General features: G+C 44.4%; 71 protein-coding genes, 7 tRNA genes and 1 rRNA gene (2 of these 79 running past the window's edge). 76 read left to right on the forward strand and 3 right to left on the reverse strand.

From position 1 onward, the window contains the following. From CGC63_RS03775 to CGC63_RS03805, 7 genes are all read left to right on the forward strand, one after another. A 23S ribosomal RNA gene (locus tag CGC63_RS03775) occupies positions 1-2818 on the forward strand; it begins 66 nt to the left of the window's first position. A 79-nt stretch (positions 2819-2897) separates the two neighbouring features. Next, positions 2898-2970: transfer RNA gene (locus tag CGC63_RS03780), tRNA-Asn, on the forward strand. A gap of 20 nt (positions 2971-2990) precedes the next feature. Beyond that, positions 2991-3062, forward strand: a tRNA-Glu gene (locus CGC63_RS03785). Between the two features lie 25 nt (positions 3063-3087). Beyond that, positions 3088-3160, forward strand: a tRNA-Thr gene (locus CGC63_RS03790). A gap of 4 nt (positions 3161-3164) precedes the next feature. Then, positions 3165-3238, forward strand: a tRNA-Ile gene (locus CGC63_RS03795). Positions 3239-3272: 34 nt separating this feature from the next. Continuing rightward, positions 3273-3346, forward strand: a tRNA-Asp gene (locus CGC63_RS03800). 27 nt (positions 3347-3373) lie between these two features. After that, positions 3374-3460, forward strand: a tRNA-Leu gene (locus CGC63_RS03805). A gap of 107 nt (positions 3461-3567) precedes the next feature. Here CGC63_RS03805 and CGC63_RS03810 read toward each other — a convergent pair. After that, positions 3568-4356, reverse strand: a complete 789-nt coding sequence (locus CGC63_RS03810; RefSeq protein ID WP_009247615.1) for a sulfite exporter TauE/SafE family protein — start codon at positions 4354-4356, stop codon at positions 3568-3570. Positions 4357-4472: 116 nt separating this feature from the next. On the opposite strand from CGC63_RS03810, the gene CGC63_RS03815 reads away from it, so the two are divergent. Both CGC63_RS03815 and hflX read left to right on the forward strand, forming a co-directional pair. Continuing rightward, entirely contained in the window at positions 4473-5342 is an 870-nt protein-coding gene (locus CGC63_RS03815; protein WP_003023455.1) for a LysR family transcriptional regulator, read from the forward strand. Between the two features lie 9 nt (positions 5343-5351). Next, positions 5352-6602: a GTPase HflX gene (gene hflX / locus CGC63_RS03820; protein ID WP_003023451.1), complete on the forward strand. Its 1251-nt coding sequence runs from the start codon at positions 5352-5354 to the stop codon at positions 6600-6602. Positions 6603-6647: 45 nt separating this feature from the next. Here hflX and CGC63_RS03825 read toward each other — a convergent pair whose 3' ends face one another. Next, positions 6648-7874 (reverse strand): argininosuccinate synthase, encoded by a 1227-nt coding sequence (locus tag CGC63_RS03825; protein ID WP_040351316.1) that lies wholly within the window; start codon positions 7872-7874, stop codon positions 6648-6650. 205 nt (positions 7875-8079) lie between these two features. Between CGC63_RS03825 and CGC63_RS03830 the strand changes: the two genes are divergently transcribed. The 7 genes from CGC63_RS03830 (at position 8080) to holA (ending at position 15833) form a co-directional block, all read left to right on the forward strand. Then, complete coding sequence (locus tag CGC63_RS03830) at positions 8080-8514, forward strand: DMT family transporter (protein ID WP_009247613.1); 435 nt, start codon at positions 8080-8082, stop codon at positions 8512-8514. A gap of 255 nt (positions 8515-8769) precedes the next feature. Further along, a complete protein-coding gene (locus CGC63_RS03835; protein WP_003023443.1) occupies positions 8770-9375 on the forward strand; it encodes a ComEA family DNA-binding protein in 606 nt (201 codons plus the stop codon). Between the two features lie 11 nt (positions 9376-9386). Continuing rightward, positions 9387-10076, forward strand: a complete 690-nt coding sequence (locus CGC63_RS03840; RefSeq protein ID WP_003023441.1) for a response regulator transcription factor — start codon at positions 9387-9389, stop codon at positions 10074-10076. Between the two features lie 87 nt (positions 10077-10163). Then, positions 10164-11591 carry a sensor histidine kinase gene (locus tag CGC63_RS03845; RefSeq protein ID WP_003023439.1) on the forward strand — a complete coding sequence of 476 codons (1428 nt, stop codon included), beginning with the start codon at positions 10164-10166 and terminating at the stop codon, positions 11589-11591. An 11-nt stretch (positions 11592-11602) separates the two neighbouring features. Continuing rightward, on the forward strand, positions 11603-12541 hold the full coding sequence (locus tag CGC63_RS03850) for a GerMN domain-containing protein (protein WP_003023437.1): 939 nt from the start codon (positions 11603-11605) through the stop codon (positions 12539-12541). Further along, a complete protein-coding gene (locus CGC63_RS03855) occupies positions 12534-14792 on the forward strand; it encodes a DNA internalization-related competence protein ComEC/Rec2 (protein WP_003023434.1) in 2259 nt (752 codons plus the stop codon). The genes CGC63_RS03850 and CGC63_RS03855 overlap by 8 nt, the downstream gene beginning before the upstream one ends. A 60-nt stretch (positions 14793-14852) precedes the next feature. Then, positions 14853-15833, forward strand: a complete 981-nt coding sequence (holA, locus tag CGC63_RS03860; protein WP_003023432.1) for a DNA polymerase III subunit delta — start codon at positions 14853-14855, stop codon at positions 15831-15833. Between the two features lie 56 nt (positions 15834-15889). On the opposite strand, the gene rpsT is transcribed toward holA, so the two are convergent. Further along, positions 15890-16153, reverse strand: coding sequence for a 30S ribosomal protein S20 (gene rpsT / locus CGC63_RS03865; protein ID WP_009247608.1), 264 nt, complete (start codon positions 16151-16153; stop codon positions 15890-15892). Positions 16154-16338: 185 nt separating this feature from the next. Between rpsT and gpr the strand changes: the two genes are divergently transcribed. From gpr to lepA, 60 genes are all read left to right on the forward strand, one after another. Continuing rightward, positions 16339-17250 carry a GPR endopeptidase gene (gene gpr, locus CGC63_RS03870; protein WP_009247607.1) on the forward strand — a complete coding sequence of 304 codons (912 nt, stop codon included), beginning with the start codon at positions 16339-16341 and terminating at the stop codon, positions 17248-17250. Between the two features lie 40 nt (positions 17251-17290). Beyond that, positions 17291-18526, forward strand: coding sequence for a stage II sporulation protein P (locus CGC63_RS03875; protein WP_003023427.1), 1236 nt, complete (start codon positions 17291-17293; stop codon positions 18524-18526). A gap of 148 nt (positions 18527-18674) precedes the next feature. Further along, positions 18675-18869, forward strand: a complete 195-nt coding sequence (locus CGC63_RS03880) for a helix-turn-helix domain-containing protein (RefSeq protein WP_003023424.1) — start codon at positions 18675-18677, stop codon at positions 18867-18869. A gap of 13 nt (positions 18870-18882) precedes the next feature. Next, positions 18883-19047, forward strand: a complete 165-nt coding sequence (locus CGC63_RS15505; protein WP_003023422.1) for a hypothetical protein — start codon at positions 18883-18885, stop codon at positions 19045-19047. Positions 19048-19054: 7 nt separating this feature from the next. Further along, positions 19055-19282, forward strand: a complete 228-nt coding sequence (locus tag CGC63_RS03885; RefSeq protein WP_003023421.1) for a hypothetical protein — start codon at positions 19055-19057, stop codon at positions 19280-19282. Between the two features lie 22 nt (positions 19283-19304). Further along, positions 19305-19378, forward strand: a tRNA-Ile gene (locus tag CGC63_RS03890). Positions 19379-19481: 103 nt separating this feature from the next. Beyond that, positions 19482-19952, forward strand: a complete 471-nt coding sequence (locus tag CGC63_RS03895; RefSeq protein ID WP_233447370.1) for a hypothetical protein — start codon at positions 19482-19484, stop codon at positions 19950-19952. Continuing rightward, positions 19924-20478, forward strand: a complete 555-nt coding sequence (locus CGC63_RS03900; protein ID WP_003023416.1) for a hypothetical protein — start codon at positions 19924-19926, stop codon at positions 20476-20478. The genes CGC63_RS03895 and CGC63_RS03900 overlap by 29 nt, the downstream gene beginning before the upstream one ends. Next, entirely contained in the window at positions 20450-20821 is a 372-nt protein-coding gene (locus tag CGC63_RS03905) for a hypothetical protein (RefSeq protein ID WP_003023414.1), read from the forward strand. Before CGC63_RS03900 ends, CGC63_RS03905 begins: the two co-directional genes overlap by 29 nt. Continuing rightward, positions 20814-21155 carry a hypothetical protein gene (locus CGC63_RS03910; protein WP_003023411.1) on the forward strand — a complete coding sequence of 114 codons (342 nt, stop codon included), beginning with the start codon at positions 20814-20816 and terminating at the stop codon, positions 21153-21155. The genes CGC63_RS03905 and CGC63_RS03910 overlap by 8 nt, the downstream gene beginning before the upstream one ends. Before the next feature lie 12 nt (positions 21156-21167). Then, positions 21168-21491, forward strand: coding sequence for a hypothetical protein (locus CGC63_RS03915; RefSeq protein ID WP_003023408.1), 324 nt, complete (start codon positions 21168-21170; stop codon positions 21489-21491). Beyond that, positions 21488-22216: a single-stranded DNA-binding protein gene (locus CGC63_RS03920; RefSeq protein WP_003023406.1), complete on the forward strand. Its 729-nt coding sequence runs from the start codon at positions 21488-21490 to the stop codon at positions 22214-22216. The genes CGC63_RS03915 and CGC63_RS03920 overlap by 4 nt, the downstream gene beginning before the upstream one ends. Beyond that, complete coding sequence (locus CGC63_RS03925; protein ID WP_003023403.1) at positions 22206-22460, forward strand: hypothetical protein; 255 nt, start codon at positions 22206-22208, stop codon at positions 22458-22460. The genes CGC63_RS03920 and CGC63_RS03925 overlap by 11 nt, the downstream gene beginning before the upstream one ends. Next, positions 22450-22770, forward strand: a complete 321-nt coding sequence (locus CGC63_RS03930) for a hypothetical protein (protein WP_002591249.1) — start codon at positions 22450-22452, stop codon at positions 22768-22770. The genes CGC63_RS03925 and CGC63_RS03930 overlap by 11 nt, the downstream gene beginning before the upstream one ends. After that, positions 22767-23294 carry a DUF7768 domain-containing protein gene (locus tag CGC63_RS03935; RefSeq protein ID WP_003023400.1) on the forward strand — a complete coding sequence of 176 codons (528 nt, stop codon included), beginning with the start codon at positions 22767-22769 and terminating at the stop codon, positions 23292-23294. The genes CGC63_RS03930 and CGC63_RS03935 overlap by 4 nt, the downstream gene beginning before the upstream one ends. Before the next feature lie 170 nt (positions 23295-23464). Continuing rightward, positions 23465-24232, forward strand: coding sequence for a rolling circle replication-associated protein (locus tag CGC63_RS03940; RefSeq protein ID WP_003023397.1), 768 nt, complete (start codon positions 23465-23467; stop codon positions 24230-24232). A gap of 1 nt (position 24233) precedes the next feature. Further along, positions 24234-24407, forward strand: coding sequence for a hypothetical protein (locus CGC63_RS03945; protein WP_003023394.1), 174 nt, complete (start codon positions 24234-24236; stop codon positions 24405-24407). Further along, positions 24391-24636 carry a hypothetical protein gene (locus CGC63_RS03950; RefSeq protein WP_003023391.1) on the forward strand — a complete coding sequence of 82 codons (246 nt, stop codon included), beginning with the start codon at positions 24391-24393 and terminating at the stop codon, positions 24634-24636. The genes CGC63_RS03945 and CGC63_RS03950 overlap by 17 nt, the downstream gene beginning before the upstream one ends. Further along, the gene (locus CGC63_RS03955) at positions 24623-25033 is read left to right on the forward strand and encodes a VRR-NUC domain-containing protein (RefSeq protein ID WP_003023388.1); all 411 of its coding nucleotides are present in this window, start codon (positions 24623-24625) and stop codon (positions 25031-25033) included. Before CGC63_RS03950 ends, CGC63_RS03955 begins: the two co-directional genes overlap by 14 nt. Positions 25034-25060: 27 nt before the next feature. After that, entirely contained in the window at positions 25061-25849 is a 789-nt protein-coding gene (locus CGC63_RS03960; RefSeq protein WP_003023383.1) for a ParA family protein, read from the forward strand. Positions 25850-25854: 5 nt separating this feature from the next. Continuing rightward, entirely contained in the window at positions 25855-26028 is a 174-nt protein-coding gene (locus CGC63_RS03965; RefSeq protein ID WP_003023380.1) for a hypothetical protein, read from the forward strand. Between the two features lie 5 nt (positions 26029-26033). Beyond that, positions 26034-27302, forward strand: coding sequence for a ParB/RepB/Spo0J family partition protein (locus CGC63_RS03970; RefSeq protein WP_003023376.1), 1269 nt, complete (start codon positions 26034-26036; stop codon positions 27300-27302). After that, a complete protein-coding gene (locus tag CGC63_RS03975; RefSeq protein ID WP_003023374.1) occupies positions 27295-27528 on the forward strand; it encodes a hypothetical protein in 234 nt (77 codons plus the stop codon). The genes CGC63_RS03970 and CGC63_RS03975 overlap by 8 nt, the downstream gene beginning before the upstream one ends. Before the next feature lie 4 nt (positions 27529-27532). Continuing rightward, positions 27533-27688: a hypothetical protein gene (locus CGC63_RS15410; RefSeq protein WP_207653331.1), complete on the forward strand. Its 156-nt coding sequence runs from the start codon at positions 27533-27535 to the stop codon at positions 27686-27688. Next, positions 27685-27963 (forward strand): hypothetical protein, encoded by a 279-nt coding sequence (locus tag CGC63_RS03980; RefSeq protein ID WP_002591259.1) that lies wholly within the window; start codon positions 27685-27687, stop codon positions 27961-27963. The genes CGC63_RS15410 and CGC63_RS03980 overlap by 4 nt, the downstream gene beginning before the upstream one ends. A gap of 80 nt (positions 27964-28043) precedes the next feature. Then, positions 28044-28439, forward strand: a complete 396-nt coding sequence (locus tag CGC63_RS03985) for a single-stranded DNA-binding protein (protein WP_002591261.1) — start codon at positions 28044-28046, stop codon at positions 28437-28439. Positions 28440-28459: 20 nt separating this feature from the next. Further along, positions 28460-29026: a sigma-70 family RNA polymerase sigma factor gene (locus CGC63_RS03990; protein WP_003023366.1), complete on the forward strand. Its 567-nt coding sequence runs from the start codon at positions 28460-28462 to the stop codon at positions 29024-29026. Further along, on the forward strand, positions 29027-29446 hold the full coding sequence (locus CGC63_RS03995; RefSeq protein WP_002591263.1) for a hypothetical protein: 420 nt from the start codon (positions 29027-29029) through the stop codon (positions 29444-29446). It begins immediately after the preceding gene. Between the two features lie 175 nt (positions 29447-29621). Continuing rightward, positions 29622-29921, forward strand: a complete 300-nt coding sequence (locus tag CGC63_RS04000; protein ID WP_002591264.1) for an HNH endonuclease — start codon at positions 29622-29624, stop codon at positions 29919-29921. Positions 29922-30026: 105 nt separating this feature from the next. Further along, positions 30027-30380 (forward strand): hypothetical protein, encoded by a 354-nt coding sequence (locus CGC63_RS04005; RefSeq protein WP_154253358.1) that lies wholly within the window; start codon positions 30027-30029, stop codon positions 30378-30380. Positions 30381-30386: 6 nt separating this feature from the next. Then, entirely contained in the window at positions 30387-32042 is a 1656-nt protein-coding gene (locus tag CGC63_RS04010) for a terminase large subunit (RefSeq protein WP_003023360.1), read from the forward strand. Between the two features lie 17 nt (positions 32043-32059). Continuing rightward, a complete protein-coding gene (locus CGC63_RS04015) occupies positions 32060-33310 on the forward strand; it encodes a phage portal protein (protein ID WP_003023358.1) in 1251 nt (416 codons plus the stop codon). Next, complete coding sequence (locus CGC63_RS04020; protein ID WP_003023355.1) at positions 33300-33899, forward strand: HK97 family phage prohead protease; 600 nt, start codon at positions 33300-33302, stop codon at positions 33897-33899. Before CGC63_RS04015 ends, CGC63_RS04020 begins: the two co-directional genes overlap by 11 nt. Before the next feature lie 31 nt (positions 33900-33930). Then, complete coding sequence (locus CGC63_RS04025) at positions 33931-35163, forward strand: phage major capsid protein (protein ID WP_003023352.1); 1233 nt, start codon at positions 33931-33933, stop codon at positions 35161-35163. A gap of 16 nt (positions 35164-35179) precedes the next feature. Further along, positions 35180-35911 (forward strand): hypothetical protein, encoded by a 732-nt coding sequence (locus CGC63_RS04030; protein WP_096637043.1) that lies wholly within the window; start codon positions 35180-35182, stop codon positions 35909-35911. 17 nt (positions 35912-35928) lie between these two features. After that, positions 35929-36279 carry a phage head-tail connector protein gene (locus tag CGC63_RS04035; protein ID WP_003023345.1) on the forward strand — a complete coding sequence of 117 codons (351 nt, stop codon included), beginning with the start codon at positions 35929-35931 and terminating at the stop codon, positions 36277-36279. A gap of 14 nt (positions 36280-36293) precedes the next feature. Continuing rightward, entirely contained in the window at positions 36294-37007 is a 714-nt protein-coding gene (locus CGC63_RS04040; RefSeq protein ID WP_003023344.1) for a hypothetical protein, read from the forward strand. Positions 37008-37020: 13 nt separating this feature from the next. Then, complete coding sequence (locus CGC63_RS04045) at positions 37021-37248, forward strand: hypothetical protein (RefSeq protein ID WP_003023341.1); 228 nt, start codon at positions 37021-37023, stop codon at positions 37246-37248. A 14-nt stretch (positions 37249-37262) separates the two neighbouring features. Further along, the gene (locus tag CGC63_RS04050) at positions 37263-37586 is read left to right on the forward strand and encodes a hypothetical protein (RefSeq protein ID WP_003023338.1); all 324 of its coding nucleotides are present in this window, start codon (positions 37263-37265) and stop codon (positions 37584-37586) included. 2 nt (positions 37587-37588) lie between these two features. Next, entirely contained in the window at positions 37589-38020 is a 432-nt protein-coding gene (locus CGC63_RS04055) for a hypothetical protein (protein WP_003023335.1), read from the forward strand. Continuing rightward, entirely contained in the window at positions 38017-38343 is a 327-nt protein-coding gene (locus tag CGC63_RS04060) for a hypothetical protein (protein ID WP_002591274.1), read from the forward strand. Before CGC63_RS04055 ends, CGC63_RS04060 begins: the two co-directional genes overlap by 4 nt. 7 nt (positions 38344-38350) lie before the next feature. Further along, on the forward strand, positions 38351-38914 hold the full coding sequence (locus CGC63_RS04065) for a major tail protein (RefSeq protein WP_002591275.1): 564 nt from the start codon (positions 38351-38353) through the stop codon (positions 38912-38914). A gap of 49 nt (positions 38915-38963) precedes the next feature. Then, positions 38964-39368 (forward strand): hypothetical protein, encoded by a 405-nt coding sequence (locus tag CGC63_RS04070; protein WP_003023331.1) that lies wholly within the window; start codon positions 38964-38966, stop codon positions 39366-39368. A gap of 14 nt (positions 39369-39382) precedes the next feature. Next, positions 39383-39571 carry a hypothetical protein gene (locus CGC63_RS04075; RefSeq protein ID WP_040351315.1) on the forward strand — a complete coding sequence of 63 codons (189 nt, stop codon included), beginning with the start codon at positions 39383-39385 and terminating at the stop codon, positions 39569-39571. A 2-nt stretch (positions 39572-39573) separates the two neighbouring features. Continuing rightward, entirely contained in the window at positions 39574-42705 is a 3132-nt protein-coding gene (locus CGC63_RS04080; RefSeq protein ID WP_004843024.1) for a phage tail protein, read from the forward strand. A 3-nt stretch (positions 42706-42708) separates the two neighbouring features. Continuing rightward, positions 42709-43596: a phage tail family protein gene (locus CGC63_RS04085; protein WP_003023324.1), complete on the forward strand. Its 888-nt coding sequence runs from the start codon at positions 42709-42711 to the stop codon at positions 43594-43596. Positions 43597-43600: 4 nt separating this feature from the next. Then, positions 43601-44755, forward strand: coding sequence for a siphovirus ReqiPepy6 Gp37-like family protein (locus CGC63_RS04090; protein ID WP_003023321.1), 1155 nt, complete (start codon positions 43601-43603; stop codon positions 44753-44755). Between the two features lie 5 nt (positions 44756-44760). Beyond that, positions 44761-45897, forward strand: a complete 1137-nt coding sequence (locus CGC63_RS04095) for a hypothetical protein (RefSeq protein WP_003023320.1) — start codon at positions 44761-44763, stop codon at positions 45895-45897. A gap of 14 nt (positions 45898-45911) precedes the next feature. Next, positions 45912-46349 carry a hypothetical protein gene (locus CGC63_RS04100; RefSeq protein WP_003023317.1) on the forward strand — a complete coding sequence of 146 codons (438 nt, stop codon included), beginning with the start codon at positions 45912-45914 and terminating at the stop codon, positions 46347-46349. Further along, the gene (locus CGC63_RS04105) at positions 46342-47484 is read left to right on the forward strand and encodes a phage major tropism determinant (protein WP_003023313.1); all 1143 of its coding nucleotides are present in this window, start codon (positions 46342-46344) and stop codon (positions 47482-47484) included. Before CGC63_RS04100 ends, CGC63_RS04105 begins: the two co-directional genes overlap by 8 nt. Before the next feature lie 40 nt (positions 47485-47524). After that, on the forward strand, positions 47525-47881 hold the full coding sequence (gene avd, locus CGC63_RS04110; RefSeq protein ID WP_003023311.1) for a diversity-generating retroelement protein Avd: 357 nt from the start codon (positions 47525-47527) through the stop codon (positions 47879-47881). Between the two features lie 326 nt (positions 47882-48207). Further along, on the forward strand, positions 48208-48609 hold the full coding sequence (locus CGC63_RS15605; RefSeq protein WP_003023306.1) for a reverse transcriptase family protein: 402 nt from the start codon (positions 48208-48210) through the stop codon (positions 48607-48609). After that, entirely contained in the window at positions 48610-49269 is a 660-nt protein-coding gene (locus CGC63_RS15610) for an RNA-directed DNA polymerase (RefSeq protein WP_259805512.1), read from the forward strand. Positions 49270-49293: 24 nt separating this feature from the next. Continuing rightward, positions 49294-49473, forward strand: coding sequence for a hypothetical protein (locus CGC63_RS04120; RefSeq protein ID WP_003023298.1), 180 nt, complete (start codon positions 49294-49296; stop codon positions 49471-49473). Then, positions 49470-49958, forward strand: coding sequence for a phage holin family protein (locus tag CGC63_RS04125; protein WP_003023294.1), 489 nt, complete (start codon positions 49470-49472; stop codon positions 49956-49958). The genes CGC63_RS04120 and CGC63_RS04125 overlap by 4 nt, the downstream gene beginning before the upstream one ends. 78 nt (positions 49959-50036) lie before the next feature. Further along, positions 50037-51446: a phage tail tip lysozyme gene (locus CGC63_RS04130; RefSeq protein WP_003023292.1), complete on the forward strand. Its 1410-nt coding sequence runs from the start codon at positions 50037-50039 to the stop codon at positions 51444-51446. 465 nt (positions 51447-51911) lie between these two features. Then, a complete protein-coding gene (locus CGC63_RS04135; RefSeq protein WP_003023288.1) occupies positions 51912-52109 on the forward strand; it encodes a helix-turn-helix domain-containing protein in 198 nt (65 codons plus the stop codon). 21 nt (positions 52110-52130) lie between these two features. After that, complete coding sequence (locus tag CGC63_RS04140) at positions 52131-52634, forward strand: hypothetical protein (RefSeq protein WP_089438664.1); 504 nt, start codon at positions 52131-52133, stop codon at positions 52632-52634. Between the two features lie 270 nt (positions 52635-52904). Beyond that, positions 52905-53966, forward strand: coding sequence for an IS30 family transposase (locus CGC63_RS04145; RefSeq protein ID WP_003023284.1), 1062 nt, complete (start codon positions 52905-52907; stop codon positions 53964-53966). 277 nt (positions 53967-54243) lie between these two features. Next, on the forward strand, positions 54244-55955 hold the 5' portion of the coding sequence (lepA, locus tag CGC63_RS04150; protein ID WP_009247605.1) for a translation elongation factor 4. Its footprint extends 103 nt past the window's final position; only the first 1712 of its 1815 coding nucleotides appear in the window; the start codon lies at positions 54244-54246; its stop codon lies off the right edge, out of view.

Consider the following 55955-nt stretch of genomic DNA (forward strand, 5'->3'; position numbering starts at 1 on the left):
TGCGATAAGCTTCGGGGAGGAGCAAATATCCTATGATCCGGAGATTTCTGAATGGGGAAACCCACATGAGAAGACCTCATGTATCCATACGCCAATCCATAACGTATGGAAGGGAACCCGGTGAACTGAAACATCTAAGTAGCCGGAGGAGAAGAAAGAAAACTCGATTTCCTAAGTAGCGGCGAGCGAACGGGAAAGAGCCCAAACCAGCGTGCGTGCATGCTGGGGTTCGGACTGCAGAAATGATTCGTCAAGGGTAATGGAACGGTTTTGGGAAAGCCGGCCAGAGAGGGTGAAAGCCCCGTACATGAAACCCAAGATGACATGGCAGGATCCAGAGTACCACGAGACACGAGAAACCTTGTGGGAATACGCGGGGACCACCCCGTAAGGCTAAATACTCCTCAGTGACCGATAGTGTATAGTACTGTGAAGGAAAGGTGAAAAGGACCCCGGGAGGGGAGTGAAAGAGAACCTGAAACCCTGTGTTTACAAGCTGTGGAACACCATTATTAGGTGAACCGCGTACTTTTTGTAGAACGGTCCGGCGAGTTGTGCATGCTGGCAAGGTTAAGCACTGAAGGTGTGGAGCCGTAGGGAAACCAAGTCTTAATAGGGCCAGAGTCAGTATGTGCAGACCCGAAACCGGGTGATCTATCCATGTCCAGGTTGAAGCTGCCGTAAAAGGCAATGGAGGACCGAACGCACATCCGTTGAAAAGGGTGGCGATGAGGTGTGGATAGGGGAGAAATTCCAATCGAACCCGGAGATAGCTGGTTCTCCTCGAAATAGCTTTAGGGCTAGCCTCGGTAGAGATTCGCGGAGGTAGAGCACTGAATTTCCTAGGGGGCGTCAAAGCCTACCGAAGAATATCAAACTCCGAATGCCGCAGAATTGCTTACCGGGAGTCAGACTATACGAGATAAGTTGGATAGTCGAAAGGGAAAGAGCCCAGACCTCCAGCTAAGGTCCCAAAGTGCGTGTTAAGTGGAAAAGGATGTGGGATTTCAAAGACAACCAGGATGTTGGCTCAGAAGCAGCCATACATTCAAAGAGTGCGTAATAGCTCACTGGTCGAGAGGTCCTGCGCCGAAAATGTCCGGGGCTAAAACACGACACCGAAGCTGAGGAATTCTAAGGAATTGGTAGAGGAGCATTGCATAAGGGAAGAAGCAGTACCGAAAGGAGCTGTGGACTTTATGGAAGAGAGAATGCCGGAATGAGTAGCGAGAGTAAGGTGAGAATCCTTACGGCCGAATATCTAAGGTTTCCAGGGTAAAGCTGATCTGCCCTGGGTAAGTCGGGACCTAAGGCGAGGTCGAAAGACGTAGTCGATGGACAACAGGTTGAAATTCCTGTACTGCGATATAACAGAACTGTGGGGACACGTGTGGAAAGCACATCCCGGGAATGGAATCCCGGGGCAAGCGAGGTAGGAGTCTGGTAGGCAAATCCGCCAGGCAATCTGAAGACGTGATGCGGACCGAAAAGAAGTAGGGAAGTGTGTGAGCCATGCGTCGAGAAAAGCCGCTATTGTTTATATCGTACCCGTACCGTAAACCGACACAGGTGGATGAGGAGAGAATCCTAAGGCCGACGGAAGAAGCATTGTTAAGGAACTCGGCAAAATGACCCCGTAACTTCGGGAGAAGGGGTGCCACAGAGATGTGGCCGCAGAGAATAGGCTCAAGCAACTGTTTAGCAAAAACACAGGTCTATGCAAAACCGAAAGGTGAGGTATATGGGCTGACGCCTGCCCGGTGCTGGAAGGTTAAGAGGAGAGGTTAGCGCAAGCGAAGCTTTGAATTTAAGCCCCAGTAAACGGCGGCCGTAACTATAACGGTCCTAAGGTAGCGAAATTCCTTGTCGGGTAAGTTCCGACCCGCACGAAAGGCGTAATGATTTGAGCGCTGTCTCAACAATGCATCCGGTGAAATTGAAATACCAGTGAAGATGCTGGTTACCTGCGCCAGGACGGAAAGACCCCATGGAGCTTTACTCCAGTTTGGTACTGGGACTCGGTATTGCATGTACAGGATAGGTGGGAGACGAAGAGGCATGGACGCCAGTCTATGCGGAGTCGCTGTTGGGATACCACCCTTGTGATATTGGGTTTCTAACCAGCCGCCGTAATCCGGCGGTGGGACAATGCCAGGCGGGGAGTTTGACTGGGGCGGTCGCCTCCGAAAGGGTATCGGAGGCGCCCAAAGGTTCCCTCAGAATGGTCGGAAACCATTCGCAGAGTGCAAAGGCAGAAGGGAGCTTGACTGCGACACCGACGGGTGGAGCAGGTACGAAAGTAGGGCTTAGTGATCCGGTGGTATTAAGTGGGAATGCCATCGCTCAACGGATAAAAGCTACCCTGGGGATAACAGGCTTATCACTCCCAAGAGTTCACATCGACGGAGTGGTTTGGCACCTCGATGTCGGCTCATCGCATCCTGGGGCTGTAGTAGGTCCCAAGGGTTGGGCTGTTCGCCCATTAAAGCGGTACGCGAGCTGGGTTCAGAACGTCGTGAGACAGTTCGGTCCCTATCCGGCGTGGGCGTAGGATATTTGAGAGGAGCTGCCCTTAGTACGAGAGGACCGGGGTGGACGGACCGCTGGTGTACCGGTTGTTCTGCCAAGAGCATGGCCGGGTAGCCAAGTCCGGAAGGGATAAACGCTGAAGGCATCTAAGCGTGAAGCCCCCCTCAAGATGAGATATCCCATTTGAAAGAAGTAAGACCCCTTGAAGACGACGAGGTAGATAGGACAGAGGTGGAAGTGCAGTAATGTATGGAGCTGACTGTTACTAATCGGTCGAGGGCTTGACCTGAGTGTAGAGATACACGAACGGCAGTTGGAAAGTTTCGTTTTATATATGTGGTTTTGAAGGTATAGTGTAAGAAGTATATTCCTCCTTAGCTCAGTCGGTAGAGCATGCGGCTGTTAACCGCAGTGTCGTTGGTTCGAGTCCAACAGGGGGAGTTTAGTAATAAAAAATATTTGGCTCCTTGGTCAAGCGGTTAAGACATCGCCCTTTCACGGCGGTAACACGGGTTCGATTCCCGTAGGAGTCACTAAGCTTTAAGCTTAAAAAAGGATGCCGATGTGGCTCAATTGGCAGAGCAGCTGATTTGTAATCAGCAGGTTATCGGTTCGAGTCCGATCATCGGCTTTTTGGACCTTTAGCTCAGTTGGTTAGAGCAACCGGCTCATAACCGGTCGGTCCTGGGTTCGAGTCCCCGAAGGTCCATTTGTTAAAGGTATCCAAATACATAATAGAATATGGCCCAGTGGCTCAGTTGGTTAGAGCGCCGCCCTGTCACGGCGGAGGTCGAGAGTTCGAGTCTCTTCTGGGTCGTTTGAAATGCAACAGCATTTCGAAAATGCCGCAGTGGCGGAACAGGCAGACGCACAGGACTTAAAATCCTGCGGGACTTATACTCCCGTACCGGTTCGATTCCGGTCTGCGGCATTAAGTAAAAGACGGAGAAATGTTTTAAAGTAAACATTTCTCTTATTTTTTGGCATAAATGATAGCAAATAACAAAAACTGCTGAGGTTTTACCTCAGCAGTTTTTGTTATCCGATAAACTGATAAATATTATAGATATTGATAAAAATAATTACAACCATTAAACCAATAAAAAGCTTGTCCACAGTTTTTTCTTCAATTTTTTTATTGAGAGCTCTTCCGGCGATACCTCCGCCAATGCCTCCTATTACCATAAAGATAAGGGTTGCGATTTCAAAATCAGGAACGCTTTTTGTTACAATGGATGATAATAAACTGGCTATCTGGGAAAAGAAAATAATATATAGAGAATTTTCAGCCGCAATTTTTGTTGTCATTGAGAAAAAGAAAAATAAAACAACAAGATTGATAGGACCGCCTCCAATGCCTAAGAAGGAGGAGAGAATTCCCAGAAAAATACCGATGGCGACACAAGCCATTAAGTTTGTTACATGGTATGTTTTAATCCGTTCTTTGTAAAGGGTATAAACTAACGTACCGACAGTTACCAGCATAAGGCAGGCAGCCTGAACAGCGCCTACTTTGTTTTTGTCTGGGCTTAGAGAAGATACGAAAGAAAACATCCATTTTCCTAAAAGCCCACCCACAGCAGCGCCCAGCGCCAATGGTAAACCTGTTTTCTGCTCAATATTAGAGCTGCCGCTTAATTTACTTTTGATTACAGAATATGTAGTCATGGAAAGTACAGTACAGCCGGATAAAAAGCTTATGGTGGCAACATCCATAACGCCAAATGCGTCAAGAACAGGCTTTATGATAACGCCGCCTCCAATACCGCAAATTGCCCCTATGATGGAGGCAAAGAAACAGATTAGAAAGAAAACTACTAATAACATAATAATACCTCACATTTTTTTATTCTATTCTATTTTAGCTTTTTTCTAGCTGTATAGCAATTATTATGTTATTATACTATGTATAATAAAAAAGATATGGATGTAAAAGGAGAGATATGACATTACGACATTTAAAAATATTTTCTGCGGTTTGTCGTTTGGAAAGCATTACTCTTGCCGCAGAAGAAATGAACATGGCGCAGCCGGCAGTAAGTTATGCAATTCGGGAATTAGAAGGGTATTATGAAACAAAATTGTTTGAGCGGATGAACAGACGCTTGTATATCACGGAGGCAGGAGAGCAGCTTTTAATTTATGCAGACTCTATTTTGGCGCAGTTTGATGAGGCAAGGGACGTTTTGCGGGATATTCAGACGGTGACCAAAGTGCGAGTGGGAACAAATGCTTCTTATGGAATTAGTTATCTTCCGCAGCTGATTGCAGGATTTAAAGAAGAGTATGGGCAAATTCCCATTTATACATTAGTGGATAATTCCAGACAGATTGAGGAAAAACTAATAAGAAATGATTTGGATTTTGGAATTACAGATTATCCTTCTAATCCGCAGTTTTTTAGAAGCGTGCCTGTGGGAACGGATAAAATGATAGCAGTTTGTTCGTCTGATTATTCTTGGCAGGGTTCGGCAAAAATGGAGGAGCTTATTGAGATGCCGCTGCTTTTAAGAGAATTGGGAAGCGGCTCTCGGAGTATGGTGGAGGCTCTTCTGAGCAAATATAAAAAGAAACCGGAAATTGTAATGGAGAGCATTAGTATTCGAAGCCTGATTGAAGCATGTGCCAAAGGAATGGGAGTTTTGCTTCTCACAAAATCAGTTTTAGAGCCTTATATGAAAAGCCATCATTTAAGAGAAATTAAAATTACAGATGAAAGTATTGTGAGGGAATATTATTTTGTATATCATAAGAGCAAATTTCTGACAAAAAGTATGAAATGCTTTCAAGAATTTGTTTTGGAGAACAGATAGGAGAGTTTTATGGAATTATATGAGTTAAAAGAAGAGCAGGAAAAGGTAATTTTGGTCGGTGTGCAGACAAGAGAAAACGATGATACAAAGGACTCCTTGGAAGAGTTGAAGGAGCTTGTAAAAACAGCCGGTGCAGAGGTTTTAGGTACTGTTATACAGGCAAGAGAAGCCGTTCATCCGGGGTATTATGTGGGAACAGGCAAGCTGGATGAAATCCGTATGATGCTTGACGGATACGGAGCTACGGGAATTGTCTGTGATGATGAGCTTTCTCCTTCACAGATAAATAATCTGGAGCGAGAATTGCAGTGTAAAATCATGGACAGAACCATGGTGATTTTAGACATTTTTGCGGCAAGAGCAAATACCAGTGAAGGTAAAATACAGGTAGAGCTGGCGCAGCTTCGATACAGAGCTGCACGCTTAACAGGACTTGGAAATTCCATGTCAAGACTGGGAGGAGGTATAGGAACAAGAGGACCGGGAGAGAAAAAGCTGGAAATGGACAGACGTCTGATTAAGCTTCGGATTTCTCAGTTGAAAAAAGAGCTGGAGCAGGTAAAACGACACAGACAGGTTTTACGTGAAGGAAGAAGCAGAGAAAATATTATGACAGCAGCGATTGTAGGTTATACAAATGCAGGAAAATCCACGCTTTTAAATACGCTGACAGATGCAAAAGTTTTAGAAGAGGATAAGCTTTTTGCCACCTTAGACCCGACTACCAGAATTTTAGAATTACCGGGAAAACAGAAGCTTTATTTGACAGATACCGTAGGATTTATCAGGAAGCTTCCCCATCATTTAATTGAAGCTTTTAAAAGTACCTTAGAAGAAGCAAAGTATGCAGATTTCATTATTCATGTAGTGGATATTTCCAATCCCCAAAGGGAAAAGCAGATGTTTGTGGTATATGAAACATTACAGGAATTGGGGGTAGAAGATAAAAAAATCGTTACATTGTTTAATAAGCAGGATAAGCTTCAGGATGCTGAAACCATAAGAGATTTTAAAGCAGATTATATTGTGAAGACAGCCATAAAAACAGGGCAGGGATTGGAAGAATTAAAGGAAGTTCTAGAAAAAATATTGACAGAAAATCAAATATATCTGGAAAGAATTTTAGATTATCAGGAAGCAGGACAGATACAGCTTATTCGAAAATACGGACAGCTGATTTCAGAGGAATATACGGACAGAGGAATTGAAATAAAGGCGAGAGTTCCCCAGAATATATACGGAAAAATAGGAGGAAGATAAAAAGAGGAGGCTGTTTTATACAACAGCCCCTCTTTTCGCTAAAAATTATTTATTTTCTTTTGCAGCCTCTGCCATTTTCATAGCACGAACTTTTAACGGCAGACCGAATAAAGTGATAAATCCGTCTGCGTCATGGTGGTCGTATAAATCACCTGTCGTAAAGGATGCAAGAGACTCATTATACAGGCTGTAAGGAGAAACAGTACCTGCTTTAATGATGTTGCCTTTATAGAGTTTTAATTTTACTTCTCCGGTTACATACTCCTGTGTGCTTTCCACAAATGCCTGAATTGCTTCACGCAGAGGTGTGAACCATTTTCCTTCGTAAACGATTTGAGCAAATTGACTTCCTAATTTCTTTTTCATTTCCATTGTGTCACGGTCTAAAATCAATTCTTCCAGCTGTGCGTGAGCTTCCATAAGAATTGTTCCGCCGGGAGTCTCATATACACCACGGGATTTCATACCCACAACACGGTTTTCTACAATATCAATAATTCCGATACCATTGGCGCCGCCTAATTCATTTAATTCTGTAATAATTTCAGATACCTTCATGGATTTTCCGTTTAATGCAGTAGGAACGCCCTTTTCAAAAGTAAGAGAAATTTCAGTTTCTTTGTCCGGCGCTTTCTGAGGAGTTACGCCCAGAACCAGTAAATGTTCATAATCCGGTTCAGCAGCAGGATCTTCCAATTCCAGACCTTCATGGCTGATATGCCATAAGTTTCTGTCACGGCTGTAACTGTTGCTCATATTAAACGGAAGGTCAATACCATGTGCTTTACAGTATTCCATTTCATCTTCACGGGACTGCATGGTCCATACATCTGTCATACGCCATGGAGCGATGATTTTTAAATCAGGAGCAAGCGCTTTAATTCCTAATTCAAAACGGATTTGGTCATTTCCTTTTCCCGTAGCTCCGTGACAGATAGCGACAGCGCCTTCTTTTCTTGCAATTTCTACTAATTTTTTTGCAATAGGCGGACGAGCCATAGAAGTACCTAACAGATATTTATTTTCGTAAACAGCGCCTGCCTGAACGCAAGGAACAATATAATCATCACAAAATTCATCTACAATATCTTCAATATACAGCTTTGAAGCGCCGGATAAAGCTGCACGTTCTTCCAAACCATCTAATTCTGAACCCTGACCACAGTTGATGCAGCAGCAGATAACCTCATAATCAAAATTTTCCTTTAACCAAGGAATAAGAGCTGTTGTATCTAAACCGCCTGAATATGCTAAAATAACTTTTTCTTTCATAACGAAATCCTCCAAAGAATTATTTTGTATGAATGTAATATACACCTAAATAAATAATTATGCAATAGTTTTTTTGAAAAAATAGAAAAAAACTTATAAAACAGATAAAAATAGAATAAATATACATCTATATGCAAGGTTAGATATGAATAAAAAAAGAAATACAGGTAAAAATATGAAGAGAAAATAATGGAGGAAAATGAAAATGTGGGGAATTTTAATTGCATTGCTGTCAGGAGCGCTTATGAGTGTACAGGGAGTTTTTAATACGGAGCTGACAAAGCAGACGAGTCTTTGGGTTTCAACAGGGTGGGTGCAGATTTCAGCATTTCTTGTTTGTGTGGCAGCATGGTTGTTTACGGGACGTGAGTCCGTGGGAGCTTTGATGAAGGTCGAAAATAAGTATATACTTTTGGGTGGAGTAATCGGAGCTTTTATTACTGTAACAGTTATTCAGAGTATGTCCTCTTTAGGACCTGCCAAAGCGGCAATGCTGATTGTAATCGCACAGCTTGCAGTGGCATATCTTATTGAATTATTTGGGATGTTCGGTGTGGAAAAGGTGGATTTTCAATGGAGAAAGCTTTTGGGAATGGCAATCGCTATTGCGGGCATCGTTATTTTCAAATGGGAAAAATAGACAAAAACAGCCGGTTGCTTACGGCTGTTTTTTGGATTGCAGGGAAAAAAGAATAGTGCTATACTGAAGCTACATTTCAAATAGGCAAATCGGTGTTTCTGCCGTAATACCCATAAAACGTATTAGAACACAAAAAAGTTTATGTATTTTTTAGAAAAGAAGTTATCAATTTGATATTGTAAAGAGATTGCAAATTCGTTACAATAGACATAGTTGTACGAAGTCCTCTTTACAAGCTCGTAAGGAGGTAATTGTATGATGAAAGCAAAAAATATCTTATTTATAATGCTTATGGGCATAATATGTCTTGTTTTTAGTTCCTGTAATTCCCCAAAAGAGGAAACGGTTGTGATAGAGCAGTCGGAAGAAAAACAGAATAAACCAAAAACAGAGGAACATTCTGAACAAGAAGAAGCTTGGATATGGGTAGATGTCAGCGGAGCAGTGAGCGCTCCGGGGGTATATTGTCTGAAACAGGGTTCCAGAGTATTTGAGGCAGTTCAGGAAGCCGGAGGCTTTTTGGAAAATGCAGATACAACGGGAATTAATCAGGCTTCTGTTTTATCAGACGGGGAAAAGCTTCAAATCTATACAATAGAAGAAGTGCAACAAATGGAAGTACAGCCCGAAATGTTTTCCGGCTCATCGGAAAATACAGAAAGCGGTGGTAAAATTAACATAAATACAGCCGATTTGACAGAGCTTCAGGAAATTCCGGGAGTAGGAGAAAAAAAGGCACAGTCCATTATGGAGTATCGGGAAGCCTGCGGAGGTTTTCAGAATATTGAACAGCTTCAGGAGGTACCGGGGATTAAAGGGAAAACATTTGATAAAGTCAAGGATTACATAACAGTAAAATAAGGAGAATATAGATGAGCAAGCGTGTATTAGTAGTAGACGATGAGAAACTGATTGTAAAAGGAATACGTTTTAGTCTGGAACAGGAAGGAATGGAAGTGGATTGTGCTTATGACGGAGAAGAAGCACTGGAAAAAGCTAAAGAGAAGGAATATGATATGATTCTTCTGGATATTATGCTTCCGAAGCTTACAGGACTGGAGGTCTGTCAACAAATCAGAGAGTTTTCATCTGTTCCCATTATTATGCTAACTGCAAAAGGGGAAGATATGGATAAAATTTTGGGGCTTGAATACGGTGCGGATGATTATATCACAAAGCCTTTTAATATTCTGGAGGTAAAAGCACGTATTAAAGCGATTATGCGAAGAATGCGTAAAGAAGAAGCAAAAGAAAGCTTTGGAAAAACATTGGTATCGGGAGACTTGAAATTAGACTGCGAAGGCAGAAGAGTATTTATCGCAGGGAAAGAAATTAATCTGACTGCAAAAGAATTTGATGTATTGGAGCTTTTGGCAAAAAATCCAAACAAAGTATACAGCAGAGAAAACCTCTTAAATTTAGTATGGGGATATGAATATCCGGGAGATGTGCGTACCGTTGATGTACATATCAGGCGTTTAAGAGAAAAAATAGAAGCTGTTCCAAGTGACCCGAAATATGTTCATACAAAATGGGGAATTGGATATTATTTTCAGGGCTAAGCTAACGCCGCAGTAGATAGATGCTATTGCGGCAATTCTTTTCTGAGGCTTTTTGAAAAGCCCTATTGATAGAGTGAGGAAATTAGAATGAAGATAAAGATGAAACTGTCATTTTTGAAGAGTCTTAGGTTTCGAGTTATGGTACTTCTGGTGATTATCGGAATTTTGCCGTGTATCATTGCAGAAAGCGTAATTGTAAGCAGTTATGAAAATCGAGCAGTAGAGCTGAAAAATATCAGCGTGAAAAATCAATGCGATATTCTGGGAAAACAGCTTATGAAGGAGGAATATTTAAAATATCCCCAGTCAGAGGTTATTAACAGTGAGTTGGCTATGTTTTCTTCCGTTTTCAGCGGAAGAATTTTAGTGATTAACCGAGATGGAAGAATTGTAAAGGATACCTATGATATTGATGAGGGAAAATATCTTCTTTCAGAGGCTGTAATTAAGTGTTTTGAAGGAGAAAATACAGGATATTATGATAAAGATAATTCTTACATTGTACAGACGGTTCCTCTGAAAAACATGATAAATAAGCAGGTAGAAGGTGTAATGCTCATTAGTATTTCTACCAGCGATATTAAAGACAGCATCGCTATTTTAAGACACAGGGCAAATTTACTGCTGTTGATTATTTGTGTATTTGTTTTAATTTTAGGTTTTGTATGGTCAAAAACATTGGTTCGTCCATTCGCACGAGTTGGAAAAGCTATTGAAGAATTGACGGACGGGTATTTAGATGAAGAGATTTCAGTGCCGGATTATACAGAAACGGAGATGATAAGCAGTGTTTTCAATAAAATGCTGAAGAAAATGAAGGTTTTAGACGACTCCAGACAGGAATTTGTGGCAAATGTGTCTCATGAGCTGAAAACACCGATGACATCGATAAAAGTTCTGGCGGACTCTCTTGCAGGACAGGAGGATGTTCCCGTAGAGCTGTATAAGGAATTTATGCAGGATATCGCAGTTGAGATTGATAGAGAGAATAAGATTATTACAGACCTGTTGTCTTTGGTGAAAATGGATAAAAAGGCATCAGAGCTTAATATTGAGAAAGTAAACATCAATGAGCTCATGGAAAATATTTTAAAGAGACTGAAGCCGATTGCTGATAAAAAGAAGGTGGAGCTGGTATTAGAAAGCTATCGTCCCATTGTTGCAGAGATAGATGAGGTGAAGCTGAGTCTGGCATTATCAAATTTAGTAGAAAACGGTATTAAATATAATGTGGAAGACGGATGGGTACATGTGACTTTAAATGCAGACCATAAATATTTTTATGTTTCCGTAGAAGACTCGGGAATTGGTATCCCCCAGGAGTCCATTGACCGTATTTTTGAAAGATTTTATCGTGTGGATAAGTCACACTCCAGAGAAATCGGCGGAACAGGTCTGGGACTTGCTATTACGAGAAATGCCATTGTTATGCACAGAGGTGCGATTAAGGTAAAGAGCGAGGAGCATAAAGGAACTACGTTTTCAGTGAGAATTCCGTTAAATTATATTGGATAGGAGGCATATAGGTGAAAGGAAAAAGACAGGGCATCCTGTTTCTTTTGCTCTGCTTTGTTATAGTGGCTGTAACAGGGTGCAGCAAAAAGGAAGAAAAAAATGAAAAAAGAGAATATCAAATGTATTACTTGTCGCCTACGGAAAGTTCTTTGGAAACGGATGAGTATAAGCCGACAAAAAGGACAACAGAGGCAATGGTAAAGGAAATCGGCGAGATGCTGGATGAAACGCCGAAAAAAGAGGAACATTTTCGACTGCTTCCAAAAGATGTAAATATTTTGGAGTGCAGTTATGATGGAGAAAAGGTTGTTGTTAATTTTAATGAAAATTATAAAAAAATGAAAAATACCAGAGAAATTCTGGTAAGAGCAGGTATTGTAAAAGCATTTACCCAGATACCCGGAGTTGAGTATGTGGAATTTACAGAGAACGGAGCGCCCATGACAGACTCAGAGGGTGTGGAAATCGGGAAAATGGATAGGAATACCTTTATGGAAAATGAAGGTGAGAATGTAAACTCTTATGTACACAGTAATCTGAACCTCTATTTCGCAGATGAAAGCGGAAGCAGCTTGGTGAAAGAGACGGTTTCGGCATATTATAACAGCAATGTTCCGGTGGAACGGGAAGTGGTGGAAAGATTGCTGAAAGGCCCTAAGACAGAGGGCTTAAAACCGACCTTATCACCGAATACAAAAATTTTAGGCGTTTCTATTGTAGAAGGAATTTGTTATGTAAATCTGGATAAGAGTTTTTTGACAGACTCCATGGATGTGCAGGAAAAGCTTCCGATATATTCTATTGTCAATTCTCTTACAGACGCATGTAATATTCGTGCTGTGCAGATTTCGGTGGAAGGAGAAACGAAGGTTACGTTTCGGGAAACCATGAAATTAGACGAACCGTATCATGCAGATTATGGATTGCTAAAGGAGGAAGAAAGTGAGTAAAAGACCATTATGTGGGGCTGCCCTTTTATGGGCAGTCATGCTGTGGCTTTTGGGACAGATGCAGGTTTCGGCGTTCACTTTTCAAACGCCGAAGCTTCCTCTTAAAATTCCTCTGGAAAAAGCAGCAGTAAGCGGAGAAATTTATAAGAAAGAAGAATTTACTCTTTATACAAATCTTTATATCAAGAATGCAAATCTAACTATAAATTCAAAACAATATTCCATAGATAATGTAAAAGTTCATATAAAAAGAGAAAAGTGCAGCACTGCCTTTCGCTGTGGGGACAAGGTTTTCGTAAAAGGAAGGTTGGAGGAAATTCCTCTGCCTGCTAATCTGGGACAGTTTAATGAAAGGGTTTATAACTATGCCAGAGGGATAAAATGGTATCAGTCCGGGGAGTCTGTACAAGTGTTGAAAAAGAATTTTAATCTGTTTTTAAAATGGCAGAACAAGATTAAAGAAATGTGGATAAAAGGGATTTCAAAAGTTGTTCCGGAGGATAAAATTGGATTTTTTGAGTCTGTTTTGTTAGGAGAAAAAAGAAATTTGGACAGTAGTCAGAAGATATTGTTTCAAATTATGGGATGCTCTCATATTTTAGCCATTTCAGGACTGCACCTTTCTATTATGGGAGGAGGACTTTTAAAAATTTTGCAGAGACTTTCCGTTCCCTTTTGGGCAGCAGGGAGCATTTCTATGATTGCAATGATTTTATATGGAGGTCTTACAGGCAGCGGAGCGGCAGTCATGCGGGCGGCAATTATGTTTTCAGTCTGGATTGGAGCATTGATTTGGAAAAGAACGTATGATTTTTTATCTTCAGCAGCCTTAGCCTGTATTTTACTCCTCATAAAATCGCCGTTGTACTTATACGACAGCAGCTTTTTATTGTCTTTCGGTGCAATTTTAGGCTTAGGTCTTGTTCAACCTGCACTTTTTTCAAAGAAAATGCAGAGAGGAAAGAAGACATTAGGAGAGAAAATCAAAAATCTTTTTATGGATGGAATAAAGGGAGGAATTGCCGTATGGGCAGTGCTGTTGCCTATGATGATGTATTTTTTTTATGAAATCTCCGTGTTTGGAATAATTATAAATCTTTTGGTTCTTCCAACCGCAGGAATTTTACTGATATCCGGTTGTGTAGGAAGTCTTTTGGGAATGTGTGGAATTATTCCCTTGGGAAAACTTGTTACAGCGCCTGCGCTGTTGATTTTAGAAGCTTATATAAGTGTAGGAAAGACCATTCAGAATATCCCTTTTGCAGTATGGATTACAGGAAAACCGGCTTTGTGGAAGTGTGTGTGCTATTATGTAGTTCTTTTTCTTTTGTTGTGGATAAAGAAACAAAAAAGGTGGAGAAAATTCTTTTATGGAATATTAGTATTCTGTATTTTGCTTTTGTATGGAAAGCTTCCGTGGGAAACGAGAAGTCTTACGTTCTTAGATGTAGGGCAGGGAGATTGTATTTGTATCCATACGGATAACAGAAGCTGTTTTCTCATAGACGGTGGCAGCAGCAGTGTATCAGGAGTAGGGAAATACCGAATTCTTCCTTTTTTGAAAGCTTTTGGAATACAGGAAATAAAAGGAATTTTTGTATCTCATACCGATTTGGACCATATTAGCGGAATACAGGGAATTTTGGAATGTGCAGGGAAAAAGGAAACATACATAAAGGTGAAAACGCTTTTTTTATCAGAGTGTGAGGAAACAAAGGAGAAGCTGGAAGCTTTGGAGGAAAGTGCAAGGAAAGCGGGATGTAAAATTGTATACATAAAGAAAGGAACAAAAATACGGGAAGGAAAAATACAGCTGGAATGTCTTGCGCCTGACAGAAAGGATTTGGAGTGTAATGAGGGGTCTCAGGCATTTCGAATGACAAAAGGGAAGTTTAAGGCGCTTTTTACAGGAGATATAGAGGGAGAGGGGGAAAACGAGCTTTTTGTGGAGTTAAAGGAAAGAGGTGAGAAATATGATGTGCTGAAAGTGGCACACCATGGTTCAAAGAATTCTACAAAGGAGGAATTTTTAGAAGTTATCAGTCCAAAAGCATCTGTAATTTCCTGCGGCAAAGATAATTCTTATGGACATCCCCATAAGGAATTGTTGGAAAGATTGAAGCTTTACACGGGAAAAATATTTTCTACTATGGAAGAAGGAGAAATTAGATTGACTGAGAGTAAGAATGGTTTTTGTATAGAAAGCAGATTGGGCAAGAAAAGGTATCTTTTCAGGGGAAATGAACCATGATATAATCAGCTTGTCGCCTAGAGGCGGCGAATTATAAAAATTGTAAGAAAAGAGAGAAATATGAAAAGCTTACAGGAAGATATTAAAAATCAGGATTTTAAACAGGTATATTTGCTGTACGGAGAAGAAAATTATTTAAAGCAGCAGTATAAAGAAAAGCTAAAAAAGGCGCTGGTTCAGGAGGATGACTCCATGAATTTTTCTATGTTTGAGGGAAAAAAAACAGAGCCAAAGGCAATTATAGATTTGGCAGAAACCATGCCTTTTTTTGCAGACAGACGAGTGATTTTTCTGGAGGATACCGGTTTTTTTAAAAACCAGTGTGGAGATTTACCGGAATATATGGCAGAGCTGCCGGAATATATCTGTATGGTTTTCATTGAAAATGATGTAGATAAAAGAAACAGGATGTACAAAGCCGTAAAGAAATATGGCAGAGCTGTGGAATTTGGTGTGCAGGACAGCAATACGATTATGCGCTGGGTTCTGGGAATGATGAAAAGAGAGGGGAAAAAGATTACCCAAAAGGATATGGAGCTTTTTCTGAGTAAAACCGGAACAGATATGGGAAATATAGAAAGAGAGCTGGAAAAGCTTTTATGTTATACCATGGACAGAGAGATTATTACGGCACAGGATATTGAGAATGTGTGTACAACGCAGATAACAAATCATATTTTTGACATGATTAGGGCAGTGACGGAGAAAAATCAAAAAAAAGCGCTGGACCTTTACTATGAGCTGCTGGCTTTAAAAGAGCCGCCTATGAGGATTTTGTTTCTTCTGGCAAGGCAGTTTAATTTGATTATGCAGGTAAAGGAATTATCCAAATGCGGCTATGACCAGTCACAAATCGCAAAAAAAGCAGGAATTCAGCCTTTTGTTGTGAAAAATTATCTGACGTACGCAAGGAAATACAGTACAGAAGAATTGAGAAAAGCAGTAGAGGAATGTGTTGCGGCGGAAACAAAAGTAAAGACAGGATTTATGACAGATACCATGAGTGTGGAACTGCTTTTAGTAAAATTCAGCAGTATATAGAAAATAAAAAACCTTGACTGATGACGGTCAGCCAAGGTTTAATTTTATCTTAATTCTTATGCAAGAGTGTTCACTGCTTTAGATAAGCGGGAAACTTTTCTTGCAGCTGTGTTTTTGTGGTAAACACCTTTAGAAGCTGCTTTATCAATAGTAGAAATAGCATTTAATAATGCTGCAGATGCTGCCTCTTTATCTTTTGCTTCGATAGCAGCTTCTACTTTTCTGATAGAAGTTTTCACAGCTGATTTGATAGATTTATTTCTTTCAGCTTTTTTTCTGTTTACTAATACTCTTTTTTTTGCAGATTTAATGTTAGCCAAAGCGTACACCTCCGAATATAATCTTTTTCCAATTTGTTATTTTTTATATATTTATCGGAGAAAGACACGGAACTCTCCGATATAACATGCTTTTTCATTGTAGAATATTTGTCCATAAATGTCAATACATAAAATCCTTTAAATTGCGAAAAATACTTAAAAAAGGCAGGGAAAGGAAGAGGAAGATGGCATTGCAGAGAATTCATACGGATTTGGCGTTGGAGGCAAAGGAAAAATTTGAGGAAGATAATGTGGAAATCCGAGGTGTTGTAATCGAGGAGGATTATAATCAGGAGAAGGATATCAGAACAACAGTTGTGCGAATCGAAACAGAAAACGGAGCAAAAACCATGGGAAGACCACAAGGGGTATATATTACCATAGAAGCTCCTAATCTGTCTGTACCGGATGAAGATTACCACAGGGAGATTTCTAAAGAGCTTGCACATCATGTAAAAAGTCTTTTGCCGAAAAAAGAAGATATTCGAGTGCTGGTGGCAGGCTTGGGAAACAGAGAAATTACGCCGGATGCGCTGGGACCGGAGGTAGTGGCAAATCTTCATATTACCAGACATATTATTAAAGAATACGGTATTCAGGGAATGGGAGAGGAGCATGCCAGCAGCATAAGCGGAATTGTTCCGGGAGTCATGGCGCAGACAGGAATGGAAACATTGGAGATTATCAGAGGGGTAACAGAGGAAACAAAGCCGGATGTAATTATTGCCATTGACGCTTTAGCCGCCAGAAGCATCAAGCGTTTAAACAGAACCATTCAGATTACTGACACGGGAATTAACCCCGGCTCAGGCGTGGGAAATCATCGAAACAGTTTAAATGAAGCTGTGCTGGGAGTAAAAGTAATTGGAATTGGAGTACCTACGGTAGTAGATGCAGCAACGATTGTGCATGACTCTATGGCGTATCTTTTAGATACTTTAGAGGAGGCAGAGAAGAAGGAATTTTTAGAAGAGATGATAGCGCCTTCTCTTTATAGTATGTTTGTAACGCCAAAAGATGTAGACGATACAATTAAGCGGCTTTCTTATACCATTTCAGAGGGACTGAATTTTACATTTGAAAAAGACAAGGCATAATTGAAATATATTTTCTCATATATAGATATGAGGTGATAAGGTGAAGAAAAGAGATGTAGAACGGGGAATTTCAATTTTGCTTTGGATTTTAATGGTTTTGCTGGCGGGATATATTATTGTAAAGGGACTGGCTCTTGAGAAAAAAGATATGGAATATATGATGGGAAATATACAGCATCAGGCATTAAAGATATATCTTCCGGGAATAACGGAAACTGAAGGAGAAAAAGACGGAAAACAGTGGCTGTGGGAAAAAATAAAAGCACAACTGCCGATATTAAAAAAGTATTCCAAAGAGGAGGAAAAGAAGCCGGAAATCGATGCAAAAACAAGCAGTCGGATTATGCGGGAAAATACAGAATTTTTGGAGGCAAAGATTTTAGAAGAAAATCGGGAGGCTGGTCCGCCTTCTTCCGGTTATGAAAATACAGAAGATGAGGAAATACCGGGAGATGCACCAAGTCAGGAAACTGTTAATCAGATAAGAGCGCCTGTTACGGATATTCCTTTGGAGAAGTTTCAGGATTTTGATTTTGTTATGCGTAATTTCTACACCGTAGATAAAACAACCAGTATCAACAGCGAACAGTTAAATGCACCGGCGCTTCTTGAAATGGATATGCGGATGCAGGGAAATAATGAACAGCCGCAAATTCTCATTTACCATAGTCACTCTCAGGAAGAATTTATTGACTCTGTGCCGGGAGATCCTTCCACGACTATTGTAGGGGTAGGGGACTATCTCACGACCTTGCTGCGGGACACATACGGATATAATGTCATTCATGTAACAGATACCTTTGATATTGTAGACGGAAAGCTGGACAGAGATAAAGCATATACCTATGCGCAGGAGAGAATAAGCCGGATTTTAGAGGAAAACCCCAGTGTAGAAGTGGTGATTGACCTTCATAGAGACGGTGTATCCGGAAATAAGAGGCTGGTTACCAATATAGACGGAAAAGAAACGGCGAAAATTATGTTTTTCAACGGACTGAGCAGAACAAAACAAAACGGAGAGATTTCTTATCTGCCAAATCCCTACATTCAAGAAAATTTGGCGTTTTCTTTGCAGATGATGCTGGAAACAAAGAAGTATTATCCGGATATTGCAAGAACCATTTATTTGAGAGGATATCGTTATAATCTACATTTACGGCCAAAAGCATTGTTGGTGGAGTGCGGAGCGCAAACCAATACGGTACAGGAAGAGATGAATGCCATGGAACCGTTGGCGGATATTTTAAATAAGGTACTGACAGGTGATAAGTTTTAGAATGAAAATCGACAAGAGGTAATAAAGCCTCTGCCGATTTTCTTTTTTATAGGAAACAGCAGAAAAGAAGAGCGTGCAGAGCGTAAAAACTCTGACACGCTTATTTTTTTACCATAAAAGCAAATGAGGACGGAAAGGAGCATAGAACATGGCGAAACGAAAGTACAAGCGTCTGCATTACGAGGACAGGCAGACCATAGAGGCTATGAGTAAGCAGGGCAGCAGTGTAAGTGATATTGCAGAGGTGCTGGGAACACACAGAGACACGATTTATAGAGAGTTCAAACGCTGCGGGCTTACATTGAAAACCTACACGGCAGCAGCGGGGCAGCAGGCACTATAAAAAAGGGAAAATAATGAAATTAGAGGACGCATTAAAACAAAATCCATACGATAAAACCAGAGGCAGTAAAGGGGCGTACATAAGATATTTACGCTATACCGTGGACGGGTGGTATAGCAAGAAAAGCGAGGAAATAAGAAAGCAGATAGACCGAGATAAGATAACGAAAGAGAGGTAAAAGAGATATGACAAGAGAGGCACTTAAGAAATTAAATGAAAAGCAAATGAATTACTGTAAAACACTTTCAGCGCTGATTGATAGGGCAAAGATAAAAGGACTTAAAGAAGAGAACGAACGGAACAGAGGAAAACTTAGAGGGTTTTTAGAGTGCATGGAGCAAATGGAATTATTAAGCGGTTACGAAGTGAAAGCATTATATTTATGGTTCATATCTGGAAATAGAGGAGAATAATAGGCGGCAGCAGCCGCCACGAGTGCCGTTAGTTCAGTTGGTTAGAGCAGCCGCCTCATAAGCGGCAAGTCGTGGGTTCAAGTCCCACACGGCACATTGCGTAGCAGGCATGGCGAGCCTGCGGCAGAGGGCAGCAGGCTAATAGCTGCAATCTGTATACCGTGGAAAAATAGCGGCGGTCATACCAGCCAGAAAGTATGTGGACAGTCAACAGGTTTTCAGTTGCTTTTTAATGCGAAAAGCAGCCCGCACGGTAAAACCAAACGCCAGAACAGGAGAGCGGCACACATGGAAAGACAGAGAGCGCCGCCGAAAGGAAGAGAGGCAGAGAATGGCAGCAGAGGCATTGATAGTAGAGGACGCATACCAGAGAGGCTATGCAGATGCCATAGCAGATATGCGAAAGAAAAAAGAGCAGAGGCGGCAGCGGGAGCAGGCAAAGAAAGCCCGCCGCTGGTATTTCATTAAGCAGAAAGCCTACGGGCTTGCAATGCTGGCAGTTACCGTGCTGGCGGTATGGGCGACAGAGGGCGACATAACAATAGCGGTTATTACCGTACCGCTGGGGCTTATGTGCCTTTTCAGTAAAAAAATGATGATAGTAGACGACTACTATTTTGCTACAGAAGAGAGGGCAATACATGGACGAAAAAACAATACAGCGTATTAAAAAGCTGCAAGCACTGGCAGAGCGGGGCGTAGGCGGCGAGAAAACGACAGCGCAAAAGAAACTTGCAAAGCTGCTTAAGGATAACGGTATAAATTCCTTAGACGAACTGCAAAAGGAAGAGTATGAATATACGATATTTTCCTACAACGGAAAGCACGAAATAAAACTGCTGCGACAGTGTATGTATAAGGTCATGGGTGCTAAATCTGACAGAACAGCATACAAGCCATACGGACGGCGGCAGAAAATCGGCATATATTGCACGAAAGCGCAGAAAATCGAAATAGAGTTAGAGTTTGAATTTTACAGAAATGTATTTTATGAGGAATTAAGCACATTTATGGACGCTTTCATACAAGCACAGCAGATTTTCCCAGAAGATGCACCAACAGGAGACTACGACGAATTTAACGAAAGAGATATGAAAATAGCGTTTATGGCTACTGGGATAGAACGGCGTAGCAGGACTGCAATGATAGAGGAAAGCGAGGCGGGAAATGAGAAAACGAAAACGACAAACAGTTAAGAAACTGATACAGTGCGTAGCCATTATAGCGGCAGGCGTGCTGGCAATCATTTTGTTTATGCTGGCTATCTGGTACAGAGGAAAGAACAGCGAGCCAGTAACAGACGAACAGGTAGCAGCGCAGATGCAGCAGGCAGAGCCGCTGGTTATTGAAACACCAGAGACAGCCGCAGAGGGCAGCATAAGAGTATACGACTATGACGGCTGCTGTATTTATGCCTACTACGGCAAAATTCGGATAAACAACGACGGTAAGAACGGCAAGGACATTGACGTAGAGGCAATAGGCTACTTAGAGGGCTACCAAGAGCATAAGGACGAAAGCGAGGCAGGCAATGAGTGAGGTATACATACGCAGCCAGAATAAAGAAAAGCTGTATAGACTGGGCGGTAATTACGCCTGCGTAGAGTACGGAGAGTACGAGGACGTAAAGAAAAAGAGAGGCGGCGCAGAGGCAGACAAAAAGCGCCACGTAATTTGCATAAGTGACGGGTGTTTAGAGGAAATCGGAGAGTATGCCACAAAAGAGCGCTGCTTAGAGGTTCTGGACGAGATACAGAAAGCGTGCGTAAGCTATCTGTTTACGGCTGGCGGCGCAGCCATAGTAAGGGGCGGCATGGACGTACAGCCGTTTGCAGTAGTAATACCGAGGCTGTACGAAATGCCGGAGAAATAGGAGAGGCAGACAGTGACAGTAAAGGAATTTATAGGCACGCTGGAAAGTTCAGACCGCCTGCGCATTATCGAGGGCAAAGCAGAGGTTTACGTAGGGTATCTGGCAGCGTTCAGACCGTTTGCAGACCATGAGATAAGCGAGGAATACCGAAAATACAGCGAGCATGAGGTAAAGAAGTTTAGGGCAGTGCCGGAGATAACGCACAGACGCTGGAAAGAGCTGGGGCTTATGAAACCATTAGAGCCAGACCAGACAGCGCAGTATAAGTTTAGTGATTTGCAGATGTCACTTTACTACACCATATACATACAGGAAAGGAAAGGGCAGGAAGTATGACAAAGAAAAAGCCGGATTTTTTACGGGATTTAGATACTGCAATCATGGACGAGCTTACAGGTGGCGGTATCAAGGAAAATGCAGCGGGACTGGTAGGAACGCTTACACAGATTAAGGAAATTAAGCAGCTATGCGGGCTGCCGTTTTGTGGTTATATGGCAAAGCTGGAAACGGTAAGACCAAGCGGCGTGCCGGACGAGGTAACGGTAGTATTTGCAGAGGACGTACCATACAGGGATTGCAACGGCATAGAGTTTGACGTTATGCAGGAATTTGTAGAGGGCAGCAGGCTTTTACTGACGGGCAAGGCGCAGACGCTTAAGGACTTCCAGAGCGGTAGACTGCTGGTATATATTCTGGCAGATTTTGTGGCGGTATCAGAAAAGGCAGTAGAGCAGGACGAGGTAGCAGTAAGAGGCATTATAGCAAATACGCCAACACACAGAGAAACGCCGAGAGGCAAGCGCATTACTGATATTACGGTAAGGGTAAGAAATGAGCTTACAGGCGGCAGCTGCTATTTACCGTGCATCTGCTGGCAGGAACAGGCAGACGAGGCGGCGCAGTGGCAGCAGGGCGATACTGTAGAGCTGCTGGGGCGGTATCAGAGCCGCCAGTATGAAAAGGTGCTTGACGCAGCCACAGGAGAAAGAGAACAGCGTACAGCTTATGAGGTATCGGTACGGCTGATTAGAAGAAAGGAAGAGGCAGAAAATGAGCGTTGAACGCATTGGTAAGGGCTATGTAAAAATCTGCGTGAGTGAGGAAGAGTTAGAGAACAGCATAGCTGGGCTTAGCCAGTTAAAACCTATTTTGCAAACGCAAGTAATGAAAGGGAATGGAAGAAACACAAAGCAGGGGCTTATTGACGCAGCAGAGCTGGGAAAACATTTTGATACGGCGATAGATGCAATGACTATGCTTTTGGCTGGGTTTAAGGAAGAAAGCGAGGTACAGAATGAAGAGTAAAACAATTTTAGGAGCAGACGGCGCAACAAAAATGCGACAGATTACAGTAGGGATACACGGAAAGGGCGGCGAGGCAGGCATAAAGGCAATACAGCAGCTTGCAGGCATGGTGGACAGCTTAAAGCAGTGCCAGACACCGCAGGAAGTATACGACAGATATTTACAGATTACGGGGTATTGTAAATGTTGCGTTGATTGTAATTTTATAGACCAAAAGGGAGCAGACGAGCTGATGTGCTTAGCAGCATATCTGGCAGGAAATGAACAGGCACGGGCAGAGGCACAACAGAAAGCGGGTAAAAAGGCATGAGAAAGGTTTATATATGCAGCCCATACAGGGCGAAAGACGGCGCAGAGCTGGACAGAAACATAGATTATGCGCAGCAGCTGACACGGCAGGCGTTAGAGGCGGGCTTAGCACCCATTACGCCGCATTTATATATGACGCAGTGCATGGACGATAAAAAGCCGGAAGAGCGGGCAAGAGGTATGGCTGCGGGGCTTACGCTGCTGAAAGGCTGCGATTTTGTTATTGCTGGCGTGAAATACGGCATAACAGAGGAAATGGACAGAGAAATACATACAGCAAATATGCTGGGAATTGCGGTTATAGATGCAAACCAGATTAAACGGCATCTGGAATATGAGGAAAAGCGACAGGAGCGGGTAGCGAGCGACTACGCAAAGCTGCATAAGTGCAAGCATTGTTACGAGCGTAGATTATGTAGCCTTATGGGGCATGAGAACTGCTGTACCGCCAGCGCTTGCACAGCTGCATATAAACGGGCTTATGAGTATGCCTTAAGCCGCATAAGAGAGTGGCAGGAAACATGAAAAATAAAAGCGCCTACGGTGGGGAAACACCATAGGCGCTAAGCTATACAGCTTTGAAATACTATAAAAATTATAAGCTATGTATGGCGCAAAGTCAAGAAATTTAACGGGCAGGCAGCCCGTTTTAACACTTGATAAAAGTATTAACGAACCGACAGAGAGGTAGATATATGCCGTACGTAGAGAGGGTAACAAAAGCGGGAAATACGATAGAGATAGAGAGGTACTTTACCAGCAGATACAAAAAGAAAGGTATCAGCAGAGGGGATAAGGTAAAGCCAACAAAAGAAGAGCAGGAGAAAGTAAACACCAGACAGGCAGAGAGAAAGTTAAGGATACTCATAAATGCAAACTATGGCTATGGGGACTACCATTTAGTGCTTGACTATATCCGCAGGAAAGGAGAGTCGGACAGAACGCCGGAGCAGATGCGGCAGGACATAGACGTATTTTTGAGGGAGTGCAGAAAGGAGTACAGAAAAGCAGGGTTAGAGTTCAAATACATACACGTTATGGAGATAGGCAAGAAAGGTGCGAGGCATCACCACCTTGTAGTAAATAAAATTGACACAGAGATTTTACAGCGCTGCTGGTATAAGGCATACGAGGGGCATAACAGAGTAAAGGTATTCCCTCTGGACGACAGCGGCAACTATGCAGAACTGGCAAGCTATTTAATCAAGTACACAGGAACGCACAAAAAGGGTACTGACGGAGCATTACAGGGTAAGCGCTGGAATTGCAGCAAGAATTTAGTAAGACCAGAGCCAGAGTATCACATAATTTCAGACCGTGAGTATTTCAAGAAAGAGCCAAAGGCAATAAAGGGCTATTACGTGGACAAGAACAGCGTAAGCATGGGGGTACACAGCCCAGAGTATTACGGCTATGGGTATTTAAGATACACCTTAGTAAAAATAACAGATAGGGGGGGCTGAAATGCAGATAATCAAGGGCATTGCCATTGCAGCAGTGTTGATAATAGCCGGACTGCTGGCGCTGATTGTGGCAGCATATCTGGCGTTTAGAATTGCGGCGGCTATTTTTGAACAGCAAGAGAGCTGGAAAGACAGCGGCAGCAGAAAGGGCAGAAAACATGATAGAAAAAATTAAATACTGGTTATTCCAGAAAGGCAAGGACTGTAAGCGCTGCTGCCTGCGGTGCAGATACTACGATATATGCCGCTGGGACGTACTGGGAAATGCAGGACTACAAAGCGAGGAAACAATAACGCTTTTGGTGATAGAGAACAGCAAGCCGCATAAGGACGGGCTACCTTTTAGAATTTGCCAGTATGTAGAATTTAAGCAGAGAGCGAGGCGAGAAAATGAGAAACTTTAGACTGGACGACGAAAGCGGGCATCAAGAGGCATTATTTAGCTGGGCTGCATACAGAACAGAGATTATGCCGGAACTGCAATATATGTATCATGTGCCAAACGGCGGCAAACGTGATAAAGCAACAGCAGCGGTGCTTAAGAGGCAGGGCGTAAAGGCTGGCGTGCCAGACATTATGCTACCAGCCGCAAGGGCTGGGTATCATGGGCTTTACATAGAGCTTAAGGCAGGCGAGAACACGACGACCAAGAAACAGAAAGAGTGGTTAGAGTATCTGCGGCAGCAGGGCTATTATACCGCCGTCTGCTACGGCTGGCAGCCAGCAGCGCAGCTGATAGAGCAGTATTTATTACATTCAGACGAGCTTACAAAAGAACAGGAAACAGTAACCATGCGTTAGGGGCGACGCAGGAAAGAGAGGCAAAGAATGAAAACAATAAGCATTTTGAATTTAAAGGGCGGCGTAGCCAAGACCTTTACAGCGGCAAACATGGCGTATGAGCTTTACAGGCGAGGTTATAAGGTGCTGCTGATTGACAACGATAAGCAGGGAAACTTAAGCAAGGCGTACAGCAGATATGATGCAGAGAACGTAGCACCAGTTACAAGGCTACTGGCTGGGGACTGGGAAAACGCAGACGAGCTGATACAGCATACAGAGTATGAGGGTATCGACATTGTAACGGCGAATATGTCATTATTTGGGGCTACATGGAATTTAACCAAAGAGGACAGCGAAAACCAGATAGAGAGATATAAAGCACTGGTATATGCAAAGATGCAGTATTACGGAGATTGCACCATATACGGCAAGTATGATTACTGCATCATTGATAACCCGCCGGATATTGGGCTTAATGTTGTAAATGCGCTGGCAATCACGGACGAGGTAATAGTACCCGTAAAGGTGGACGAGGACGCTTTAGAGGGGCTGGACATTGTGACAGAGCAGATAGAGGACGCAAAGGCATTTAACCCAGCATTAAAGCTGGCAGGCGTGCTGATTACGTCATACCAGAACACAGACGGCGAGGCAGCAGGCGTAGAGTGGCTGGAACAAAAGACAGATTTTAATATTTTGGGTATTATTCGGTATTCCAAGAAAGTAGCAGAAAATACTTTCATGCGTAAGCCGATTTATGAGTATAGCCCATGCTGCGGAGCGGCGCAGGGATACAAGAAATTTGTAACAGCGTATACAGGGAAAGAGAGGTAGCGGGCATGGATAAAGAAAAACGGTTTTGCCCGTTCAAAAGCAGTATGCAGGTAGATTACAGGAACGGTGCAAGGAATGTGCGTAATTTGTTTGTAAGATGCAGCGGCAGTAAGTGCATGGCATATAAAAACGGCGGCTGCTTAAGACTGGGAACGGGAACAGAGAAGAAAGCGAGGTAGAGAATATGGCAAAGTTTGGCATTAACGACATTCTGAACGCAAAGACGAAAGCGGCAGGGCAACAGGCACAGACAGAGGGATACAAAGAGATTTATTTAAGCCCTTATGAGGTAAAGGCAGCGCAGGAGAATACACACCAGAAATTAGAGAACATAGAAGAGCTGGCAGACAGCTTTTTACACGTAGGACAGGAACAGCCTACAGTATTGGCGAGAGTAAATGGGGAATACCGTATAATCGACGGACACAGACGTAATGCGGCAAATATTTTGAACTTAGAGCGGGGGCATAAGGAGTATGAGAAAGTGCTTTACCGCTTTATGGATATGAGCGAGGCAATGTATGAGCTGCGCTTATTGGCGGGCAACGGATATACGCAGGAACTTACAGCCTATGAAAAAACCAGATTAGTAGAGCGCACAAAAGCTGCACTTATCAGAGCCAAGGAAGAGGACGGCTTAGAGATACAAGGCAAAATGCGTGATTTAGTGGCGGCTATGATAAACGAAAGCAGCACAAACGTAGCCAGAATGGACGCAATCAACAACAATGCTACGCCAGAGATTAAAGAGCAGCTGAAAGAGGGAAAATTAGGAATTACAGCAGCGTATGAGGCAGCAAAACTGGGAGAGGACGAGCAGAGAGAAATAGCAGAGAAAGCGGCAGCAGGCGAGAACGTAAGGGCAAAAGAGATAGCGGAAAAAGTAGCCGAGAAAAAGGCGGGCGACGATTACGAGACACCGCACCCAGAAAGCATAACGTCTTTGTGCTATTCCTGCCAGAAATACAAGGACTGCAACGTAAAAACGGGAACGTGCCAGAAATGCGACCAGTACATAAACAAGGCAGAGGCTGAAAAGACGGACGAACAGCGGTACAGCGAAGAGCAGGACGCTATAGACCGCCAGACAAAGAAGAAATTGCAGGAGCGGGCAGACGCAGAAAAAATGGAGCATCTGCCAAGCGAGGGAAACACAGAGCATAAGCAGCATGAGATAAAAATAGCGGCATCTTATTACGAGGACGTAGTAAGCGGAAAAAAAGGCTTTGAACTGCGGAAGAATGACAGAGGCTATAAACAGGGCGACAGCCTTAAAATGCTGGAATTTAAGGACGGTAAGCATACAGGGCGCACGATTGATGCAGATATTATTTATATGCTGGAAGATTATACAGGGCTTACAGATGGCTACTGTATTCTGGGTATCAGAGTAACAGACTATACGGGTAAGGTGTCCGAAACGGACACAGAAAGCGGGGTAGAGCATGAATAGACGGCAGCGGAAAAAGAAGAAAGCACAGGTATTTACAATTATTCTGGGTTGTACGGCATTTTGCAAGGCAGAGCAATACGAGAAGATGAGGAAAAGCGCAGAATATCAGTTACGAACAGGCAGCGTGGTTATGCTGCCTGCATACTTGCACGTAGAGGCAATTATAAAGCAGCGAGGCGGCAGAAATATTGAGATTAAGCAGGAAAACGGGGTAGTAAATGTTTGAGTATATGGACGGCATAGTAAATGCAGTGGAAGAATTTGGACAGGCAGCAGTAGACATAGCGGTATATATGCTGATATGTGTAGCTATACTGGCGTTGATAATAACAGCGCCAGTATGGCTACTGCCGTATAAAATGTGGAGAAAGGGGCGCAAGGAATGAAATACAGACAGTGGAAAAAGAACTACAAGAAAAAGCACGGAGTAAACCCGCCGTTAGAGCTGGACAAGCGAAAACAGCGCAGGCTTGCAAGAAAAATGGCAAGACAGATAAATAAAACATTGCCAACAGCAGCAGAAACATTGACGGCAGCTATTAACAGCTGGGTGCAGAGTATAAAGCCAGCACTGGCGACATTATGCGAGAACGTAGCAGCGGCGTTTAGCAATATGGCAGCGGGATTGAGAGAAGAAAGCGAGGCGGTAGAAAATGACTAATATTTTACTGGGAATTATAGCACTGGAATTGCTGGCTATATTTTCAAAGCTGGACAAACTGGAAGAGAGGGGCAGAGAGAATGAATAACGTATCACTTACAGGGCGGCTTACAAGAGAGCCAGAGCTTAGATATGGCGGTCAGGACAATAGCACAGCTATTACCCGCTTTACGCTTGCGGTAGACGACGGGAAAGACACAGATTTTATAAATATTAAGTGTTTCGGACGTACTGCGGAATGGGCGCAGAAATGGTTAAGCAAAGGCAGTAGGGCAGAGGTTACTGGCAAGATTAAAACAGGCAGCTACGAGAGCCAGCGCACGGGCAGTAAGGTATATTACACAGAGGTTGTGGCAAATAGCGTAGGCTTTGGAGAGAGCAAAGCAGAGGCAGAGGCGAGAGGGCAGCAGCTGCCGGAGAGTGACGGGTTTATGAATATCCCAGAGGGAGCAGACGAAGAGCTGCCGTTTAATTAACAGAAAGCGAGGTACAGAACATGGAGCAGGAAGAAACAAAGACAACAGCGGCGGCAGGGGTAGAAATGCCGCCAGAGGCTGAAAGCTGGGTACAACTGCATGAAAGCGAATTAACAGAGCTGATGCAGAAACAGGCAAAGGCTGCAATAACGGAACTGAAACGACAGGAAAAGCAGGAGAGGAAGAAAGAGAAATACCACAACACTTTTACGCTTATGAAATGTTACCGTGATGCGGTTTTTCATATCGAGAACGCCATAAGCGACGGGCAGCAGTTAGAGCTTAAGGGCATGACGGACGAGCAGCAGCGTACATACTTAGAGAGTATCAGACGCACACGCTTTAAGACATTGATAATGACAGCACATATAGACAAGGCAGTAGAAGAGATAGAGCGTCGCAGAGAGGCAGCAGGCAGAGGCGTAGAGTACAAGGCTTTTGAAATGTATTTCATGCAGGGTATGGACTATGCGGAAATTGCAGAGGAACTGGACACAGGAAAGAACACACCGAGGCGCTGGGTTACGGGCATCATAAACGAGCTGTCAGTATTATTGTGGGGGATTGACGAAGAGAGGGTAAAGTAAGTGTTTGAAAAAATAAAAGCATGGATAAAAAGAAAGCGGGAAACAGCGAGAGAACAGCAGGCGGCAGACAGGTTGATAAAGCATATAGAGCAGGCGTTAGGATTTGAGCTTTACGAGTGGCAGAGGTTATATATAATAACTGGGATATGGCAGCCGCCAGAGGGACGGCTACACGGAAGAACGACAGCATATATATTGCGGCTATTATTAGACCAGAGTAAGCCACTGCTGCTATATGAGTTTTCACAGGTGGCAGCGTATGCAGATAACCCATTTATGGGGCGGCAATATCAGCCAGTACCCATGCAGTATGTAGGCTGGTTTAGACACGAGATAAGGAGTATATACGAGCAGCTAAGAGCAGCAGGCGTGCCAGTAAGAGAAATGATAACAGAGCAGCAGCGGGTAATATCGTGGTAAAAACGTGGTGTTTACATGGGAAAACAAAAGAGATACAATGGTAGCATGAAATGAGTAGGCGATAGCTTAAGCCATGTGCGGCAGCAGTTGCCTACTCTTTTTCTATTCATTCTTTAGCCTCCACCCAGCGCATGAAACTTAGGGCGCTGGGGAATGAAGAAAGAGAGGGGACAGTATGAAAGCATGGGCTAAGAGTTTTTATTTATCAGCGGCATGGGAAAAAACCAGAGCCGCTTATTTAATGTCACAAGATTATATTTGTGAACGCTGCGGGCAACCAGCAAAGATAGTGCATCATAAGCGCTGGCTTAACAGAGAGAACATAAACGACATAAGCGTTACGTTGTGCTGGGATAACTTAGAGGCGTTGTGCCAAGACTGCCACAACAAGGAACACCACAAACAGGAGAGACATAAGCGGTATCGGTTCGACGAGAACGGCGGCATACTCCCCCCATATCAGAAAAATAATTAAAGGGGGCGAATACCGAGGGGGATACCCTAAAATTACCCTACGGGCGTGCGCACGGGTGGTGTAGGGGGTGTGGTGCGGCGCAGGAATGGAAAGCGGGGTAAAGGAATGGCAACAAAGAAAGAGAAAACCAAAGAACAGAGGATAAAGACCGAAAAGACCAGACTTAAGGGAATTTTCAAGGACTTAGACGAAAACAAAAGAAAATTAGTAACGCCGCTGATAGAAAAGGCTGCATTTATGAGCGTTGAGCTGGACGACTTGCAGGCGAAACTTGAAAAAGACGGCTGGACGAGTGAGTACCAGAACGGGCAGAACCAGTGGGGAACAAAGAAAAGCCCAGAGGCAGAAACCTACATAGCGCTTAGTAAGAACTATGCAGCAGTGATTAAGCAGCTTACAGAATTAGTACCAGCTGCGAAACGAAAGACAAGCAGGCTGGCGGCTTTGCGGGAAGAGTAAGCAATATTGCCGCCTTATCGAAATTATATCTATGAGTACCACGCAAAGATTACAAGCGGCGAAATCATAGCGGGAAAATGGATAAAGAAAATATACGAAATCATTATAAACGGGCTGCAAAAGCAGGAGTATTTTTTTAATGCAAAGGCTGCGAATAAGGCTATACGGTTCATAGAGAACTTTTGCCACCACAGCAAGGGACGTAATGATTTAATCAAGTTGGAGCTATGGCAGAAAGCCATAGTTTCTGTTATTTTTGGCATACAAGACGCAGAAAAAATACGTATTTTCCGTGAAATTTTTATTGTAATTGGCAGAAAAAACGGAAAAAGTTTATTTGCATCTGCGATTATTGCATATATGGCGTACTTAGAGCCGGAGTATGGACAAGAAATATACTGCTTAGCACCGAAATTAGACCAAGCGGCGCTGGTGTACGACGGATTTTATCAAATGGTACAGGCAGAGGACGAGTTAGCGGAGCTGGCAAAGAAACGGCGCAGCGATATTTATATTGCGGAGAGCAACACGGTAATAAAACCGATTGCTTTTAATGCCAAGAAGTCAGACGGATTTAACCCACAGCTTGTGGTATGTGATGAAATGGCAGCATGGAGCGGGGACGCTGGACTAAAACAGTATGAGGTTATGAAATCCGCTTTAGGCGCACGTACTCAACCTATGATATTGAGCATAAGCACTGCCGGATATATCAACGACAGTATTTATGATGAACTAATGAAACGTAGCACAAGTTTCTTGAAAGGAAACAGCAAAGAGCGCAGGCTATTACCATTCCTTTACATGATTGATGATGTGGAGAAGTGGAACGACATAGACGAACTGAAAAAGGCTAACCCTAACATGGGTGTATCCGTAAAAGAAAGTTTCTTTATGGACGAGATAGCCGTAGCAGAGGGCAGCTTAAGTAAAAAAGCAGAGTTCCTTACAAAGTATTGCAATATCAAGCAGAACAGCTCTATTGCATGGCTGGAATATCAGACAGTAGAGAACGCCGGAGTAGAAAAGACCTTAGAAGACTTTAGGGACTGCTACGCAGTGGGCGGTATCGACTTAAGCCAGACAACAGACCTAACAGCAGCAAGCGTGGTTATTCAGAAAGACGGCACGCTATATGCGTTTACACAGTTCTTTATGCCACGGGGCAGGCTGGAATACCTACAGGCTACAGACGGCGTGCCGTATGACATATTTGTAAGAAAGGGACTGATAACCTTAAGCGGCGAGAATTACGTAGACTACCACGACGTTTACAGCTGGTTTACTATGCTGCTGGAAAATTACGGTATACGACCTCTGAAAATCGGCTACGACAGATACAGCGCCCAGTACCTTATTACCGATATGGCAAATTATGGTTTTCACATGGACGACGTTTACCAAGGCGAAAACCTTACACCAGTTATACGGGAGTTTGAGGGCATCATAAAAGACGGCGATTTTAAGATTGCCGACAACAATTTACTAAAGACACATTTCTTAAATGTTGCGCTTAAGCACAACATGGAAACAAGAAAATTCAGATCTATAAAAATCGAGCAGCGGGCGCATATCGACGGCTTTGTATCTGTCATAGATGCAATGACCGTGCGGCAGAAATACTGGGAAGAGTGCGGCGAGCTGCTTAAAAATGCCGCATAGAAAGGAGTGTAAACGGCATGAAATTTTTAGACTATCTTTTTCATGGCAAAGAATTAAAAGCCATAGGTAATTATTTCAAAATGCTGAACGGATACAGCCCGACGTTTACCAGCTTTAGCGGCGGCGTGTATGAAATGGATTTAACCAGAACGGCTATAAATAATTTTGCCACACATTGCAGCAAGCTAAAGCCGGAGATAGAGGGCAGCGCCCTTAAGTCGCTGGAAAAGACATTGCAGCATAAACCCAACTACTTCATGGATACAACAAAATTTATAAAGCGTCTGGCAACGTATGTAGCGGTGGAACACACCGCTTTTATTATACCTATCGAGGATGAATACGGGCGCTTGTGTGGCTGGTATCCGTTGCGGGCTGAACGCTGCGAGGTGGTAGAGAGTGAGGGGCAGTTATATTTACGGTATCTGTTTGCAAATGGCAGCTATGGAGCTATTGAGTTTGAGCGTGTAGGCATTATGACAGACTTTGAATATAAAGACGACCTTTTCGGAGAGGACAACAGCACGCTTGCACCAACTATGCAGCTGATACATACGCAGAATGAGGGAATTATAAACGCTGTAAAAAATTCTGCAAATATCCGTTTTCTGGCAAAGGTGGCAAATATGCTGAAACCAGAGGATATAAAGAAAGAGCGGAAACGCTTTACAGAGGATAACTTAAGCGCCGACAACGATAGCGGCATGATTATTTATGATAACAAGTTTAGTGAGCTGAAACAGGTAGAAAGCAAACCATATACACCAAACGCATTGCAGATGCAGCACATACAGGAAAATGTATGTACGCATTTTGGTACAAATATGGATATTCTGCAAAATAAATTTGATGAAAATACGTGGAACGCTTACTACGAGGGGAAAATAGAACCGTTTGCAATACAGCTATCGCTTGTTATGACAAATATGAGCTTTACAGAGAGAGAAAGAGCCTGCGGCAATGCTATTTTCTTTTCTGCAAACCGCCTACAATACGCCAGCAACGCCACAAAGTTAAGCGTAAGTACACAGCTTTTCGACCGTGCGCTACTGAACAGAAACGGCGTAATGGATATATGGAACATGGCACACGTTGAGGACGGGGAAAAGTATTATATCCGAAAGGAATATACAGAGGTAAGCGAGCTGCACAAAGGAAGTGAGCAGCCAGTTATCATACAGCAAGTACCGCAGCAGACAGAACCAGCAGCAGGAGAAGAGCCGCAGAACGGACAGGAAGAGAAAGAGGGTGTAAATAATGCCAGTTAAGAAAGAGCGGGAATATAGAACGCTGGTAGCGCCTCTGGCTGCGCAGAGTTCCGGCGAAAAGCGTTTACAGTCGGAGTGCTACGTAGAGGGCTACGCTACTACATTTAATGCGCCATACCTTTTATATGAGTTTGAGGACGGCACAAAGATTTACGAAAGAATAGACGCACACGCATTAGACAGCGCAGACATGAGCGACGTTATCATGCAGTACGACCATGAAGGCAGAGTATTTGCCAGACAGTCAAATAATACGCTGATTTTAGAGCCGGACGTAAAGGGGCTTTTTGTGGCAGCAGACTTAAGCCGGACAGACTTAGCCCGTGGGCTGTATCAGGACATAAGCGCAGGAATGATTACTAAAATGTCATGGGCGTTTACAGTGGCAGAGGAAAGTTACGACAGAGAAACACATACAAGAACAATTTTGAAAATCAAAAAGGTTTATGATGTATCAGCCGTGAGCATTCCGGCAAATAACGATACTGAAATAAGCGCCCGTGCTTTTGCGAGTAGGAGTTACGAGCGAGAGCGGCAGGAGTTGCTTAAGAGGCGGGCAGCAATACTAAAGATTAAGGCGAGCTTATAAAAACCAAAAACAAAAAAGGAGAACACAGATTATGAGATTAAAGGAAATTGAGGCAAGATTAGCCGAAATCAAAGAAGAGCTTAACACCAGAGCGGCAGAGCTTACAGACGAGGAAATTACAAAACTGGAAACAGAGGTAACAGACTTGCAGGAAGAGCGCACCGCTTTACTGGCAGCGGCAGAGAAACGCAAAAAGCTGCTTGAAAGAATTGCAGCAGGAGAGCCGACAGGTGGAGCGGGAGCAGATACCACGTTGCTTAGAAATTTCAAGGGAGCAGGCGGCGCAGGAGCAGGAGAACCAGAGGACAAATACGACACTATGGCATACAGAAAAGCGTTTATGAATTATGTATGCAGAGGCGTTGCTATTCCGGCAGAGTACAGAGCAGCTGAAACCACCACCACAGCAGACAGTGGCGCTGTAATTCCGACAACTATTATGAATGAAATCATTCAGAAACTGGAAAGCTACGGCAGCATTTATGCAAAGGTGCGCAAGATTAACGTACAGGGCGGCGTTTCCATTCCGATTGCAGACTTAAAGCCTACTGCGCACTGGATTACAGAGGAAAAGAGCAGCGACGACCAGAAAGCATCTGCTAAAAATTCCGTAACATTCAATTATTACGGTTTGGAGTGCAAAATTTCCCAGAGCATTTTAGCGAATGTAGTAACGCTGAAAATGTTTACTGATTTGTTTGTACCTATGGCAACAGAGGCAATGGTAAAGGCTATTGAAATTGCTATTTTCAACGGTACAGGCGAGGGGCAGCCGCTGGGCGTTCTGAAAGACAGCAGGGTAACAGCTGTAATTACTCTGACACCGGAAGAGTACGCAAGCTGGAACGGCTGGCACAAGGTAAAAGGAAAAATGAAAAAGGCGTACAGAAACGGCAGTTTTGTTATGAACCAGTCCACTTTTGATACTGGCATTGACGGTATGGAAGATGAGAATGGGCAGCCTATCGGACGCACAAACTACGGCGTAAACGGAGAGGAAACATACCGTTTCATGGGTAAGAACGTAGAAACAGTAGAGGACGACGTTTTACCGAGCTGGGACGACGCAAACGAGGGCGACGTAATCGCAGTATTTATGAATTTCTCCGATTACGTTATCAATACCAACATGGAAATGCAGGTAGTGAAGTGGACAGACCACGACAACAACAAGATTAAGAATAAGTGCTTAATGGTTGTGGACGGCAAAGTAGCTGACGCTGCGGGCATTATCTTAGTTAAAAAGGGCGTAACAGCAGTGTAAGAAAGCGAGGCAGGCAATGAAAGGACATTTAGACGTAAAGCAGTTGGAAAGCTATAATAAAGCAGATTTGCAGGAACTGGCAAAGCAGCTGGGCGTAGATGCAGAGGGAACAAAGAAAGAAATTGCTGCACGCTGCGCAGCCGTCGAGGTAGACATACCAGACGACAGCGAGCTTACGGAAGAGGATAAAAAAGTAGCAGCCGAGGCAGCGGCAGAGGCAGCAGCCAAAGCCGAAGAGGAAAAGGCAGCGGCAGAGGCGGCAGCCAAAGCCGAAGAGGAAAAGGCAGCGGCAGAGGCGGCAGCCAAAGCCGAAGAGGAAAAGGCAGCGGCAGAGGCGGCAGCCAAAGCCGAAGAGGAAAAGGCAGCGGCAGAGGCGGCAGCCAAAGCCGAAGAGGAAAAGGCAGCGGCAGAGGCGGCAGCCAAAGCCGAAGAGGAAAAGGCAGCGGCAGAGGCGGCAGCCAAAGCCGAAGAGGAAAAGGCAGCGGCAGAGGCGGCAGCCAAAGCCGAAGAGGAAAAGGCAGCGGCAGAGGCGGCAGCCAAAGCCGAAGAGGAAAAGGCAGCGGCAGAGGCAGTAGCCAAAGCCGAGGAAGAAAAGAAAGCAGCAGGGCTGGTAAAAGTGAAAGCAAAGCGCCGTTTTCTTGACAAGGAATTAAACCAGATTAAGGATACGGGGGATATTTACACAGTAAGCAGAGAGCGTGCAGCAGTTCTGGAAGAGGCAGGCGTAGCAGTAGTAATGACAGAGTAAGAAAGAGGGTGCAGGCTATGGCAGCAGATACCACAACATTAACCGAGAAGATGCGGGCGGCGCTGCGTATAAGCAGCACCAGTGAGAAAATCACAGAGGAAATAAACGACTGTATAGCCGCCTGCAAAATGGATTTGCAGGACGTAGGCGTAAAGAAACTGGATGAAACAGACGCACTGATTATTAGGGCAATTACCTTATACTGCAAGGCAGAGTTTGGCTATTCTGATAAATCAGAGCAGTTTTGGAAGTCTTACGAGTGCTTGAAAACTCATTTAAGCCTATCCAGTGAATACACAGGCGGCGAAACGCCGGACAGTACAGACGACGAGGTAAACGAGGAAGATATCAAGAACTTATTCGGATAGGAGAAACAGACAGAATGGCGATTAAAAGAGTAACTTATAATACGCTGTCTTATCTGGTAGCGGAAATTAAAGACCGCTACGCAGAGAAAAGCGCCATAGGAGCGCTGGGGGGGCTTGATAAGGTAGCGGTAGAAAATCTGGAAGACGATTTGAAAAAACTTATAAACGGCAAGGCAAATGCAGCCACCACGCTTGCGGGTTACGGCATCACAGACGGAATGACAGCAACGGAGATAGCAAGCGCTATTTCCACGGCGATTGCTGGAACAGACCACTTAAGCCGTGTAATGGTAGACAGTACGGCAGATATTAACGTAGCGGCAGACGGTGCAGAAAAGAAAATCTACATGGTAAAGAATACCGACGGAGAGGCAGGAAACCTTTACAGTGAGTACATGGTAATTGACGGAAAGCTGGAAAAGGTAGGCGACTGGAAAGTAGACTTAAGCAGCTATGCCAAGACCACAGAAGTAACGGCAGCCATTGCAAATGCGCTGACAGCATACGCCAAGACCGCAGACGTTACTAAGGCAATCAATGCAGCAGTAGCGGGGCTTATCCAGCTGGACGACTTAAGCGTAGCGTCTACGGGGGCAGGCAATGTAGTAACGGGGCTTGCGTATGACAACAAGACAGGAAAATTTACAGTAACCAAAGGACTTACTGCACTTACAGAGGCAGACTTTACAGAGATTACGCAGCAGGAAGTAAAAGCCATGTTTGCGTAAGTGAGGTACTGGTATGAGGTGGTTTAGCCTTGCCAGCTTAAAGGCGCTGGTATCAGAGATAACAGCCAGAGAAAACAGCAATATGCAGGCTGTAAATGATACGTTTTCAGAAGTCTACGACAATATGGAAACGCTGGACGGGCGCATAGATGCTTTAGAGCATAAAACCGACGCTGCATATCTGGGTAACTGTTATTGCGGTAGCGTCTATTTGGGCTATGTGTCCGAAACGGACACCTAAAGGAGTGGTAAAAAATGGACTGGATAGACGAGATAACGCTAATAAGCGAGGTAAGCGGAGAAAACAGGGTAAATAAAAACGGCTTTTCAGTAAAGCCGGAAGAAAGCGCCCGCACTGTATTCTGTAATAAAAAATCAGTAGGGTACAGTGAATATTTTAAAAGCCAGCAGACAGGAAAGCTGGTAGAGGCAAAGTACGAGGTACATAAGGCAGATTATGGCGGCGAGGACGTAGTAGAAGTAAACGGGCGGCGCTATTTTGTGCTTAAGACCTACGACACAGGGACAGACACCATAGAGCTTACGCTTACAGATTTACGCCACAGAAACGAGGTGTAAGCATGGGAGAATTTAATACAGTTGGGCTGGAAGATATTATAGACGCTTTCGGCAGGAGAGAAACCGCCACGGTTGAGGCAGTACCGAAAATGCTTAAGGCTGGCGCAGATGTGCTGATAGAGGCACAGAAAGCAGAGGCACAGGCAATGGGACTGAACGAAACGGGCGGTTTTATCAATTCCATAAAAGCCACGGACGTAAAGGGCGACGATACGGAGAAATACGTAGAGATATACCCGCAGGGACGGGCAGGGCATGGAAACGACAGGAAAGGAGATAAAAGCAAGGTGCGCTATGCAACAATCGGCTTTGTGGCAGAGTACGGCACAAGTAGCCACGCTGCACGCCCTTATATGACAGTGGCAAACGAAAAGGCGCACGAAAAGGTAGTAGAGGCACAGCGCAGTATATGGGAGAGTGAAACAGGCGAATGAGTATACAGGAGATTTTAGAAAGCGCAGGGTTGCCAGCCCAGAGAGGCGTTTACACTGGACGGGATAAGCCAGACGCATATTATACGTTTCTGCGGCTGCTGGGTACGCCTGCGGTAAATGCAGACGACGAAGAGAAAGAGCGCAGGGAAATGTATAGAGTTACGCTTTTCCATAAGGGCGATTTTGAGGCGCAGCTTGATAAGACAAAAGAGGTATTGAAAGCAGCAGGCGTTTATATCAACAGCATAGACGCAGAAAGCTACGAAACAGAAACGGGGTACTGGTTAGTACCTATCACAGTCGAGATTTTGAAAGAGGAGTGATTAAACAATGACACTGGGACTGAAAGATTTATATTACGCCGTATGCACAGAGGCAGACGGAGCAGAGAGCTACGGGACACCTAAGAAAATGGCAGAGGCAATGAGCGCCGATTTGTCCGTAAAGACAGCAGACGGCAGTTTGTATGCAGACGATACATTAAGCGAGAGCGTTACGGAGTTTGCAAGCGGAACACTTAAGCTGGGAATTAAAGATCTTACGCCGGAAGTGCTGGCAGAGCTGCTGGGGCAGGCAGTAGATAAGAATAGCGTAGTATGGGCGGGAAAAGAGGACGAGCCGCCGTACGTTGCTGTAGGGTTCAGAGCTAAGAAAACGGGCGGTAAATACCGTTACGTATGGCTGCTTAAAGCAAAATTTAAAGTGCCGTCTGAAAAGTACGAAACAAAGGGCGAGAGCATCAAGTTTAACACGCCGGATATTGAGGCATCTTTTACAACGAGAAAGAAAGATAATTTGTGGAAAGCTGATTTTGTGGGAACAGAGGAAAGCGCAGCGGCTAAGACGTGGTTTACAGCAGTGCCGGAAAAGGCAGCAGCAATGGAAAGTGTATAAAACAGGAAAGGAGAGAGGCGTAGCATGGGCTGCGCCTTAATTTTATATCATGGGAGCATTAAAGAGCGGGGCTTTTCCCGTAGAGCTGAACGGCAAAGAATATGGTTTACTTTTTTCACTGAACGCATTAGACGAAGTACAGGAAAAGTTTGGGAGCTACGACAAATTAAGTGAGGTATTCAATAAAGATAACCCAAACCTTTTTAAAGATACAAGGTGGTTACTTACGCTGCTTATTAACGAGGCACTTTTAGCAGAGGACGAAAACGCACAGCTACTGGAAGAGAAGAGGGTAGGCAGACTGATACACGCAGGAAATTTGCAGGAAGTACAGAACGCTATTTTTAAATCGTTCTACAGAGGAACAGCGGGAGACAACAGAGACGCAGAGAACGAAAACGACGGAGAAGAAACAACAGAAGAGGGAAACAGGGAAGCCGTGCAGGAAAATTAGATACTGCACGGCTTTTGTATATTGCAGTAGTGCTTTTGAGATACAGGGAACGTGAGGCGTGGAGAAAAACACCATACCAGATAACGACACTGTTTAAATATCACAAGGAATATAACCCGCACATTTTCCGACAGGAACAGGCGGGAACACCAGCAGCTACAGAAAACATGGACGATATAGACATAGCGTTAGGAGGCTTTTAATTATGGCAGATAAGACGCAGAACGTCAAAACAAGGTTAAGTTTTGACGGAGAGGCAGAGTATAAAGCAGCCTGCAAGGAAATTAACAGCACCCTTAAAGTACTTAATTCTGAAATGAAACTTGTAACGGCTGAATATAAGGACAATGCAAGCAGCGTAGATGCGCTGAAAGCAAAGCAGACGGTACTACAGAAAACATACGACGAGCAGGCAAAAAAGGTAAAAGAAACCGAGGCGGCTTTAGAAAAATGTCGAAAGGCAACAGGAGACAATAGCGAAGAAAGTAAAAAACTTGAAACCCAGTTAAATTACCAGAAAGCAGCGCTTGTAAAGACAGAGCAGGAATTAGGCAAAACGACTGACGAAATGGAAAAAGCAGAAAAAGCCGCTGACGAAATGGGAAAGGAAATAAAAGACAGCGGGGAACAGGCAGACGACGCAAAGGGAAAATTTTCTGGATTTACAAGCGTGCTAAGCGGAATGGGTACAGCGCTTAAAGCAGCAGCAGCGGCGACGGCGGCAGCAGTTGCGGGAGCGGCAACAGCCATAGGAGCGCTTACCACAAAAGCGATAGAGGGATACGCAGCACAGGAACAGCTTGTAGGCGGTGTAGAAACTCTTTTCAAAACGTCGTCTGATACGGTTGTTGGTTATGCAAACGACGCATATAAAACAGCCGGAATGTCTGCAAATGAGTACATGGAAACAGTTACCAGCTTTTCAGCGTCACTGCTTGCCAGTATGAATAATGATACGGCAGCGGCGGCAGAAAAGGCAAACGTGGCAATTACGGATATGTCAGACAATGCAAATAAAATGGGTACTGATATATCGCTTATACAGAACGCCTATAACGGTTTTGCAAAGCAGAATTATACCATGCTGGATAACTTAAAACTGGGATATGGCGGTACAAAAGAGGAAATGCAGCGACTGCTTGATGATGCAAGCAAGCTATCCGGCATTAAGTATGATATTTCATCATATTCAGACGTTGTAGACGCTATTCACGTCGTACAGACGGAAATGGGCATAACAGGGACAACGGCAAAAGAGGCAAGTACAACAATAGAGGGTTCGGTTAGTTCTATGAGTTCAGCGTGGGACAACTGGGTAGCTGGAATGGCAGACAGCGAGGCGAATTTCTCACAGCTTACAAGCAATCTGGTAGACAGTATTGTAACAGTGGTAGGGAATATAGCACCGAGGGTAATAGAAACAGTGCCGAGGCTGGTAAGCGGACTGGGAGAAATCGTAGAGCAGCTTGCAACGTATATACCACAGGTTATACAGGAGTTATTACCGCCTTTAATGAGCGGCGTACAGGACTTGCTTAATACGCTGGTTGGAATGCTGCCGGAAATGATAAGCATAATCGGGCAGATTATACCGACAATCATAGATACGCTGCTTACTATATTACCGCAGCTTTTAGAGGCAGGCGTACAGATTATTACGGAATTGGCGCAAGGTATCGCACAAGCGTTACCTACATTGCTGCCAACAATCGTAACGGTGGTTACGAACATTGTAACCATGCTGATAGAAAATATACCGTTGCTGATTACAGCAGCATTACAGCTGCTTACGGGGCTGGCACAGGGGCTGGTAGCAGCGCTGCCCGTTCTGATTGAGGCACTGCCGGAAATCATAACGGCTATCATAAATGCACTGGTTGAGGGCATACCGCTTATTATCGAAAGTGCGGGCGATATTATAGTTGCATTGATCGACGGAATCATAGATGCAATACCGCTTTTAATCGCAGCCATACCGCAGATTATAGCAGCCATTGTAACAGGGCTGATTACGGGGCTACCTAAGATTTTGACGGCGGCAGGCAAGCTGGTAACGACAATCATAAATAAAATAAAAGAGCTACCTACTCTGATACCGCAGGCAATCGCTGCGGGCGTTGAGAAAATAGCAGAGTGGGGCACAAATATGCAGGAAAAAGGCGGCACAGTTATAACAGATTTTGTAACGAAAGTTATAGATATCGTTAAGGAACTGCCGCAGAAAATCTGGAACAGTATAGTAAGCGCAGTAACCAGAGTGGCTACGTGGGGCGCAAATATGCAGACCAAAGCCAAAGAAGTAATGAACACAATGCTTACGAACATTGTAACGATTGTGAAAGAAACGCCTACTAAAATCTGGAACAGCATAGTAGGGGCAGTAACCAGAGTGGCTACGTGGGGCAACAATATGCTTACGAAAGCCAAAGAGGTAATGAATGCCATGGTAACAGGCGTTATTACGATCGTTAAGGAACTGCCGCAGAAAATCTGGAACAGCATAGTAGGGGCAGTAACCAGAGTGGCTACGTGGGGCAACAATATGCTTACGAAAGCCAAAGAGGTAATGAATGCCATGGTAACAGGCGTTATTACGATCGTTAAGGAACTGCCGCAGAAAATCTGGAACAGCATAGTAGGGGCAGTAACCAGAGTGGCTACGTGGGGCAACAATATGCTTACGAAAGCCAAAGAGGTAATGAATGCCATGGTAACGGGCATTGTTACGATTGTTAAGGAAATACCGCAAAAGATTTATAACAGCATTTCTGGTGCAATTACCAAAGTGGCTACATGGGGTACAGAAGTAAAGAACAAAGCCGTAGAGGGCATGAAAAATGTAATTACTGGAATAACAGACGTATTTAAGAATATTGGCAGTACGTTTGCTGGGTTCGGTAAAAACATGGTAGAGGGCATCTGGAACGGCATAAACGGAGCTACGCAGTGGATAAAGGACAAAATAAGCGGCTGGGTAGGCAATGTTACCGACTTCCTTAAGGATTTATTTGGAATTGCCAGCCCGTCTAAGCTGATGCGTGACGAAATCGGCGTATATCTGGCGCAGGGTATCGGCGTTGGCTTTTCTAATGAAATCGGCGGCGTTAAGAAAATGATTGAGGACAGCGTACCGCAGGAGTTTGACGTAGACGCAAAGGTAAATGTAGGCAATGAATTTAAGTATGATAACGACGACAAAAAGCCAAAGCCGAGAGGTGGCGGCAGTGCAGCAGGCGGCGTAGTTGTCAATCAGTATATTTATGCGAATACCACGGACTATGCAAAACAGCAGAAAGAGGCAGCCCGACAGTTCAGAATGATAGCAAGGACGGTGTAACACATGGAAAATGAAAAACTGACTTACATAAATTCAAGGGGCGAGCGGTTAGAGCTGGGAGTAGACAGCGTATATCATTGCAATATAAGTAAAGACGTAGAGGGCATTTCCGGCGTTACGAGCGTCATTTACAGCACAAACAGCATGGGACAGCACGGCGACACCTACGTAGGGCAGCGTATCGAGGCGAGGGACATAGACGTAGTGGGACATATCAACACACGGGACAAGGCGCAGGCATTGGAACTGCGCCGCCGTATGCTTAAGATATTTAACCCAGAGCTTAGCGCTACGCTGGTGTATGAGTACGGCGGCTTTAAGCGTGTGATTGATTGCAGGGCGTATGGAGAGCCTAAGATACTAAAGAAAGAGGTACTTTATGAGTTTGATTTACAAATAGAGTGCCTTAACCCGTTCTGGCGGGAAGAGGAAGAAACAAAAGAGGATATAGCAAGCTGGGTGGCTGCGTGGCATTTCCCTTGCGTTATCGAAAAGGACAGCACAAAGAGCATGATATACGGATACCGAGCGGAAAGCGTAATAGTGGACTGCTACAACGAGGGCGACGTATCAACAGGAATGAGGATAAGGTTTACAGCACTGGGGACAGTTTCAAACCCGATACTGCTTAATGTGGATACCGAGGAATTTATACAGATTAACGCCACTATGAAAACGGGCGACGTGATAGAGATTAACACGAAGTACGGCAGCAAGGGCGCTAAGCTGATAAGGGACGGCGTAGAAACCGACTATTTCCGCTACATTGATGTAGACAGTACATTTATGCAGCTTGCCATAGGCGACAATATGTTTAGGTATGATGCAGCCAGCGGCGTAAATTCTCTGGAAGTATCCATATTCTATAGCAAGGAATTTTTAGGAGTGTGACGGTATGGAACTTAGAGTATTCGACAAGACAGCACAGCCGCTGGGAGCTATAGACGAGCTGGCAAGCCTGCTATGGCATACAAAGTATTTTGACGTAGGAACTTTTAGCCTGCTTGCGCCGATTACGGACAATAACAGCCGTTTGCTGGTAGAGGGTAACTTAATAACCAAGCACGACGGAAAAAAGGAAGTAAAGACCGCTGACGGCGGCGTATGGCGCAGGGCAGCGCAGATAACCTACGTACACATTACCAAAGACGAGAACGGCTTAGAGCAGTTAGAGGCACAAGGCTATATGCTTAGCTGGTGGCTTAATAAGCGCTGCATTTATCCGCAGATTGTGGCGACAGGTACAAACCAGTATCTTATAAACCTTATGGTAAAGAACAACTGCGGCAGCGCAGCAGGAACAAAGCGGCGTTTTCCATTGCTTACATTTCTGGCGCAGGAAACCATAGACGGCGTGGCGGTTGAATATGCAAACGAGGCATACGCACAACTGGGGCAGGAAGTAAAGGCAAGGGCGCAGGCTGGAAAGCTGGGCTATGACATTCTGCTTAACGAAAGAGAGAGACTGTTTGGCTTTTATCTGTATAAGGGCAATGACCTTACAGCCACAAATACCGAGGGTAACACACCCTGCATATTTTCAAGAGATTTTGATAATGTCAACGAGCAGGAATATACAGCCAGTATAGAGAACTGCGGCAACTTTATTTATGTGCAGGGAGCAGCTGACGACGACGGCAGCCAGCCAGTAACCACAGTGGACGGCGAGGGCGCAACGGGGCTGGATTTGGTAGAGGTATTCTGCGACGCTACGGACATTGCCAGAAAGTACCAGCAAGGGGAAACAGAGGTAACAATACCGCTGAATACCTATATTGCAATGCTGAAAACGAGAGGCAGCGCAGAGCTGGAAAACTACGGCAAGAACATAAATTTTGTAAGTACCATAAATACAAATTCAAACTTGAAATTTAAGGCTGATTTTGATTTAGGCGACCGTATTACTTGCAAAGAAACCAAGTGGGGCATACAGATAGATGCACGTATTACAGAAGTAACAGAAACATACCAGAAAGGCGAGGAAACCATAGAGGCGACTTTTGGCGACAGCCTGCCGACGCTGGTAGACCAGATTAGGAAAGTGAGGTAGCAGAAATGGCAAACAGCTTACCGTTTAATGCCGTGGCAGTAGACGGAGAGTACGACAGGGTATATAAAGCCGAGGATTGGGCGTGGTACTTTGCTACTTTCATTGCAAACGGCATTTTTCCAAAGCCGAGCGACGGGCTACAGGTGGTAGCTTACAGCGGCATGGAAATAAGAGTAAATGCAGGCTATGCCTTTATAAACGGCTACGCCTTTAGAAATCCTGCAACGCTTAGCGTAACACTGGATACGGCAGAGGGAGCGCTTAACAGGGTGGACAGGGTAGTAGTTCGCTGGGATTTGCCGCAAAGAGATATGTATATTGCGGTGCTGAAAGGCACACCGTCTGCAAAGCCGACAGCAACGGCAGTAACCCGCACTACGGAAATATGGGAGCTTGCACTTGCAGATATTTACGTAGGCAAGGGCGTAACAAGGATACAGACGCAGAATATCACAGACCAGCGGTTTAATAGCGCAGTCTGTGGCATTGTGACGGGAACGGTGGAAGAGATAGACGCAAGCGTGCTTACAAAGCAGTTTACGGACTTTTTCAACACCTACAGCGCAGCCGTGCTGGACGAGTTCAGCGCATATAAGCAGAGTATGGAAAAGTACCTTACAGAGATTGCGGGCGTATATGACAGCTACGTAAGCAAGACAGAGGGTTTATTTGCGCAGTATGAGAGCCAGTTTAACGAAAGATACAGCAGTTTTGAAAGTACACTTGATAACTGGGACAATGAGCTTTTAAGCGCCTATACAGACTTTATGGCAAAAATTAAGCTATTCCAGTCGGACGCTGAAAACGAATTTAACACATGGTTTGAGAGCATCAAGGACAAGCTGGGCGGGGACATAGCAGGCAGCCTGCAACTGCAAATTGAAGAGCTGGCAGCAGCCATGCAGGAAGTGAAAGAGCAGGCAGAGGCAGGCACGAAAGAAACCAAAGAGGCAATAGCAGCGCTGGACGAGCGGCTTAAGAGGGTAGAAAGCGGCTGGGGCATTGACTATAAGCATGACGCTGTACTGGGATTGTGCTACATGGGTGCAGCATATATGAGCCAGCATTACGAAAGAACAGAAGAAACGGCAGTATTAGGGGCTACCTACGTGGGTAATTCCTATCTTGCAAATACATTTTAGAAAGGCGGCAGACTATGAAAGGGTTTCCAAAGGTATTAAAGACAAAAGAGGACTATTACAACTGCCTTGCTATGGTAGCAAGCGGAGAACTGGCAGCAGCAGACTTGCTGGCAAAAATCGAGAGCGCAGAGAACCAGCGCTATATTGAGTGCGGCGTAGCAGCTGTAGAGGAAGAGAAAAAGGCGGTTACGGTATATTACTGCGACGAGGCAGCAGTAGGCATGAAGTTTGTAGCGGGCAGCGTATCCGGCACGGTGCAGGGAGTAACACATATCCAGACTGACGAGGCAGCGGCAGCAGGAGAGGCAGGAAACGACAGAACAGCCCTCACGCTTTCCAAAGCAGTAAAAGCGGGCTGCACGGTAATTGCGCTGGAACGCACAGACACCGTGGCAGGAATGACAACAGACGACATTGCAGCACTGAAAGGAGTATTAAAGCAGTATGAGTAGATTATTAGTGGACGACGTTACAAAGACAGACGCAAGGGCGCTTTTGAATGTAAATAAAATGGCTACAATCAGCGATATTGTAGCACCGAGCAACGAGTACATTTACGCCAGCGGAGCAAATGAGCTGACCGTAGTAGAGGGCTGCGTAATTGCCGTGGGTGGCGCTGGAATTTTCAAGACAGCAAATACCATTCTTACGGCTGCTAATCTGGACGCAGGCAGCGCTTTTGCGGTAGGTAAGGACTATTACGTATATATCTGCGACAGCAGAATTGACAGCGCAGACGAGAAATACGTAATTTCCCTTAACTCTACATACCCGACAGGCTGGAACGCTACAAACAGCCGTAAAATCGGCGGCTTTCATTATGGACGCTGCCGCAAGGTGGACAGCAATTTACAGCCGCTTAATGGCAGCAGTGTTATTTTTGGCACTGGCTGGGAAAGTGCAGTAAGCAACGGCATTGTACCACGTTCTGTATGGACACTGGGACACCGCCCGAAATGCAGCCCAGAGGGTATGGTATATTTAGGCGGCGGCACATGGGTAGATATTTACCTTAATTCTGACGACGGAGCAAAGGGCTTAAAATCAGAGTACGGCTGCGCACCTATGACGGGTACAGAAAGCATGAACTGGTACAACTTTGTAGAACGTCTGGCAAAGAGCGGTAAGCGCCTGCCGAACTATGCGGAGTTTTGCGCTTATGCTTTTGGCAGCCCTGCCGGACTGGATAACGCAAATACAAACGCATGGAGCGCCACCAGCAATACAGGCAGAGGCGTAACGGGCAGCGTAGTAAATGCCGTTTCTTCCGTGGGCGTTGTAGATACCGTGGGGCGTGTATGGGAATGGCTGGACGAGCTTATTACAAGAGCGGAACACGCAACAAATGCAGACTACCACGCAAGCGTAGCGTGGGGATGGGACAAGAAAAGCCCATTGAATACAGGCGAGAAGTCTTACGACGTTGGTAACATTTACCAGTATTACGCATATTCTCTGGCGGCGCTGCTGGCGGGCGGCAGCTGGGACCGTGGGGCGGGTTGCGGCGCTCGTGCCGTGTTTTGCCGCAATTACCCGTGGATTGTCCCTGCGAACGTTGGCGCTCGTGGGGCGTGTGACTCTCTGTAGACGGCGGGCGAAAGCCCAGCCGGATAAACGGGGGTAAGGCATGGACATACAGACAAAAACAGATATTATACACCAGAAAATATACGATTTTCTGCTATATATCTATCCTTTACTTGCAAAGTATCCAAAGTTTGAAAAATTCAGTTTACAGACGGCGACCAGAAACGCAATTCTTGAAATGCTGCAAGAGGTTATAAAGTGGGATAAGACGGCGACGAAAAGCCACTTATACACGGTAGATACGGCATTGCAGGAAAGTAAAGAATTGCTGCGGCTGGCGCATGATTTGGAATATAGCGCCATGAACGCACGGCACTACGGCGAGAGCTGCCGCAAGCTGAAAGAAATAGGCGTTATGCTGGGCGAAATGATAGAAGAGGTAAAGACCAGAAAATAGCAGGATATGGGGCAGCTGCTTACTTACAGCCTCTGGCGGCGCTGATAGCGGGCGGCAACTGGAACAATGGGGCGAATTGCGGCGCTCGTGCCGTGAATTGCAACAATTACCCGTGGAATGTCAATACGAACATTGGCGCTCGTGGGGCGTGTGACTTAGTGAGAACATTACAGGCACAGAGTTCTACGGAATACTGGCAAGGACTTAGAAAGGGATAAGACCGAGTGTTTAATATCCTATAGTCAGAGCGGCTGTCCCGCCGTGAGGCAAAGAGAAAAAATACGGCTGCTGGTTAGTAGCTACGGCGAAAGGCAGGAGCTTAATACTTGAAGAGAGTAGGATACATTACCGATAAGGACGGGCGGCACATTACGCTTTTAGAGGCTATGGGCGACTACGGAAACGTACAGAAAGCATATAACAAAGCCAGAAAGTGTAAGCGCCACAGAAAAGACGTACTGATTTTTACGAAAGATAAAGAGGAAAATTTAGACAAGGTGCGGGAAGATATTCTAAACCTTGCCTATGAGCCGAGCGAATACCATTACTTTAAGGTGTACGAACCGAAAGAGCGGCAGATAATGGCACTGCCGTTCTATGACAGGGTGGTACAGCACGCCATAAACAACGTGTTAGAGCCTATATTTGATAAGCGGTTTATATCGCAGTCTTACGCCTGCCGGAAAGGTAAAGGTATGCACGCTGCATCTGATACGCTAAAAGAGTGACTGTATGAGTGGAACAAATACCACCCAGACCAGCCACTTTATGCTATCAAGGCAGATATACACCACTATTTCCAGAGCATAGACCATGCGGTATTAAAGACTGAAATACGTAAGGTTATAAAAGACGCTGGGGTACTGGCATTGCTGGACAGGATAATAGACCACAACGGCAATATGCCGGACGGCGTAGGGATACCAGTGGGAAACCTTACCAGTCAGTTATTTGCAAATATCTATCTGGACGCATTAGACCAGTTTATTAAGCATGAGCTGGGCGTAGAGGCGTACATACGCTATATGGACGACTTTGTAATATTAAGCCCAGACAAGGAACAGCTGCGCAGCTGGCTTGCACGGATAGAGCAATTCTTACGGGAAGAGCTTAAGTTAGAGTTTAACCCGAAAACTACCATACTGGCAGCAAAGAACGGTATAGACTTTGTAGGCTACAAACACAGGGCGACGCACAGGAAAGTACGAAAGGACAGCATAAAGCGTATAAAGCGTACTATCAAGAAGTGCGAGAGCGGGAAAATCACAAAAGAACAGTTACAAAAGAGTATACAGAGCTGGACGGGACACGCAGGACACGCCGACAGCTATAACCTACGAAAGAAAATAGAAACGCTGGCAGAGGCAGCCATAGAAAAGGCTGCTTAAGCGGCAAAATGCAGGAGCGAGTACATGAGTAGCAATTTATTAAGGGTGGTACAGGAACAACAGGAAACCATAGAAAAGCAAAGCAGGCTTATTGCTGATTTAATAGCCACTCTGGAAAGCTGGGAGCAGACAGCGGGCTACGACGGCGAAGAGCTGAAAGAGCGGGCAGAAAATTTGCAATTAAGAGAAAGGCAGGATTTATGAACATGACTATTACAGAATTTATTGAGGCGGCGGCACATAACAAAATTATCCAGCTGGTAGTATTGGCGATTGTGTGCGACACGGTTTTTGGCGTGCTGCGTGCAATCAAAGAAAAGAAATTTAACAGCTGCGCAGGAATTGACGGGGCTATCAGAAAAGTAGGTATGCTTATTTCTCTGGTATTCATGCTGGCAATCGACGTACTGATTAAGATTAACTTAATCGGATTTATACCGGAGCAGGCACGTACATATTTAGGGCTTGACACCGTGGGCGTGGCTGAATTTTTCGCATTGCTTTACATTGCCTATGAGGTAGTGAGTATTTTTAAGAATATGGCATTATGTGGGTTGCCCGTAAAAAAGGTATGGGAAAAGGTACGGGAGTTTTTAGCAAAGTATACGGACGAGCTGCCGGACACAGACGAACTGGACGGGGACAGCACCACAGGCAGCGTAGAGGAACACAGGACACAGGAAAGATAAGGATAATAAGGACATAGCAGCAAAGAGCGCTTGCGGGACACCGCAGGCGCTTATTTTGTATGCGGAAAGGCGGGAAACATGAAAATTAACAGAATGATAAGCGGGTACAATTTCAACAAGGGCAGCATTTCCAGAATTAAGTATATTGTTATCCATTACGTAGGCGCACTGGGCGGCGCAGAGGATAACTGCCGCTATTATGGCGGCGGCAATAGAAATGCGTCGGCGCATTACTTTGTAGGATTTAACGGCGAGGTATGGCAGTGCGTAGAGGACGCTAATATAGCGTGGCATTGCGGAGCGTCGAGCTATAAGCACGCAGAGTGCCGGAACGCTAATAGTATCGGTATTGAAATGTGCGTAAGGAAGAAAAACACAAAGAGCATGGGCGCAACAGATAAAGACTGGTATTTTGAGGACGCAACAGTAGAGGCAGCGGCAGAGCTTACCCGTTACCTTATGAATAAATACGGCGTGCCTGCATCTCATGTAATCAGACATTACGACGTAACGGGCAAGATTTGCCCTAACCCGTATGTATATAACACCAGCGCCCACACATGGGACGAGTTTAAGCGTAAAATCAGCGGACAGGCAGAAACACCGCAGGGCAGCAATGAAAAAATAATCTGGAATTTTCTTACAGGCAAGGGCTTAAATGCTTATGCCGTGGCTGGTATTATGGGTAATCTGTATGCTGAAAGCGGGCTTATGCCGAACAACTTACAGAACACCTATAACAATAAGCTGGGTAAGACGGACGCAGAATATACAGCGGCGGTGGATAATGGCAGTTATGGCAATTTTGTAAAGGACAGTGCAGGCTATGGGCTGGCGCAGTGGACGTATTGGAGCAGAAAGCAGGCGCTGCTTAATCATGCAAAACAGGCGGGCGTATCCATTGCAGACCTTAATATGCAGCTGGGCTTTTTATGGGAAGAATTACAGGGCTACACAGTAGTAATGGACGCACTGAAAAAGGCAGGCAGCGTGCGTGCTGCATCTGATGCCGTTCTTACTGGATATGAAAAGCCAGCAGACCAGAGCGAAACAGTAAAGAAAAAGCGTGCAGAGTACGGCGAGGGATACTATAAAAAGTATGCAGCCGGAAACGGCACAAAATATTACAGAGTGCGCAAGAGCTGGACGGACGCAGCAAGCCAGCTGGGGGCGTTTACGTCGCTGGAAAATGCAAAGAGCGCTTGCAAGGCAGGCTATACTGTATATGATGATAACGGCAAGGCAGTATATACCGCAGCGGGGCAGCAGGCAAGCGCAGGCGTTCCGTTTAGCGTACAGGTGGATATTTTAGACCTTAATATCAGAACGGGAGCAGGCACAAACTATGCAAAGACAGGAGAAACCACAGGAAAGGGAGTATTTACCATTATGGAAGTGAAAGCCGGACAGGGCGCAAGTGCTGGCTGGGGACGCTTGAAGAGTGGCGCAGGCTGGATTAGCTTAGATTATGCCACAAGATTAGCTTAAGTTTTCGAGGGTGGGCGGTTCGCTGTCTGCCCTCTATTTTTTTTACAATTTTATAGGATTTTCTACATAAAAGCGTTGACAATATACCAAAGTTGGTATATAATAAAATCATGGAAAGGAGATAAGAACAAATAAGAGGCAAAGCCACTGGAAAGGAGAAACGGCACAATGGGTAAGAAAAAGAAACAAAAGAAAAAGCCTATCGAATGGCGAGACCTGACAATCAACGCATTGATAGACTTAATCATAGGCATAATACTTATCATAATTGGTAAGTACATAGGTTAGGGCGAAAGCCCTAACCGACAGGCGGGCGATAAGCCCGCCGCCTATAAGAAATATAACACAAACCCACAGCCGAGTAAAGAGTATGCTTTTGAAATTAGGAGTATTTTTAGTAGCAGTAGGACTTGTAAAGCTGCTTATTGCTTTCATTTTGAGAGCAAAAGAAAAGAGAGGTAAGGCATGAATTTAGGCGAGAACATAAGAAAAGCACGGAAAGCGGCGGGCGTTTCACAGTCGGAACTTGCGGAACGCCTGCAAGTCCACCAGAAAGATATAAGCAGGTGGGAGAATGGGGCGCACGCACCGACAATAGAAATGTTTGCGAAAATATGCAGAGAGCTTAACGCCTCTGCTGATGAAATTTTAGAATTGAAGTAGATACGAAAGCGAGGGCTTACTATGACAAAGAAAAAGGTAATTTTATTGGTAGTGGCTGCATTATTTGCAGTAAGTGGCTTAACGGCGCTGCCGTCTGGAAATATAACAGGTGGGGTGGGCTGCATTGTGGTTGCGGCAGTATGTGCCTATTTTGGACTGAAAAAGAAAAGCGCAGGAAAAGAAAACGAAAACAGAACGCCTGCGCCTGCCGCTGCATCTGGTGGCAGAGTTTTAGATACAATCAGAACGAAAGTAGTAGGCGTGACGTTCAATAATGAGGACGGAGAAAACAGGCAGGATATTTTAAGCAGAATGTCCGGCAGTGAAGATATTACAGTAGAAAAGTATACATACAACGGAGAGCCTGCCGCATACGTAAAGTGGGGCGATAAGGTAATAGGCAATCTATCGGCAGAGCTGGCGGGGGACTTAGCGAGAAAGTACCCGAAAGCCCGCTACACCGCAGAAATACTGGAAATTTCTGGGGGGGGGGGTACAGACGTTCGGGTGCAATATAGAGCTTGACGTAATCGAGGACGCAACGCCCAGCGTAAGCCAGCATACGGGAGAAACTACAGTATATGTAGACCGTAGCAACAAAAAATACCATAGTAAGCCTAACTGTTCGGGAATGAAAAACCCAAAGAGCATACCGCTAAGCCAAGCAAAGAAGAAATACACCGCTTGTAAAAAGTGTTGTAAATAGGTAAAGGCATAAGCCGCAGACTTGTAAAAGAGTTTGCGGCTTTTCGTCGTATATGGGGAAAGAACAGGAACGAAAGAGAGGTAGCAGAAATGGCGAATAAGAAAGGCAGCCGACAGCTGACATGGACAGACCGTATAAGTATTGAGGCATTGAAAAAAGCAGGGCATAGCGTGATAGAGATAGCAGAACAGCTGGGCGTACACCGCAGCACTATATACAATGAGCTTAAGAGAGGGGAATATATGCACAGAAATAGCGACTATACAGAAACATTAAGTTATAGCCCAAACAAGGCACAAATGAAAGCAGAGGAAAATTTAAAGGCAAGGGGTACACAACTTAAAATAGGAAACGATATTGCATACGCTAATTATATAGAGGATAAAATAGTAAATGAAGATTACAGCCCAGCTGCGGTACTGGGAGAATTGAAAGCACAGGGGAAAGAGGGGGACTTTTCCGTAACAGTATGCGTAACGACCTTATACAGCTATATTGATAAGGGTATTTTCCTTAAGCTGTCTAATAAGAATTTGCCAGTAAAGAAGAATAAGAAGAGAAATTATAAGAAAGTACAGAGGCAACAGAAAAGGGCGGCAGCAGGAGAGAGTATAGACAAACGCCCGAAAGAGATAGATACACGGGAAGAGTTCGGAAACTGGGAAATGGACAGCGTTTTAGGTAAGCGGGGAAAGTCAAAAAATACCTTGCTGGTACTGACAGAGCGGAAAACCAGAAACGAGATTATATTTAAACTGCCAGACCATACAGACGAGGCAGTAGTAGCGGCACTGGATAGATTAGAAAGAAAATGGGGCGCTGATATGTTTAAGCGGGTATTTAAGACAATCACAGTAGACAACGGCAGCGAGTTTGCAGATGCAGAGGGCTTACAGCGTTCTATTATCAACGAGGGAGAAAAGCGGACAAAGGTATATTACTGCCACCCTTATAGTAGCTGGGAACGTGGCACGAATGAGGTAACAAATAAGATGATACGCCGGAAGATACCGAAAGGCACAAATTTTGACGACAGGACAGAGGAAGAGGTAGAGAGTATAGAGAACTGGATAAACGGATACCCACGCAAAATACATGGCTACCATTCAGCGGGGGAATTATTCAAGGAAGAGGTAAAGCAGCTTGCATAACAACGGATACAGGGAGCGTGAGAGGCTGGCAGCAGTGGCAGCCTTACTACTGCGCTGTCTAAAAGTGAAAATACACAATAAAACAGGCTGCGTATTGTGCAAAACGGCAAAACGATAAAAACATGAAAAAATGTCGAATTTAATGTTGACATTTTTAAAGGTACTGACAGGTACATAAATTTCTTGCTTAATTTCAGATTACCATGCTATACTTATCTAGTATGCCTATTTATATGTTTCGTATGTTAGCATGAAGGAAAACTATGGAGGAAATTATATGCCGTCAATCGAACAGAGTAAAATTCGTAATTTTTGTATTATCGCACATATTGACCATGGCAAATCTACATTGGCAGACCGTATTATCGAAAAAACCGGACTGCTTACTGACAGAGAGATGCAGGCACAGGTCTTAGATAATATGGAGTTGGAAAGAGAAAGAGGAATTACTATAAAATCTCAGGCTGTCCGTATTGTATACCATGCAAAGGACGGAGAGGAATATATTTTTAATTTAATAGATACGCCGGGACATGTGGACTTTAACTATGAGGTATCACGAAGTCTGGCTGCCTGTGACGGGGCAATTTTGGTAGTAGATGCTGCGCAGGGCATTGAAGCACAGACACTGGCGAATGTATATCTGGCGTTAGATCATGATTTAGATGTATTTCCGGTTATCAATAAAATTGATTTGCCAAGTGCAGAGCCGGAAAGAGTAATCAATGAAATCGAGGATGTAATCGGGATTGAAGCGCAGGATGCGCCTTTGATTTCAGCAAAAACAGGTTTGAATATTGAAGATGTTCTGGAGCAGATTGTAGCTAAAATTCCGGCGCCTTCAGGAAGCCCTGAAAATCCTTTGCAGGCGTTGATTTTTGACTCGATTTATGACCCGTATAAAGGTGTTATCGTATTTTGCCGTATTAAAGAAGGAACTGTCCGTAAGGGTACAAAAATCCGTATGATGGCAACAGGAGCTGTGGAAGAGGTTGTAGAAGTGGGATATTTTGGCGCAGGACAATTTATTCCATGCGAGGAGCTTTCCGCAGGAATGGTAGGCTATGTAACTGCCAGCATTAAAAATGTAAAAGATACCCGTGTAGGCGATACGATTACAGATGAAGAAAGACCTTGTGAAAAACCGTTGCCGGGTTATAAGAAGGTCAACCCTATGGTATTTTGCGGTGTGTATCCGGCAGACGGCGCAAAGTATCAGGATTTGCGGGATGCTTTGGAAAAATTGCAGTTAAATGATGCTTCTCTGTTTTTTGAACCGGAGACATCCATTGCTCTTGGCTTTGGTTTCCGCTGCGGTTTCTTAGGCTTGCTGCATTTGGAAATTATTCAGGAAAGACTGGAAAGAGAGTATAATCTGGATCTTGTTACAACAGCTCCGGGAGTTGTTTATAAGGTACACAAGACAAACGGAGAAGTGATTGACCTTACCAATCCGTCAAACCTTCCGGACCCGTCTGAAATTGATTATATGGAAGAGCCTATGGTAAAAGCGGAAATCATGGTAACCACAGAGTTTATCGGACCGATTATGGACTTATGTCAGGAGAGAAGAGGACAGTATCAGGGAATGGAATATATGGAAACCACCCGTGCCCTGCTTCACTATCATTTGCCGCTGAATGAAATTATCTATGATTTCTTCGATGCCTTGAAATCACGCTCCAGAGGTTATGCTTCCTTTGATTACGAGATGCTGGGCTATGAGCAGAGTGATTTGGTAAAACTGGATATTCTGGTAAATAAAGAAGAAGTGGATGCCTTGTCCTTTATTGTATTTGCAGGTTCTGCTTATGAAAGAGGACGCAAAATGTGCGAAAAGCTTAAGGAAGAAATTCCGAGACAGCTTTTTGAAATTCCAATTCAGGCAGCAGTAGGAAGTAAAATTATTGCCAGAGAAACCGTAAAAGCAATGCGTAAAGACGTATTGGCAAAATGCTACGGCGGTGATATTTCTCGTAAGAGAAAGCT

Source organism: Blautia hansenii DSM 20583 (genome assembly GCF_002222595.2).
Taxonomy (GTDB): domain Bacteria; phylum Bacillota; class Clostridia; order Lachnospirales; family Lachnospiraceae; genus Blautia; species Blautia hansenii.

Coding starts and splice junctions, on each gene's coding strand:
- CGC63_RS03810 (WP_009247615.1), bottom strand. CDS start 4,356: ATGTTATTAGTAGTTTTCTTTCTAATCTGTTTCTTTGCCTCCATCATA.
- CGC63_RS03815 (WP_003023455.1), top strand. CDS start 4,473: ATGACATTACGACATTTAAAAATATTTTCTGCGGTTTGTCGTTTGGAA.
- hflX (WP_003023451.1), top strand. CDS start 5,352: ATGGAATTATATGAGTTAAAAGAAGAGCAGGAAAAGGTAATTTTGGTC.
- CGC63_RS03825 (WP_040351316.1), bottom strand. CDS start 7,874: ATGAAAGAAAAAGTTATTTTAGCATATTCAGGCGGTTTAGATACAACA.
- CGC63_RS03830 (WP_009247613.1), top strand. CDS start 8,080: ATGTGGGGAATTTTAATTGCATTGCTGTCAGGAGCGCTTATGAGTGTA.
- CGC63_RS03835 (WP_003023443.1), top strand. CDS start 8,770: ATGATGAAAGCAAAAAATATCTTATTTATAATGCTTATGGGCATAATA.
- CGC63_RS03840 (WP_003023441.1), top strand. CDS start 9,387: ATGAGCAAGCGTGTATTAGTAGTAGACGATGAGAAACTGATTGTAAAA.
- CGC63_RS03845 (WP_003023439.1), top strand. CDS start 10,164: ATGAAGATAAAGATGAAACTGTCATTTTTGAAGAGTCTTAGGTTTCGA.
- holA (WP_003023432.1), top strand. CDS start 14,853: ATGAAAAGCTTACAGGAAGATATTAAAAATCAGGATTTTAAACAGGTA.
- gpr (WP_009247607.1), top strand. CDS start 16,339: ATGGCATTGCAGAGAATTCATACGGATTTGGCGTTGGAGGCAAAGGAA.
- CGC63_RS03880 (WP_003023424.1), top strand. CDS start 18,675: ATGGCGAAACGAAAGTACAAGCGTCTGCATTACGAGGACAGGCAGACC.
- CGC63_RS15505 (WP_003023422.1), top strand. CDS start 18,883: ATGAAATTAGAGGACGCATTAAAACAAAATCCATACGATAAAACCAGA.
- CGC63_RS03885 (WP_003023421.1), top strand. CDS start 19,055: ATGACAAGAGAGGCACTTAAGAAATTAAATGAAAAGCAAATGAATTAC.
- CGC63_RS03900 (WP_003023416.1), top strand. CDS start 19,924: ATGGACGAAAAAACAATACAGCGTATTAAAAAGCTGCAAGCACTGGCA.
- CGC63_RS03905 (WP_003023414.1), top strand. CDS start 20,450: ATGAGAAAACGAAAACGACAAACAGTTAAGAAACTGATACAGTGCGTA.
- CGC63_RS03910 (WP_003023411.1), top strand. CDS start 20,814: ATGAGTGAGGTATACATACGCAGCCAGAATAAAGAAAAGCTGTATAGA.
- CGC63_RS03920 (WP_003023406.1), top strand. CDS start 21,488: ATGACAAAGAAAAAGCCGGATTTTTTACGGGATTTAGATACTGCAATC.
- CGC63_RS03925 (WP_003023403.1), top strand. CDS start 22,206: ATGAGCGTTGAACGCATTGGTAAGGGCTATGTAAAAATCTGCGTGAGT.
- CGC63_RS03930 (WP_002591249.1), top strand. CDS start 22,450: ATGAAGAGTAAAACAATTTTAGGAGCAGACGGCGCAACAAAAATGCGA.
- CGC63_RS03935 (WP_003023400.1), top strand. CDS start 22,767: ATGAGAAAGGTTTATATATGCAGCCCATACAGGGCGAAAGACGGCGCA.
- CGC63_RS03940 (WP_003023397.1), top strand. CDS start 23,465: ATGCCGTACGTAGAGAGGGTAACAAAAGCGGGAAATACGATAGAGATA.
- CGC63_RS03945 (WP_003023394.1), top strand. CDS start 24,234: ATGCAGATAATCAAGGGCATTGCCATTGCAGCAGTGTTGATAATAGCC.
- CGC63_RS03950 (WP_003023391.1), top strand. CDS start 24,391: ATGATAGAAAAAATTAAATACTGGTTATTCCAGAAAGGCAAGGACTGT.
- CGC63_RS03955 (WP_003023388.1), top strand. CDS start 24,623: ATGAGAAACTTTAGACTGGACGACGAAAGCGGGCATCAAGAGGCATTA.
- CGC63_RS03960 (WP_003023383.1), top strand. CDS start 25,061: ATGAAAACAATAAGCATTTTGAATTTAAAGGGCGGCGTAGCCAAGACC.
- CGC63_RS03965 (WP_003023380.1), top strand. CDS start 25,855: ATGGATAAAGAAAAACGGTTTTGCCCGTTCAAAAGCAGTATGCAGGTA.
- CGC63_RS03970 (WP_003023376.1), top strand. CDS start 26,034: ATGGCAAAGTTTGGCATTAACGACATTCTGAACGCAAAGACGAAAGCG.
- CGC63_RS03975 (WP_003023374.1), top strand. CDS start 27,295: ATGAATAGACGGCAGCGGAAAAAGAAGAAAGCACAGGTATTTACAATT.
- CGC63_RS15410 (WP_207653331.1), top strand. CDS start 27,533: ATGGACGGCATAGTAAATGCAGTGGAAGAATTTGGACAGGCAGCAGTA.
- CGC63_RS03980 (WP_002591259.1), top strand. CDS start 27,685: ATGAAATACAGACAGTGGAAAAAGAACTACAAGAAAAAGCACGGAGTA.
- CGC63_RS03985 (WP_002591261.1), top strand. CDS start 28,044: ATGAATAACGTATCACTTACAGGGCGGCTTACAAGAGAGCCAGAGCTT.
- CGC63_RS03990 (WP_003023366.1), top strand. CDS start 28,460: ATGGAGCAGGAAGAAACAAAGACAACAGCGGCGGCAGGGGTAGAAATG.
- CGC63_RS04000 (WP_002591264.1), top strand. CDS start 29,622: ATGAAAGCATGGGCTAAGAGTTTTTATTTATCAGCGGCATGGGAAAAA.
- CGC63_RS04005 (WP_154253358.1), top strand. CDS start 30,027: ATGGCAACAAAGAAAGAGAAAACCAAAGAACAGAGGATAAAGACCGAA.
- CGC63_RS04015 (WP_003023358.1), top strand. CDS start 32,060: ATGAAATTTTTAGACTATCTTTTTCATGGCAAAGAATTAAAAGCCATA.
- CGC63_RS04020 (WP_003023355.1), top strand. CDS start 33,300: ATGCCAGTTAAGAAAGAGCGGGAATATAGAACGCTGGTAGCGCCTCTG.
- CGC63_RS04025 (WP_003023352.1), top strand. CDS start 33,931: ATGAGATTAAAGGAAATTGAGGCAAGATTAGCCGAAATCAAAGAAGAG.
- CGC63_RS04030 (WP_096637043.1), top strand. CDS start 35,180: ATGAAAGGACATTTAGACGTAAAGCAGTTGGAAAGCTATAATAAAGCA.
- CGC63_RS04035 (WP_003023345.1), top strand. CDS start 35,929: ATGGCAGCAGATACCACAACATTAACCGAGAAGATGCGGGCGGCGCTG.
- CGC63_RS04040 (WP_003023344.1), top strand. CDS start 36,294: ATGGCGATTAAAAGAGTAACTTATAATACGCTGTCTTATCTGGTAGCG.
- CGC63_RS04045 (WP_003023341.1), top strand. CDS start 37,021: ATGAGGTGGTTTAGCCTTGCCAGCTTAAAGGCGCTGGTATCAGAGATA.
- CGC63_RS04050 (WP_003023338.1), top strand. CDS start 37,263: ATGGACTGGATAGACGAGATAACGCTAATAAGCGAGGTAAGCGGAGAA.
- CGC63_RS04055 (WP_003023335.1), top strand. CDS start 37,589: ATGGGAGAATTTAATACAGTTGGGCTGGAAGATATTATAGACGCTTTC.
- CGC63_RS04060 (WP_002591274.1), top strand. CDS start 38,017: ATGAGTATACAGGAGATTTTAGAAAGCGCAGGGTTGCCAGCCCAGAGA.
- CGC63_RS04065 (WP_002591275.1), top strand. CDS start 38,351: ATGACACTGGGACTGAAAGATTTATATTACGCCGTATGCACAGAGGCA.
- CGC63_RS04070 (WP_003023331.1), top strand. CDS start 38,964: ATGGGAGCATTAAAGAGCGGGGCTTTTCCCGTAGAGCTGAACGGCAAA.
- CGC63_RS04080 (WP_004843024.1), top strand. CDS start 39,574: ATGGCAGATAAGACGCAGAACGTCAAAACAAGGTTAAGTTTTGACGGA.
- CGC63_RS04085 (WP_003023324.1), top strand. CDS start 42,709: ATGGAAAATGAAAAACTGACTTACATAAATTCAAGGGGCGAGCGGTTA.
- CGC63_RS04090 (WP_003023321.1), top strand. CDS start 43,601: ATGGAACTTAGAGTATTCGACAAGACAGCACAGCCGCTGGGAGCTATA.
- CGC63_RS04095 (WP_003023320.1), top strand. CDS start 44,761: ATGGCAAACAGCTTACCGTTTAATGCCGTGGCAGTAGACGGAGAGTAC.
- CGC63_RS04100 (WP_003023317.1), top strand. CDS start 45,912: ATGAAAGGGTTTCCAAAGGTATTAAAGACAAAAGAGGACTATTACAAC.
- CGC63_RS04105 (WP_003023313.1), top strand. CDS start 46,342: ATGAGTAGATTATTAGTGGACGACGTTACAAAGACAGACGCAAGGGCG.
- avd (WP_003023311.1), top strand. CDS start 47,525: ATGGACATACAGACAAAAACAGATATTATACACCAGAAAATATACGAT.
- CGC63_RS04120 (WP_003023298.1), top strand. CDS start 49,294: ATGAGTAGCAATTTATTAAGGGTGGTACAGGAACAACAGGAAACCATA.
- CGC63_RS04125 (WP_003023294.1), top strand. CDS start 49,470: ATGAACATGACTATTACAGAATTTATTGAGGCGGCGGCACATAACAAA.
- CGC63_RS04130 (WP_003023292.1), top strand. CDS start 50,037: ATGAAAATTAACAGAATGATAAGCGGGTACAATTTCAACAAGGGCAGC.
- CGC63_RS04135 (WP_003023288.1), top strand. CDS start 51,912: ATGAATTTAGGCGAGAACATAAGAAAAGCACGGAAAGCGGCGGGCGTT.
- CGC63_RS04140 (WP_089438664.1), top strand. CDS start 52,131: ATGACAAAGAAAAAGGTAATTTTATTGGTAGTGGCTGCATTATTTGCA.
- CGC63_RS04145 (WP_003023284.1), top strand. CDS start 52,905: ATGGCGAATAAGAAAGGCAGCCGACAGCTGACATGGACAGACCGTATA.